Source organism: Streptomyces hygroscopicus, from assembly GCF_026168105.1.
GTDB classification, from domain to species: Bacteria; Actinomycetota; Actinomycetes; order Streptomycetales; family Streptomycetaceae; genus Streptomyces; species Streptomyces hygroscopicus_D.
The window spans coordinates 1-56,572 of the sequence record NZ_LBMW01000042.1; the positions used below are offsets into that span (position 1 = coordinate 1).

Here is a 56,572-nt window from a genome sequence, read left to right on the forward strand (position 1 = left end):
GGCCGGATTCTGTGGGTGGGCGGGATGAGGGGGCGGGGCCGGAGTCTGCGGTGGTGCGAGGGGAGGGGGTGACGTCGGAGCGTTCGGTTGCGGGCGGTGACGGGGTGGTGCTGGAGTCCGAGGGCGCAGTGACGGCGTCGGATCGTGAGGGTGCGCGGGACGAAGGGACGGCGTCGGGGTCTGCCGGTGTCCGGGGTGAGGGGGTGGCGCCGGATCAGCCAGGGGTCCGGCACGCGCGGCTCATTCACAGTGAGTCCACCACCGAGATCCCCGTCCATCTGCTGTTCCGGGACGACTCCGACCCGGTCGCCGTGCCGCTCACCCCGACCGTCGTGGCGCGACGGCTCGGCACGGACGAGCCGCCGAGGGCGTCCCGGCCCGCCCCGCAGGGGCGACGGGTGCCGGCCGTCGAACCCGAGTCGGCCGAGCGACCGGCCCGGGTGCTGCCCGGGGCGGCGGGCGTGCTGGCCGGCCTCGGCGGGACGGCCGCCTGCGCGGCCGTCTCGTGGTGGGCGGGGGGCCTGCCCCCGGACACGGTGAGCGCCCTGGGACTTCCGGCGTCCGCGGGCGCGGGCCTCGGGTTCGTGCAGTGGGCCGCGTACGCAGGGGCGGGCACGCTCGCCCTCTTCGGCTTCGGCGGGCTCGCACGGGGGCGCACCGGACGTGCCTGGGTGCTGGGCCGGTTCGGCCGCTATCGCGGGACGGTCCGACGCACCGGGCTGATGTGGGTGAACCCGCTGGTGGTGCGCCGCCGGGTCGACGTACGGCTGCGGCACTGGCGCAGCGAGCCGATCCCCGCGGTCGACGCCAACGGGGTCCCGCTGCGCGTGGTAGTGCTGGTGACCTGGCGGGTCAGGGACACCGCGCGGGCCGTGCTGGGTACGGAGGACCACGAGAGGTATCTGCGGGAGTGCGTCGAGTCGGCGCTCGCACGGGTGCTGCCCCAGGTGTCGGGCGATCTGCCTCCGGCGAAGGACGGGGTGACCCTGCGTCATGTCGAGGCGGTCGCCGACACGCTGACCCGCCTGGTGGCCCAGGAGGCCGCGCCGGTCGGTCTGGAGGTGTTCTCGATGCAGCCGACGCGGATCGAGTACGCCCCCGAGATCGCCGACTGGATCCAGCGCCGCCGGATCGCCGCGCTGGACGCCCGGCACCGCGACACGCTGCTCAGCTCCGTCGTCGACTCGGTGGAGGACACCGTCACCCGGCTGACCACCCGGGGCCTGGTCGAACTCGACGACTACGAGCGCAAGGCGCTGGTGAAGGACCTGACGGTGGCGTTCTGCACGAGGCGTTCGGCCGACGGGGTCTGAAAGCCCCGCCGATTGGTATGGACATGTTCAACTCGCGACAATAATCTGGAACTTGGTCTAGACCTGCACGGCTCACTGAACTTCCCCCACGTTCTCCAGGAGCGGCAGCATGCGCACAAGGACCAAGTTGTACGCCGCCGTGCTGGGCCTCGCGACCGCCGGAGCCTTCGTGCTCTCCACCGGCGGAGCCGACGCCCACGGCTACACCGACCAGCCCCTCAGCAGGCAGAAGATGTGCGCCGCGAACGGCGGCATCGTCCCCGGCTGCGGCGACATCCAGTGGGAGCCGCAGAGCGTCGAGGGCCCGAAGGGCTTCCCGGCGGCCGGACCGAACGACGGTCAGATCTGTTCGGCGAACCACACCAACTTCGGCGCCCTCGACCAGCCGAGGACGCCCTCGGGCGCGGCCTGGCCGACGACCCGGGTGACCGGCGGGCAGAGCTACACCTTCCGCTGGCAGTTCACCGCCTCGCACGCGACGACCGACTTCAAGTACTACGTCACCCGGCCGGGCTGGAACCAGAACCACGCCCTGACCCGCGCGGACCTGAACACCACCCCGTTCCTGACGGTCCCGTACAACGGGCAGCGCCCGCCGTCCACGCTCACCCACACCGGCACGCTGCCGACCGGGCTGAGCGGGCACCACATCATCCTCGGGGTGTGGACGATCGCGGACACGGGCAACGCGTTCTACTCCTGCGCGGACGTCAGGTTCTGAGCGGAGAACTCCACGCGCGCCGACATGGCCATGACGGCGCGCGTGGAGTCGTACGAGCCCGGGGCAACCATGGAAGCCGTGGGTCTCGTCATCTGACGTTACGTCAATTACCGTGCGATCCCATGGATTCCACGAGGTCCACCGTCGCGGAGCTGGTGTGGGAGCAGTGGGGTGACCACCGCCCGGGCCTGTGGTTCGAGGGGCGGATGCTCAGCCGGCACGAGATGGCCGCGGGGGCGGCGGCGCGTGCGGCGCTGCTCGCCGATCTGCTGCCGCCCGGCGCCGAGCCGCACCTCGGTGTGCTGCTGGACAACACCCCGGAGTATCCGCTGTGGCTGAGCGCGGCGGCCCTGGCGGGCGCGGCCGTCGCCGGGATCAACCCCACCCGGCGCGGCCCCGAGCTGGCCCGTGACATCCTGCACACAGAGTGCCGCGTCCTGGTCACCGAGCGCGCGCGTCTCCGGCTGCTCGACGGGCTCGACCTGCCGGACGTGCGTCTGCTGGTGACCGAAACGGAGCCGTACAGCGAGCTCGTCGCCGCGTACGAGGGCGCCGAGCCGGACGTCTCGAAGGCCACCCCCGCCGACCGCCTTCTGCTCTACTTCACCTCCGGCTCCACCGGAGCCCCCAAGGCCGCTATCTGCTCTCAGGGGCGGCTCGCGGCGGCGGGCCGGTCGCTGGTGGGCCACTTCGGGCTGAGTGCCGACGACGTCCACTACATCTGCATGCCGATGTTCCACGGCAACGCGGTGATCGCCGACTGGGCCCCCGCCCTGGTCTCGGGCGCCCCCGTCGCGCTCGGCCGGCGCTTCTCGGCCTCGCGGTTCCTGGCCGACGTACGGGCCTACGGGGTGACGTACTTCACCTATGTCGGGCGTGCCGTGCAGTACGTCCTGGCGACCGAGGAGCGGCCCGACGACCGGGACAACCCGCTGCGGCTCGGCTTCGGCACGGAGGCGGGCACGGCGGACGCGACGGCCTTCGAGCGGCGTTTCGGAGTACGGCTGGTGGAGGGGTACGGGTCGTCGGAGGGCGGCGCCGCCATCCAGCGCACGCCCGGCACCCCGCCCGGGGCGATCGGCAGCGCGGCGCCCGGCGACGACCTGGCCGTCGTCGACCCGGGAACCCGCAAGGAGTGCCCGCCCGCCGTCTTCGGCGGGGACGGCCGTCTGCTGAACGGGGACACGGCCATCGGGGAGCTGGTCAACCGCGGTACCAACCCCTTCGAGGGCTACTGGCGCAACCCGGCCGCGGACGCCGCCCGCATCCGCGACGGCTGGTACTGGACCGGCGACCTCTTCTACCGCGACCGCGACGGCTTCCTCTATTTCGCCGGCCGCACGGACGACCGGCTCCGTGTCGACAGCGAGAACCTGGCCGCCGCGGTGATCGAGAACATCCTCGCCCGGTACGAGGCCGCCGCCGCCGTGGCCGTGTACGCGGTGCCGGATCCGGTGGCGGGGGACCAGGTGATGGCGGCGCTGGCGCTCAAGGAGGAGCGGGTCTTCGACCCGGCGGCCTTCGCCGCCTTCCTTGCGGCCCAGCCGGACCTGGGGACGAAGATGGCGCCCCGGTTCGTGCGCGTCGTCCGTCGGATGCCCGTCACCGCCACCAACAAGATCCACCGGGTGGGCCTGCGGCGCGAGGGGTTCCGGTGCGCCGACCCGGTGTGGTGGCGCCCGCCGGGGGAGTCCGCGTACCGGAGCTTCACGGAACGTGATGTGGCAGAGCTCCTCACCGAGTACCGCGAGCAGGGGCGCGAGGAGCTGCTCGCACGGTAGGGCACCGGGAAACAGGGGGCGCCCGCGAAGGGGGGTGGTGGCGGACCCTCGCAACGCGCGGCGAAGCCGCGCAGAAACGACGGCGGCGAGCCCGTTCGCGCTTTCCGCGAACACGACTCGCCATCGCCATGGTGCGCCGCCAGGGACTCGAACCCCGGACCCGCTGATTAAGAGTCAGCTGCTCTAACCAACTGAGCTAGCGGCGCAGACTCCGTCGCTCGCTCGCTCTCGCGTCCGGCGACAAAAGAAATACTACCTGGTCCGCACTGGTGGTTCCGACCACCCTCAGATCGCCAGGGACAGCAGGACCGGAGCCGCCCCCCTGTTCAGCCGGTCCGCCGCCTGCCGCAGGCGGTGCGCGTGCTCCACCGGCAGGGAGAGTGCCAGGCAGCCCACCGAGGAGCCGGCGGTGATCGGGACGGCCGCGCACACCGTGCCCACCGCGTATTCCTGGAGGTCGAGGACCGGCACCGTCGGCGGATGGGCGGCGAGACGGGACAGCAGGACCTTCTCGCTGGTGATCGTCCGCGAGGTGAGCCGGGCCATCCTGTGCCGGGCGAGATGATCCCGGCGGCCGTTGAGGTCGAGCTGACCGAGCAGGCTCTTGCCGACCGCGCTGGCATGGGCAGAGGAGCGGAAGTCCACCCACTCGTGCACCGCGGGTGTCGCCGGGCCGTCGGCGCACTGGGTGACCTGCACCTCGCCGTCGATGTAGCGGCTCATGTAGATCGCGGCGCCCACCGAGTCGCGCAGCCTGTCGAGGGTGTGCTGGAGCGTCTCGCGCAGCGCCTGCTCGTGGCCATGGGCGGAGCCGAGCCGGCTGAGGGCGGCACCGGTGACGTACGCGCCGTCGGCGGTCTGCTCTACGTACCCCTCCCTGCGCAGCATCCGCAGGAGTGAGGACAGCCGGTGGGTGCCGAGTCCGGTCTGGCGGGCGAGCTCGGCGTCGGTGACACCGGCGGAGTGCCCGGCCACTGTCTCGAGGACGCGCAGGGCGTCCTGGGCCGAGTGGTACGGGGCGGTCGGCTCATGGGTCAGCGCCACGGTCTCCCCCTGCGCTTTTTGGGCCGTTCTCGGGACAGCTGGGCTGCACCCACGATAAGGCTCAAGCGCTCTCCGGGGAGCGGGTGTTGACGAACTTTGTGGTGCACTTGGCCCTCTCAGCAGGTACGCGCCACTCCGGCTTATGCCTGCGTCATAAGCCGGCCGCTTGTTCCCCGTCCCACCTCCGGCTTCACCTCCTGTAGTCAGAGCACTGCGCTGAGGAATTCCCGCGTGCGTGCCTGCTCGGGTTCGCTGAAGATCTTCTCCGGGGAGCCCGCCTCGATGACATGGCCGGAATCGAACATCAGGATCCGGTCGGAGATGTCCCGCGCGAAGTTCATCTCATGGGTCACACAGAGCATCGTGATGTCCGTGGTGCGGGCGATGTCACGGAGGACATCGAGAACTCCGGCGACCAGCTCCGGGTCGAGCGCCGACGTCACCTCGTCGAGCAGCAGCACCTGCGGGCGCATCGCCAGGGCCCGGGCGATCGCGACCCGCTGCTGCTGGCCGCCGGAGAGCTGGGTCGGGTACTTGTCGAGGTGATCGCTCAGCCCGACCAGGTCGAGCAGTTCGCGCGCCCGCTGCTCGGCCTCGTCCTTCGACAGGCCGAGGACGGTCACCGGCGCTTCCGTGATGTTCCGCAGCACCTTCATGTTCGGGAACAGATTGAACTGCTGGAAGACCATTCCGATGTTCTTGCGGATCTCCCGCACCTGCTTCTCCGGGGCCGGGTACAGCTGCTGCCCGGCAACCGTGATCGTGCCCTCGTCGGGCTTGGTCAGGGTCATCAGCATCCGCAGGATCGTGGTTTTCCCCGAACCGGACGGACCGATCAGCGTGACGTGCTTCCCGGCGTCGACCGAGAAGTCGAGCCGGTCGAGGACCGTGTGGTCGCCGAAGCGCTTGGTGACCTTCTCGAGGCGGATCAGCTCGCCCGTGGCTGCGGGCGGGTTGGCGTGGGCGTCGGGTTCCTTCATCAGAGGGGTGTCAGCGGACAAGGCGTCGCTCCAGGGCTCGCAGGAGGAGGGAGGCGGGGTAGGAGATGAGGACGAAGGCCACACCGATGACGGTGAGCGGCTCGGTGAACTGGAAGTGCTGCTGTGAGAAGAGCCGCGCCTCGCCGAGCATGTCGAGGACGGTGATCGCCATCAGCATCGGTGTGTCCTTGAGCATCGCGATCACGTAGTTGCCGAGTGCCGGCACGACCCGGCGGATGGCCTGCGGCAGGATCACCGCCGCCCAGGTGCGCCGCGCCGGCAGGCTCAGTGCGGTGGCGGCCTCCCACTGGCCGACGGGCACGGCGTCGATACCGGCGCGGTAGACCTGCATCGTGTACGTCGAGTAGTGCAGGCCGATCGCGACGACACCGGTGGTCAGCGCGGAGAAGGTGAGCCCCCACTCAGGCAGCACGTAGAAGAGGAAGAACAGCTGCACCAGCAGCGGGGTGTCACGGATGAACTCGGTGATGGTCCCCACCGGCCAGCGCACCCAGCGGCTCGGCGTGCGCATCAGCAGCGCCCAGACCAGGCCGACGGCGAACGAGATCAGCGAGCCGAGGGCCAGCGCCTGGAGGGTGACGAGCAGGCCGTCCCAGAAGTGCGGCATGAAGTCGCGGACGGCACTCCAGTCCCAGTTCACGAGACACCACCTCCGACGGGCTGCGGGACGGAGACCTTGGTCTCCGGCGCCTTTCCGGCCCCGGCCTTGAGCCGGTGCTCGAGTTTGCGCATCAGGCGGGTGAGCAGGAAGGCGATCACGAAGTAGATGAGCAGGACGTACGTGTAGATCTGCGCGCTCTCCTGCAGCGCGAGCCGCACCAGGTTGCCGCTGAACGCCAGGTCGCCCATGCCCATCACGGAGACCAGCGCGGTGCCCTTGAGCAGTTCGACCAGCAGATTGGAGAACGGCGGGATCATCTCCGGCACCGCCTGCGGCAGCAGGATCTTCCGCATCCGCTGCCAGGGTGTGAAGCTCAGCGCGATTCCGCCCTCGCGTTGCGCCGGGTCGACGGAGTTCAGGGCACCGCGCACGATCTCCGCCCCGTACGCCCCGTACGTCAGCCCGAGAGCGAGCGTGCCCGCCCACATCGGCACCAGCTGCCAGCCGAAGGCGAGCGGAAGGACGAAGAACACCCAGAAGATCATGATCAGGGCGGAGGTGCCGCGGAACACCTCGGTGTAGAAGCCGGCGAGGAAGCGGACGATCCAGAGCCGGTGGGTGCGTGCGATACCGACGGTGAAGGAGACGGCCGTCGCGAGCAGTGCGCTGAGCACGAGGAGCTGGACGGTGGTCCAGATGCCTTTGAGTACGAGTTCCCAGAGTCCCGAGGTCATCCGCGGCACAGCTCCTTCGCGGTCATGTCGGTCATCTCGGCCTTGGTGAAGCCGAACGGCCGCAGAATGCGGAAGAGTTCGCCGCTGGCCTTCATCTTCTTCAGCTCGGCGTTGAAGGCGTCCCGCAGGCTCGTCTCGGTGGACCGGAACGCGAAGGCGCCGCCGTCGACGTGGGGTCTCCCCTTGACCAGGGGCGCGAAGGGTTTCGTGGACTCCGCCTTGCTGGAGTTCTTGACGACTTCACGGGTGGTGAGGGCGGTCCCGGCGAACGCGTCGACACGTCCGGCCTCGACGGCGTTCAGTCCGGCGACCTGGTCGGGGACGATCAGGAGGTCGCTCTGCTTGTAGCCGGCCTCGACCGCGTACTGGATCTCGGCGTATCCGGTGCCGGTGGCGAGTTTCGCCTTCTTGTCGACGACGTCCTTGTAGCTGTGCAGGCCCTTGGGATTGCCCTTCCGCACGATGAAGGCGTCGAGCATCTGGTAGTCGGGGTCGGCGAAGATGACCTGTTGGCAGCGGTCCGGGTTGACGTACATCCCGGCCGAGACGACGTCGAACTGCTGGGAGTTCAGCCCGGGTATGAGCGAGCCGAACTCGGTCGGCACGGGCTGGACGCGGTCGACGCCGAGGCGTTTGAACACGGCCTTGGCCAGCTCGGGGGCCTCGCCGGTGAGGTTGCCGTTCTTGTCGATGTAGCCGAAGGGGATCTCTCCGGCGATGCCTAGGCGAACGACGCCCTGGGCCTTGAGCCGGCTCAGCAGATCACCGCCGTGCGTGGTCGAAGCCGTGGCCACGCGGCTGCAGCCGGCGGCGCCCAGCGCGCCCAAGGCGGCGGCGCCGGCGAGCAGTGACCGGCGGCTGGTTCCGCATTTCCCTGCGTCATTCGTCCGTGGTGGAGCCATGGGCGCGCGGCTACCCGAGACCATGCGATGTATGCAGGCCGATTTCGGTCCCGTTCTTTGCACGGGCGGTCCCGGCCCGGAGATTCCCAGGTCGGGCGGCGGATACGGCGAGCCCAGGGCCGCACCGGGATCCGGGCTGCCGGGGACGGGCATACGGTTGCCGGTCGCGTGTGCGGGGGGTGCGTGGTGCGTTCGGGCCGGGGTTCCGGACGGAATGCGACCCGTGGGGCGGGGGCGCGTTCCGGAGGGAAGCGGGTGCGCGTCTCGGGAGGCGCCCGCTCTCCGGCCGGGCTGCGGGGCCCCGCACCGGAGGCGACGTACGGGAGGCGGGCCGCGCTCCGGCGTGGGTGCCGTGGCCGGATCCGCGCGCGTCGCGCCACCGCCGACCGGGGCGGGTTCCGCCCTCCTCGCGCGCTCCCCGACCCGGTTCAGTGCCCGGGCACGTACCCGCGGCCCTTGTCGACCACGTTCAGCAGCGGTTTCCCCGCCTCCCAGCGGTCGTACAACTCGATGAACTGGGCTGCCAGTTCGTCGGTCCAGCCGACCGTGTCGCCGCTCATGTGCGGGGACACGAGCAGGCCCGGCACCTGCCACAACGGGCTGTCCGGGGTGAGCGGTTCCTGTTGGAAGACGTCCAGGGCCGCGCCCGCGATCCACCGCTTCCTCAGCGCGTCGGCGAGTGCCTCCTCCACCACGAGCTGCCCGCGCCCGACGTTGACGAAGCGGGCCGAGGGCTGCATGACGCCGAAGCGGCGGGTGTCGAACATGCCTTCCGTCTGCTCGGTCAGCGGCGCCGCCGCGATCACCCAGTCGGCGCGGGCCAGCAGCCGGTCCAGGTCGGCCGGGCCGTGGATCCCGGTGCGCGGAACACGGCCCACGACCGAGACCGTGACGTCGAGGGCCTTTAGCGTACGGGCGATCGTCCGCCCGATCGGCCCGGAGCCGACCACGCACGCGCGCGTGCCCGCCACCCGCAGTGTGTCGCGGTGCCGCCACTCCCGCTCCCGCTGCAGCTCCCACGTGCGCGGCAGATCCTTGGCCATGGCGAGGACGAGCGCGGTCACGTACTCGGCGACGGGCTGCTCGAAGATGCCGCGCGCGTTCGTCACCACCGTGTCGGACGCCGTCAGTTCGGGGCACATCAGATGGTCCACGCCCGCGCTCGCGGTGTGCACCCAGCGGGGCCGGGGACCCGCGCCGGGCCAGGCGTCGCGCACCGCGTGCGAGGTGAAGTCCCAGACGAGCAGGACGTCGGCGTACGGCAGCCGCTCGGCGAGCGTCGAGGCGTCCGCGTGCTCGATCCGCACCCGTCCGGTGAGCCGGCCGAGCCGGGGCGGCGGCTCCGCGTCCAGGACGAGCAGGGTGGGGCCGGGCGGGGGAGCGGTCATGCGGGAACCGGTTCTCCGTTCGGCGGCGGCCGGAGGGACCGGCCGGGCGTCTGATATGCGCGGATTGACCACGGTCGCACCCGAAACCGGCCTCGTCAACACGGTCGGGACGGCGCCGGACCGCCCCGACCGGGGGGTGTTCGCCCCGTCGTGACGGGTGCCGTCTCGGCCAAGCAGGTGATGAGGGCGACCGGCTTCGCCTCATCTGGGTACCCGAGCGGTGGGTCCTCGTCGGGCGCCGCCCGACGAGGCAGCACACCACGGACCCGTACCGCCAAAAGAACAGGAAGGTTGGGCATGACCGCACTCGGATTCCTCTACCCGGGCCACTTCGCCGAGGACGACTATCCACGCATCGAGCAGTTGCTGGCCAGCGACATCCGGGTCGACCTCGTCCACACCGCCGGCGGCGAGGACACGCACCGCGTCGATGCCCTCAGGGAGACGGGCTCACCGCGACGGCTGGCGGCGGGCGTCGAGGAGCTGCGCCTGGCCGGCGTGGAGGCCATCGTGTGGGCTTCCACCAGCGGCAGCTTCGTGCACGGCTGGGAGGGCGCCCACGAACAGGTGCGCGCCCTCGCGCGCACCGCCGGAATGCCGGCCTCCTCCACCTCCTTCGCCTTCGTGCACGCGGCGCGGGAGATCGGAGCGCGCAGGGTGGCGGTCGCGGCGACGTATCCGGACGACATCACGGAGCTGTTCGCCGGATTCCTGCGGGAGGCGGACACCAAGGTGATGTCGGTCCACTCCGCCGGAATCGTCACGGCGGCGGAGGTGGCCGGCTGGGGCGTGAAGGAAGTGCTGGAGCTGGCCCGGCAGGCCGACCACGCCGAAGCCGACGCGATCCTGCTCCCCGACGCCGCGCTCCACACCGTCGCGCATCTGCCGGCCCTCGAGCAGGAGCTCGCCAAGCCGGTCCTCACGGCGAACCAGGTAACGGTGTGGGAGGCCCTGCGTCTGGTCGACCGCCGGGTGAACGCACCGGAGCTCGGGACCCTGTTCACGAAGGAGCCGATCGTCCAGGTGTGACGCGTCACCGCGGCGGCGGGGCCGGGAATAACCGGGGACTGCCTCCTGTTGCCGACGGGCGGACGCGACGCGCACAGCAGGAGGCATCCCGGTGGACGAGATCCGAGGCATCACCCAGGGCACCGCCCCCGTCCCCCTGTCGGTACTGGACCTGGTCACGGTCGGCGCCGGACACACCGCCTCGGAAGCCCTCCGCACCAGTGTCGCGCTCTCCCGTCTCGCGGAGTCCCGGGGTTTCCACCGCTACTGGGTGGCCGAGCACCACTCCATGCCAGGCGTGGCCTCTTCCTCGCCCGCCGTGATCCTCGCCCACCTCGCCGCCCACACGGACCGCATCCGTCTCGGCTCGGGCGGCGTGATGCTCCCGAATCACGCGCCGCTCGCCATCGCTGAGCAGTTCGGCACACTGGAGGCCATGGCGCCGGGCCGTATCGACCTGGGTCTGGGCCGCGCCCCGGGCACCGACGGCGCCACGGCCGCCGCGCTGCGCCGCACCGAACGACTCAGCGAGGGCGCCGACGACTTCCCCGAGCAGCTCGCCGAGCTGACCCGTTTCCTCGACGACGACTTCCCCGACGGCCACCCCTACTCCCGGATCCACGCGATTCCCGGTCCGGTCCAGGGCAGCTCCCCGGGCGGCGTCCAGTCCCCGCACCGCCCGCCGATCTGGCTGCTCGGCTCGTCCGGCTTCAGCGCCCGCCTGTCCGGCATGCTCGGCCTGCCCTTCGCCTTCGCCCACCACTTCTCGGCGCACAACACCATCCCGGCGCTCGACCTGTACCGCGAGTCCTTCCGCCCGTCCGAGGTTCTCGACGCCCCGTACGCCCTGATCGGCGTGTCCGCGCTCGCCACCGACGACGAGAAGGAGGCCCGCCGCCAGGTCAGGGCCGCCGCACTGAACATGGTGCGGCTGCGCACCGGCCGTCCCGGCCTCTTCCCCACCCCCGAGGAGACCGAGGCGTACGCATTCGGGCCGCTGGAGGAGGAGTTCGTGCAGTCCTGGGCCGCCAACATCGTGCACGGCACGGCGGACGAGGTCCGGTCCGGCCTGGACGATCTCCAGAAGCGCACCGGCGCCGACGAGTTGATGCTCACGTCCCACGCCCACCGCGGCGAGCTGCGTCTGCGTTCGTACGAACTGATCGCGGACGCCTACGGGTTGCCCGCCGCGTGAGCTCGGGAGGGTGCCGTCGCACGGGGGACGGCACCCTCCCGGTCAGCTGCGGCGGCAGGCCTCCGCCTCCACCAGTTCGGAGATGCGGTCCGGCGGCACGGGCCGCGAGTACAGCCACCCCTGGCCGGTGTCGCAGCCGATCCTGCGCAGGCGGGATGCCTGCGCGGAGGTCTCCACGCACTCCGCGGTGACCGTCAGGCCCAGCCGGTGGGCGAGTTGGATCACGCCCTCCACGATGACCTCGTCCGCGGGGTTGGGATGGGGGTCCGTGCCCTCGTACTGGAAGCCACGGACGAACGAACCGTCCAGCTTCAGCACCGACACCGGCAGCCTGCTGAGGTAGGCGAGGTTCGAGTAGCCGGTGCCGAAGTCGTCGATGGCGATGCGCACCCCCATGTCGCTGAGCGCCTGGAGAGCCTGGAGGGGGCGGCCGGCCGAGCCCATGACCGCGGACTCGGTCAGCTCCAACTGCAGCAGATGCGGGGCGAGTCCCGTCTCCGCGAGGGTGTCCGCCACGTCCGCCACGAGGTCGGAGTCCCAGACCTGACGCACCGCCACGTTCACGCTGACGAAGATCGGCGGCTCCTCAGGGCGCTCCAGCTGCCAGCGGCGCGCCTGGCGGCAGGCGGTCCCCAGCGCCCAGCGCCCGAGCTGCACGATCGAGCCGTCCTCCTCCGCCAGTCCGATGAACCGATTCGGCGTCAAGGTGCCGAACTGCGGGTGATGCCAGCGCACCAGCGCCTCCACCCCGCGCACCCGCCCGTCCTCCATCCCCACCAACGGCTGGTACTCCAGGGCGAACTCACCCCGCTCGATGGCCGGGCGCAGACCGGAGGAGAGGGCCTGGCGGGTCATGCGGTGGGCGTTGCGCTCGGGGTCGAAGAGGGTCCAGCGGGACTTGCCGTCGGCCTTCGCCCAGTACAGCGTCGTATCGGCCGCCTGCATCAGACCGGTCGCCGTCGTCCCGGCCGCGTGCCGTTCCACGACCCCGATGGAGGCCGAGACCGACAGGCGCTGGCCGGACAGCTCGAACGGCGCCTGGAGCGCCTTCAGCACCGACTCGGCCAGTTCGGCGAGTTGTTCGGTGCCTGTCGAGTCCTCGACCAGCAGGGCGAACTCGTCGCCGCCCAGCCTGGCCACCAGGGGTGCGGCGGCCCGCGCGCGGCCCGCCTCGTCCGCGCAGCGCATCAAACGTTCGGCGACGGCCGCGAGCAGCCGGTCGCCGACGCGGTGCCCGAGCGTGTCGTTGACGGCCTTGAATCCGTCGAGGTCCAGATAGCACAGCCCGATCCGGCCGCTGCCGCTCTCCTCGTACGACTCCGCCTCCAGCGCGGCCGACAGGCGTTCGAAGAACAGCGTGCGGTTGGGCAGGCGGGTCGCCGGGTCGTGCATCTGCAAGTGTCGTAGCTGCGCCTGGAGTTCGCGGCGCGCACTGATGTCGGCGACCGAGACGAGGACGGCCTTCTCGGCCTCGGGCAGCGGGGTGACGGTCACCTGGACCCACAGCGAGTGCCCGTCGGGGTGTTTGAGGCGGCGGGTGCAGCGCAGCCTGGCCTGCCTGCCGCGCAGCACCTCGCGGTACGCATGCCAGGTGCGGGCGTCCGAGGACAGGTCCATCAGATCGGCGGCGGCCTTTCCGGCCAGGCCGTCCTTCCCGGTGCCGAGCAGCGATCCCATCGTCTCGTTGGCGATGAGGACCAGGCCCTCGCGGTCGACGACCGCCATGGCAAGGGGTGCGACGGCGAACGTGGCGGCGAAGGAGGTGGGTTGGAGTGCGGGGGAGAGCGGCGGTGGCGGTGCCGGCGGTGGCGCGTCGCCCGGTGGCGGGAGGGGGTGCGCCCCTGGCAGCGGCGGTGGCGCGGACGCGCCGGACGGCATGGTCTCGTGACGCTCTGTGACTGCCCGGCCGACGAGGTCTGCCGCGGGCGTCGGCCCTTCGGACGTTCCGCTCACCGCTCGCTCCCGCAGTGCACTCGTTCTTCGTACGGATCTCGTGGGTCTCGTCGGGGTCGACGGCCGCGTGGTGAGCGGCCGTACAAGCCGTGTTCGTGCAGGAAAGTGTGCCGATCATAGAGGCTGGCCCCAAGGCCTTCCAGCCGCTGTCCAGTGTCCCGGAACGAGCACATGTTCTGACAGATCGTTTCTGCCCGCACCTGACACCGGTCTATCAGGCAGCCCTCCGGTGTGACGTTCCGTGAGTATTCGGGGTGTCGGCCCATGTCGGCCGCCCCCTCGACGCTCGCGCGCCGTCCTGCGCTCCCACCCCGCACTGCCCCTCCCCCCGGCCGTCGCGGTTTCCCTCTGGCCTTTCCCCCGGCTGGTGGCGTCTCACCCTTCTGGGGCAGGCAAACAGGGCGTAGTACTACAAGTAGGACAAGGCTGGGTGCGGAGTTCGCAGATCCGCACCCGGAGGTCGACGTGCCGCGTCCGCTCCCCCGCAGGGGGCCCACCCGTGAGGCGCTTCAGGGCCTCGCCCGTGGCGCGGCGCCCGTCCTGCGCAGCACCGCTGCCGCGGCAACGTCCATGACGGCCCTCGTGGCGACCTCGCTCGTCACGGGTCCCGCGCTCGCCGAACCCCTGGCGGCGTCCTGCGAGCTCACGCGCGGCGAGGTGCACCACTCCGAGGGCGTCGACACCTGGAACTCCGCCTATATGCGCCCCGTGCGCCCGCTCGACGCGGTCATGGTCTTCCTGTCCTTCCCGGACTCGGCGCCGGTGACCACACCGGCCGAGATCACCGCGGACTACTTCCCGGCCACCAGCCGCTTCTTCGAGCGCGCCTCGTACGGCCGGTTCACGCTGCGTCCCCATCCTGTGGACCACTGGATCCGGATGCCGCACCCCGCATCCTTCTACGCCATACAGCGCGACTGGAGCCCCGAACGCCGGTCCGCGTATCTGCAGGACGCGGTCTCCGCCGCGGACAAGGACGTCGACTTCTCGCGGTACGACATCGTGTACTTCGTGGCGGATCCGGACGCGCCGGGCGTCGATTCGGACGCCACGAAGGTGGTCAACCTGGAGACCCCGCTGCGGGCCGACGGCAAGGACATCCGCCGGGTGGTGACGGTCTTCGAGAAACATCCGCCGGACCGGCTCGTGCTGGCTCATGAGACGGGCCATGTCTTCGACCTGCCCGACCTCTACCACCGCCCCGAGAGCGGCAAGGGCGACTGGGACACCTTCGTCGGCGACTGGGACCTCATGGGCAGCCAGTTCGGTCTGGCACCGGATCTGTTCGCCTGGCACAAGTGGAAGCTGGGGTGGCTGGACCCACGCCAGGTGGCGTGCGTACGGGGGGCCGGCAGCACGCGGCTGACGCTGGAGCCGCTGGGGACGGGGGAGGCCGGGGTGACGCAGGTGCCGGTGGACGCGGGCGCGGCGTGGGGGACCGGGGTGACGGGTGCGGCTGATGGTGCCGGGGCGCAGGCCGCCGGGCTGGGTGTGGAGGCGTTCGGCTCCGGGGGCGGTACCAAGCTTGCGATCGTGCGGACAGGGGCCGACAGCGTGCTCGCCATCGAGGCGCGCGGCGCGGTGGGGAACGACGGCGCGGTCTGCACCCAGGGTGTCCTCGTATACCGGGTGCGCAGCGAGACGGAGTCCGGCGGCGGCCCGATCGAGGTCCTGGACGCTCACCCCCATTCGTCGGCATGCCAGGACAAATCGGTCTACCCACCCCTCGCGGACGCTCCCGTGGCGGAGGGCGAGAGCTTCTCGGTGCCGGGAGAGAACGTGCGGGTGGAGGTGGAGGACCGGACGGCCACGGGGGCATGGACGGTGCGAATCACGCGGAAGTGAGGGATCGGGGGTGAGGGATCGGGGGTGTGGGGCGGCGAGGCCCCCGCAACGCGCGGCGAAGCCGCGCAAAAACAGCGATGGCGGGTCGTGTTCGCGCTTTCCGCGAACACGACCCGCCATCGCCATCGTGCGCCGCCAGGGACTCGAACCCCGGACCCGCTGATTAAGAGTCAGCTGCTCTAACCAACTGAGCTAGCGGCGCCTGCTGACGTCGTAGACCTTAGCATCCTGGTCGGCGGGAGGAAAAATCGATATCCGTACGGCGGCGGAGGCGGCGGCGCGGGCCGCTCGTACGGCCGCCCAGAGGACGACTTCCGGCCCGGGAAGCCAGGGGTGACGGGTGTCGGGCGCGACGAGCCACCGTGATCCGGGGCGGGCGCCGGCCGTGGCCGCGGGTGGGGTCGAGGGGTGGACGGCGGGCACGGTCACGGCGTCACCGGAACCGTGGCACAGCAGCGGCGGAATGCCGTGGGTGCGCCCGCCCCACTCCTCCCAGTCGAGCAGTACCGGCAGCCGGCGGGCCGTGCCGGGTGCGGCGAACAGCAGCATGCGGCCCCGATGCTCGGCGGCGGGCCCGGAGCCCGGCCCTTTGTCCCAGAGCCGGTCGAGCATGCGCCGCCCGAAGATCGCGGGCACGTTGACGACGTCGAACACGGTGCCGCAGGGCAGCAGCACGACCGGGGAGGCGGGACGCTCCGCCCAGTATGCGAGCGTGCTGCGCGGATACGTTCCTGCCGAGGCGAGCCAGGTGGCGCCTTCCGCGGTGACGCGGAAGGCTTCGGTGATCGGCGTTCGACTGCTCATACATCCAGATGTACCGGCTGTGATCAACCCGTCCTCGAGGGTTGCGGAAAATCGGGACAGGAGGGGGTGGGAGGGAGTACTGTGCCGCCCGGCATATGCCAAAAGATCATTCAGCGACCTCGGCCGGGGCTCAGCCCAGGTTCTCCGGCCCGCTCGACTCGGCGCCGCGCAGCAGGTCGCGGCCGAACTCCACCATCTTCTTCGCGTAGTCCTCGGTCCATTCCGCCTGCTCGGCGATCGCTGCCGGCGTCAGCCGGTCGAAGCGGCGTGGATCGGCGAGCTGGGCGGCGGCGACCGCCTGGTACTCCACCGCACGGTCGGCCGCCGCACGAAAGGCCTGGGTCAGTTCCGTCGCCCGCGCCAGCAGCGCCCGCGGGTCGTCGATCGACTCCAGGTCGAAGAAGTGCTCCGGGTCGGAGGCCGCCTCCGCGGGCTCGAAGAGCAGGGGCGCGGGGCGTAGCCGCGGCACGTTCCGACGCGGCGTGTGCTCCGCCATGTCTTCTCCTCCTCGTACGGTTCGAGTGGCGCCCCTTCCGGGTGGGCCACCGTCCATTGTCGCGCGGTGATGCAAGGGGGCAGGGACGAACGCTGCGCGCCCGGCCCGCGCCCCACGCGCCGCGGGGCTCCCGCACTCTCAAGGCCGCGGGGCCGCGTGATGTTCCCTGCCGGTCGGAGCCGCATCGCCTCCTGGTGGGGGCCGGGGATGCCCCTTGGTCCGGTGGGGGCTGTGGCGTCCCGGGACCCGGTGCTGGTCGGCGGTGCCTCGCGACCCGGTGGTGGTCGGGCCGTCCCGCCGCCCTGTGCCGCCAGGGCCGCTCTGACTTCCGGTGCCGGCCAGGGCCGCTCCGACATCCGGTGGTGGTCGGGGGCGCCCCGCGACCCGGTGCGGGTCCAGGAACGCCAGGCGACCCGGTGCGGGTCCAGGAACGCCAGGCGACCCGGTGCGGGTCCAGGAACGCGAGGCGACCCGGTGCGGGTCCAGGAACGCGAGGCGACCCGGTGCGGGTCCAGGAACGCCAGGCGACCCGGTGCGGGTCAGGGGTGCGACGTGACCTGGTGCTGGTCAGGGGTGCGACCTGTCCCGGTACGGGTCGGACGGCGACGCGATCCGGTACGGGTCAGAGGGCGACGCGATCTGGTACGGGTGTCAGAGGGCGACGCGATCTGGTACGGGTGTCAGAGGGCGACGCGATCCGGTACGGGTGTCAGAGGGCGACGTGTCCCGGTACGGGTCACAGGGCGACGCGACCCGGTGCGGGTCAGGGGTGCGACGTGACCTGGTGCTGGTCAGGGGTGCGACCTGTCCCGGTACGGGTCGGACGGCGACGCGATCCGGTACGGGTCAGAGGGCGACGCGATCTGGTACGGGTGTCAGAGGGCGACGTGTCCCGGTATGGGTCACAGGGCGACGTGATCCGGTACGGGTCAGAGGGCGACGCGATCCGGTGCTGGTCCGGAGCGCGACGTGATCCGGTACGGGGTCAGGGGCATCAGGTGACCCGGTGCGGGTCACGTCGCGCCCCTGGGCTCGTCAGGGGCACCAGGCGACCGGTCTGTCAGGGCCGCCAGGTGACCCGGTGTTCCGACAGATGTGCCAGCACCGCGTGATTCGCCTCCCACCCGTCCGGGAACTTCACCGTCACCCCCAGCTGCACCGGCTCCGTCGACGGATGGTCGTCCAGCAGTTCCGTCACCCCTGCCCGGCACACCACGATGCACGCGTGCCGATGGCGGGAGGCCAGCACGCACAGCCGCCCGGTCTCCAGATGGAACGCCGTGGCGTCCGGTCTTCCCGACAGTGGATGCAGCACCACCGTCACGTCGAACTCCCGGCCCTGGAGCCGGTTGGCCGTATCCACGGTCACGTCCGGCACCCCGAGGTCCGCAAGCGCGGAGCGCACCGCCGCCGCCTGGTCCCGGTGCGCCGTACCCACGGCGATCCGGTCCGCGGTGAGCGGCACCGGCTCCTCGGCCCGCTCCGAGACCGCCGCCCCGCCCCGGTCGAGCAGCCGTCGTACGACCCGGGCGACCGCCCGCACCGCCTCGGGATCCGTCCGCGGTGTGTGCCGCGCGGGCAGTTCCAGCAGGCCCCAGCCGGTCTCCGCCGCCTCGTCGATCACCCGGTCGGGCCCCGAGCCGTCCGACACCACCGCGAACGAGAGCCGCCGGTCCCCGTGCCCCGTGCCGCTGCGGAACGGCGTGTACGGATAGAACGCGTGGGACACCAGCGGGGCCGCCGACGCCGGCAGCCGCCAGGACACCGGCAGCCGGTGCTGCGGAAGCTCGGGGTTGTGGGCCAGAAGCGTGGTCACCGCGGACGCCGACGGGTCGTACGACAGGCCCGCCCACTGCTCCGCGCCCACGATCGCGAACGGGTCCAGCTGTCCCGGATCGCCCACGAACAGCGCGCGCTCGAACAGGCCCGCCACCGCGAGCAGCGCGTCCGAGCGCATCTGGTACGCCTCGTCGACGATCGCGTGCCGCCACGGCTCGACGTCCTTGACGTGCGCCCATTTCGCCGCCGTCGAGATGACGACGTCCAGGCTCGCCAGATCGCCCGCCTTCGTCGACTTGCGGACGTTCGGCAGGTCGTCGAGCGCCTTGTCGTACGGGTCCGGGTCGCTGCTGTGCAATCGGCCGACCGGAAGGTCGGGATCCTTCTCCGCCAGTCGCAGGACCAAGTCGTCCACCTGTGCGTTGGTCTGCGCGATCACCATCAACGGCCGCCCGGCGGAGGCGAGTTCGAGCGCAGCCCGGACGACGAGCGTCGACTTCCCGGCGCCCGGCGGCGAGTCGACGACGACGCCGCGGTGCGCGCCGTGCAGCGTGTCGCGCAGGATCGCCTCGGTGACCCGGGTGGCCGCCGTCCCGGGATCGACGGCCCTGCCCGGCTGGGCGAACACGGTCACAGCACGTCCTCCTCGGTCACCGGATCCGGCTGCGGTACGGCGTCGGACTCGCCCGGCGGCCCGCCGTGCGTCCAGGGTGTCTCTTCCGGGTCGGGCAGCTTCGCCCCGCCGCGCTGCTCGTGCTCGAAGAGCGTGAAGCAGATGCGGTCGCCCTTCTCGGGCACGGACCCGGCCTCCGGCTCCTTGCCGCGGCCCATCTTGTCGACGATGCGCAGGACCACGTAGCCGCACGGCGCGCGGTCCCCTTCGTCTCCTTCATCCCCGTCGTATGCCTCGTATCCGACGAACTCGGCCGACTGCGGCTTCCCTGTCAGCGACCGGTACACCTTCGTGCGCTCCGCGAGATGCGGCCGGTCCTCGGTCCGCACGGTCACCAGCGGGCGCGGGCTCGGCCGCTTTCCCTCGCTGTACGCCATCACGACCTCCGTGACCTCGCCCGCGAACGCCTCCCCGGCGAGCCGCCGCCCGGCCATGACGAGCGGGTCGTCGAGTGCCTCCTGGGCGTCCAGACGGGCCTGTTCGCGCTCGCGCGTGGCGAGCTTGCCCGCCGCCGTGACGGCGTCGTCGCGGCGCGGCTGCGGCGGCTCCCCGGCGGCCACGCGGTCCCGGTGGCCGGTGAACGACCAGCGGTCGCGGGTCCACCGGTCCGCGACATGCGCACCCTCCGGCAACGCCCGCAGCAGATCGAGCCCGTGCCACACGGCGTCCCAGGTCGGACGTGTGCGGCTAGCGACGAGGTCGCGGATCTCCCGTTCGGCGGCGGTGAGTTCACCGAACCGGGCGTCCGCCTCGACACCGTCCTCGGCGGCCGCGAGCCGGGTCCGCGCGCGGTCGTAGCGCTCGATGGCCGGGGCGAGCAGCTTGTTGTCGAAGGCCGGGTCGGTGGCCGGTCCGGCCGGCGGCCACAGCAACTGGCCGTCCCGGTCCCGCGCGAGCTCGGCCCGCAGTGCCGCGTCCGCGCCCGAGGCGCCGCCCGGCGGGTCGATCCAGGCGAGCAGCGCGCCCAGGTGCTGGTCCTCCAGGCCGGACTGTCCGGTCGCCCAGTGCCGCGCCAGCACCTCGGTGAGGGCGAGCAGCAGCGAGGAGCCCGGGACGCGGGCGCGCTCCCCGAAGTGGGTGAGCCAGCGGCCCAGCAGCGGCACCCGAGGGGGCGCCGGATGCGGGGTCTCCGGGTCCTGCTCGGCAGTGCGGCGGAACCGCATGGAGCGCCCCAGGAGCCGTACGAAGTCGATGCCGGCCCGGCTCGGCACGATCATCTGCGGGGCGTCCGCGCACAGCTCGACCTCGACCTTGACGCGCTTGCCGGTCTCCGGGTCGGTCTCGGTGCGTTCGGCGGGCTCGACCACGTCGGCGTACGTGTCGAGGTACGGCAGTACGACGTCGGCGAGTTCGGCGAGGAACGCGAACCGGAGGTCGCGGTCGCGCGGCTGGGGCACCACCAGCAGTCGGGGCGCGTCCCGGTCGGTGCCGACGAGCGCCCCGAGCGGAGCCCCGGCCTCGCCGGCGGTGGTGAGCGGCACGAAGACCAGGGGCCGCTCGGACAGGTGCCGGTGCCGGACGGTGACGACGGGCCGGGCGCGGCCGGACTGCACGGCCTCCAGCCGGGCGAGCGTGGCGATCAGCGACATACGGCGGCCTCCCGGCCGACGAGGGCCTCCGCCCGCAGCCGCGCGGCACGGCGCAGTGCCGCCACCGCGGGGTCGTCCGGGTCCCCCGCCGTACCGTGGGCGGCGGCCAGGACCTCGTCCACCGTCGTCAGGCCGCCCAGCTCGGCCCGCAGCGAGCGCCCGTACGACGTCACCGCACCCTGCGCGCGGGAGCGATCGCGGCAGTAGAAGGCCAGTTCACAGGTGGCGAGACAGTCGGGCGCGTACGTCGCCGGGACCGACTCGACGGCGGCCGTCAGCTCCTCCTGGGGAAGGTCCGGTGCGAAGCACGTGCCCTCGGGGAGGGCGTCGGCGATCTCCTCGATGCGGGTGAGACGGGCCAGCTGGCGACGGGTGACGGCGCGCTGCTTGCGGATGTCGACGGGGGAGGCGGTGGGCAGGTTGGAGAAGTCCTTCGGGCAGACCAGCAGGATCCGGTGGCGCACCACGGGTGCGGGGGCGCCGCCGTCCTGGGCGCCGTGCGTCCGGGGCTCCTGCGGGTCCGCGCCGAGGCGGGCGGCGACCTCCTCGAGCGCGAGCACGTACACCGCGGACTGGCGGGCGGCCGCTCCCACCTTCGCCGGGTCCGCGGAACCGTCCAGGACCGGGAAGGACTTGATCTCCACGACGGTCCAGCTGCCGTCCGGGTGCACCACCACAGCGTCCGGCTCCAGGAAGGCGGGCGAGCCCGCCACGTCCAGGGCGAGCATGGGGTGGTCGAGCAGGGCCCAGGCGCGCGCCTCGGTGGCCTCGCGCAGGGCCAGCGCCGTACGGGCCGCGCGGCCCTCCGGTCCGACGGCGGACAGGTCGGGAACGAGGGCCTGGTCCGGCGCAGCGGCGGCCGGGTCCAGCTTCTCGTGCACCAGCCGCAACAACTCGGCGCCGCCGTCCGCCTTGACCTTGGCCTCGAAGGCGTTGCCCCGCATGAAGGCGAACTGCGACTGGCCGAACGCCGAGGGCGCGCCCAGCGCGCCCGCCAGCACGGCCTTGTCCACGCCCGCGCCGTCCAGGAGCGCGCGTCGCCGGCACCCGGGGTTCGCGGCGAGCGCGGCGAGGGCGCGCGCGTCGAGCGCCTTGGGCGATGGGGGTCCCCCCGCGTGAGCGAAGCCGGGCGTGGGGGAGGCCGGGCCGCGCAGCTCAGCGAGCCGCTGCCGCAGCGCCGTCCCCCGCGTCCGCGGGGGAGGCACCCGGCTCGGCTCCCTGTCCGGGGCGGGAGGTGCGCTGTCGGGGAATTCGCTCACCCGTCGAAGTCTGGCACCCGTCACTGACAATTGGGGAACCAGCGGTGGGCGAGGACTCCGTGACGGGTGCGAACCGCGCCCGCAGCCAGGCCTTGACCGTGTCCGCAGCGCGCATCAGGGCCCGGGACAGCAGAAGGCCGACGCCCATGACGGCGACGCCCGCGACCGCGTCGAGGAAGTAGTGGTTCGCGGTGCCCATCACGACGACCGTGGTCAGCAGCGGGTAGGCGACGGCGGCCGCCTTGGCCCAGCGCGTGCGGCCGTGCCGCCACAGCATCACTCCGCACCACAGCGCCCAGCCGACGTGCAGGCTCGGCATTGCCGCGTACTGGTTGGTCAGGCCGCCGAGGCCTCGCGGTGCGCTCGCCTCGCCGCCCCACCAGCCGTACGAGCTGTACTGGGCCATCGTGTCCACGAAACCGTGGCCCGCGGAGAGCAGACGGGGCGGGCATGTGGGCAGCAGCGTGAAGCCGATCAGGCCGAAGAACGTGGACAGCAGCAGCCAGACACGGGCCGTGCGGTAGTGCGGCCGGTGGCGTTTGAAAAGCCACACCAGGATCGCCGGGGTCACCACGTAGTGCAGCGACGCGTACCAGAAGTCGGCCGGCACGCCGAGCCACGGCTCGCGGGTGAAGAGGCGGTTCAGCGGGTGCTCGGCGTTGATGTGCAGCAGCTTCTCGAGGCGCAGGATCGAAAGGCCGTGGTCGACGGCGTCGGATATGTCACCCCGCGCGACGAGCCGGCCGGCGGAGTACGAGACGTACACCACCAGGATCAAGGGCAGTTCGGTCCACCAGCGCAGCCGGGCCGGCGGGCTCACCTCGGTGCCTGGAGTCTCGGCCTGCGGCATCCGATCCGCCCTCCCCCTTCTGCTCTGTTGTCCGTCCCGTTGGTTCGGTCGTGCCACCTTACGTGTACGCGTTTGCCCCCGTGGGGCGCCCCCGGCCCTCAAAGACGCAGCGACCGCCCGCGGGGTTGCCCGGAGGCCGGGTGCGCGATGATGGTCAGACTTCCTTGTTGATTTCTCCTCGATTTCTCCCGGAAAGGTCTCCCATGGCACCGCGCATCCTGTTGGCCCGGCACGGACAGACGGAGTGGTCGCTGTCCGGCAAGCACACCGGCAGGACCGACGTACCCCTCCTGGAGGAGGGGCGCCGGGGCGCCAAGCTGCTCGGGGAGCGCCTGCACCGGCCGCCGTTCGACGGGCTGCCCGGACTCGAGGTACGCACGAGCCCGCTGGCACGCGCGCGTGAGACGTGTGAGCTCGCCGGGTTCGGTGAGCGGGCGAGCGCCTGGGACACGTTGACGGAGTGGGACTACGGGGCGTACGAGGGGATGACGCCGGCCGAGATCCAGGCGATCCGGCCGGGCTGGCTCATCTGGCGCGACGGCGTCCCCGAGGGGGAGAGCCTGACCGAGGTCTGCGCGCGGGCGGACGATGTCGTCGCCTGGGCCCGCGCCGCGGACCGCGACGTCCTCGTCTTCGCGCACGGCCACATCCTGCGTTCCATAGGCGCGCGCTGGCTGGGTCTGCCGCTGGACTTCGCCGCGCGGATCAGGCTCAACCCGACGTCCCTGTCGGTGCTGGGGTGGGCCTACGATGAGCCGGCGATCGAGTCCTGGAACGACTGCGGTCACCTCACGGAGTAGCCGACCGGACGGCAGATCTGCGCTTCAGGCCATGCGTGGCTGTGAGGCGTGGCGGTCCAGGAACACCGACACCCCCGGTGCCCGCCGGTGCGGCAGGAGGACCCTTGCCGTGCCCGCCAGCATCGTCTGGATCCTGGACGACTGGACCTGGTCCAGCAGGTCCAGAACGCGCTCGCCGGCCGCTGCCGCCTCGTCGGGGCGGCCGTCGCGGGCCAGGTCGTCCGCCAATTCGGCCGTGTAGAGGGCGATGTTCCGGGTGAAGTGCGGGTCCTGGAGCTGTGCGGCGCGCCGGGCGTGCCGGGCGGCGCGCAGCCAGTCGCCCAGCGTCGACCAGCACTGCGCCTCCAGGCCCTCGAGCTCGGCCTCTCCGTAGAAGGTCATCCACTCGGGGTCCGTGTCCGACGTCCCGCGCTCGAACAGGGCCTGCGCCCGCGCGAGCGCCTGTTCGCAGCCCGCGCGGTCCGCGAGCCCGGCCCAGCCGCCCGCCTCGCGCAGGGCGAGCAGCGACATCAACCGGTGCGAGCCGAGCGGGCGCGCGGCGCGCTGGGCCGCCTGTGCTGCCCGTACGGCCTCCCGCGGGCGGCCCGCGTCGCGCGCGAGGAACGCCGTGTTGCAGAACGCGTGCGCCTCCAGGGCCGGGTCCCCGGCCATCCGGGCCGTCGCCAGCGCCTCCGCGTAGTGCGAGCGGGCGTCGTCGAAGCGGCCGGAGTCGTGTGCCAACCACCCCACCGAGATGGCCAGTTCACCCGCGCCCGCGTACAGCCGGTCGGTGACCGCCTGCCGGGTCGTGCCCGCGTCGAGCAGCGCGTACGCGGTGCGCAGAGGGGCCGCGGCGCGTCGGTAGAGGCCGTCCGCGCCGTGCCGGTCGTCGAGCAGGCGGATCCGTCGGACGGCTTCCTCGAGCGCGCCCGCCTCGGACGAGCCCGCACGGTGGACAGGGCGTTCGGCGGCCGCTGCCGGGCCGCCGAAGGTGAGCCCGAAAGGGCCCAGGGAGGCGGCCGCCACCGTGACGGTGCCACCGGTCATGAATGCGCGACGCTGCACGTCGCTCTCCTCGTGGTTCTGTTCGTCGTACGAGTCGTACGCAGGCCTGCCGTACGGCTCGTACGACTCGTGCGTCTCGTAACTGTCTGGCGTTTCATACGTCTCGCACCCCTCGTGCGTCTCACTCGGGGCGTACGGACGGCTGTTGGTGTGCATGGGGGGTGCCTCGTCGGCGGAACGCGCCCCACGGCCACGTACTGCCGAGCGCGGCGCGAACCCCAGGTCCGCGAGCGTGCGACCGGGGAACATGTGCAGGAACACCCGTTCGTACGCGTAGTTGGGGCAGCGGATCTCGCCCGCCTCGACCCGCCCGATGTACCGAGCGTCACAGCTGACCCGCTCGCCGATCTCGCGTGCGGCGCGCCGCACCGCCGCGGCGAACTCGCCCGGCGAGCACGGGCCGCGCAGTAGCCGGAAGGCGAGGTTCGGCCGTGGTGGCCGGGGGGACTGGGACGAGGTCATGGCCGGGCCCTCTCGTGCGAACCGTCGAACCATGCCGGAATCAGGGTGACTTGTCCGCGTGGTGCCAGTTGGTTCCCTGCGTCCGGCGGGGCAAGAACGTACCTTCCCCGCGAGGCCCGTCATGCGAGGTTTGGCTACAAACCGGATATCTCATGCGCGATCCGCCATGAACTGCCATCCTTTGCGGCGGCTGCGTGCCGTTGCCGTTGACGCGCCGGTGCGTTGAACCCCCTGGAGCGGGAGCCCCCCGAACTCCCGACCAAACTCACCGTCGAGGAGGGGTTCCGTTTTGGAGGCCGGGATGCAGACCACGCAGAGCACCGAATTCCGCAGGCGACCGTCGACCGCGCGGCACATTCCCACCCCGGAGTGCCCCACCCCGGAGTGCGGCGCACCGCCGCAGGCCCCCGACCTCGTGACCGTGCCGGCCCGGCAGGGCCTCGAGGCGGTCGACATCCTCCGCCGTGGCGCGAGCGACTGCGTCGGGCCCGTCCTTCACGACGTCGGCTGTGACACCCTCGGCTTCCTGGTGCCGCCGGGTACGGCGGACGCATGGGACGTTCCGGGCAGCACCTGTACGCAGACGGACGGACGCGGTATGAGCCTCGCCGTCCCGCAGCCCCCGGTCGAGGGCACGGGCTGGCTGCTCCCGCCCGGCGACGCGGAACTGGCCACGGACCCGGCGGTCCTGCGCGAGGCGCTCGGGGAAGCGGCCCGTCTGATCCAGGCGGCGGACAACTGCCGGTGACCGGGTCGCGCCGGCAGGCGAGGGCCCGAGATCCGCGGACCTCCGGCGGTGCCCCGCCGACCTGCGCCGGAGCCCGGCGGGAACCGCCGATGGGACGGTCCCCGCTTTCCCCCTGATAATGGCGGGATGGGCAGGTCACGGAACGCGCGGCGGGGGCAGGCCGCCGAGGCCGTCGTCGAGGCGGTCGAGGGCGGCCTCGCCCAGCTGATACCCGACCGGGACCGGGCGCGCGCCTGGACCCTCCTCATCGACGGCGCCCCGCAGTCCCACGTCGACCTGGACGACCCGGCCCACCTGTCCTTCGAGTACCAGCGCCGCCTCGGCCACGTCATCGACCTGGCAGCCCCGTCCGGCCGTCCCCTGCACGCCGTGCACCTCGGCGGGGGCGCCTTCACCCTCGCCCGCTACATCGCGGCCACCCGCCCCCGCTCCACCCAGCAGGTCGTCGAGCGCGACGCCGCCCTCGTCCAACTCGTGCGGCGCGCCCTGCCGCTGGACCCGGGCGCCAGAATCCGGGTGCGCTCCACGGACGCCCGCGAGGGCCTCGCGAAGGTACCGGACGCCTGGGCGGACCTGGTCATCGCTGATGTGTTCAGTGGGGCACGCACCCCCGCGCACTTGACATCGGTCGAGTTCCTCACCGAAGTGCGCAGGGCGCTGAAGGAAGGCGGCCTGTACGCGGCCAACCTCGCCGACGGCCCGCCGCTCGCTCATCTGCGCGGCCAGATCTCGACCGCCGCGGCCGTCTTCCCCCAGCTCGCGCTGGTCGCCGACCCGGCCGTCCTGCGCGGCAAGCGCTTCGGGAACGCGGTCCTGGTTGCCTCCTTGCACCCGCTCCCCGTCTCCGAACTGACCCGCCGCGCCGCCTCCGACCCGCATCCCGCGCGCGTGGAGCACGGCCGCGCACTCACCGACTTCGCGGGCGGCGCGACGGCGGTCACGGACGCGGCGGCGGTGGCGTCACCGGCGCCGCCGCCGTCCGTCTTCCGCTGACCCGCAGCGGGCCTGGGCGGTGTCCGGCAATCCCTCCGCGCTAGTAGTTCCCGATCTCCACATGGGGCGGGCCGTCGTGCCATGTGCAGAACACCGAGACCCGCTGCGCTCCCGAGGTGAACTCCACGCGGATCCATGACTCGGTCTTCCACACCTGCATCGACCAGCCCGGCCCCGGTGTCGCGGACACCAGCGCGGCCGACGTCGCTCCGAGGTCGAAGGCCGCCCGCCCGCCGGCGGTGTCGTAACTCCTGACCTGGCCGGGTGAGGACGCGCCGGGCGAAGAGCCGGTGGCCGTGCTCGCGACGGCCGTCCTCGAGGGCGTTGGTGCCGGGCTCGGCGCGGTCTTCCTGCCCGGGCTCCTCGACGGCTCGGGACGTTCCGTCGACGACGTCACCGGTTTCGACCCCTGGGTGGTCGCGCCGCCCGCCGTGATCGGCAGGGCACGCGGCGGGTCGTAAGCCGTCCCCGCCATCACGGTGTGGACACCCCACCACGACAGCGTGACCGCAGCGCCCGTGGCGAGCGACCACGCCAGTACGTGTACGAGTCCTCTGAACATCTCGGCCATACTGCCTCACCCGCCCCACCGGTGTCTCACGGGTCGCACACAGTTCCGTTTCTCCCTTTGCCGCCCCGGCAGTTGCGGGGAGTTGTCCACAGGGCCCGAACTGCCTGGTCCACATGGCGTACGGTGCCGCCCATGGCAAGTGTGCTCGTGGTCGAGGACGACCAGTTCGTGCGATCGGCGCTCATCAGGCATCTGACCGAGGCCGGGCACATCGTGCGCAGCGTCGGCACTGCGCTGGAGGCGCTGCGCGAAGTCGCCCACCACGCGTTCGACGTGGTGATCCTCGACCTCGGACTGCCCGACCTGGACGGATCGGAGGCGTTGAAGATGCTGCGCGGTATCACGGACGTCCCGGTGATCATCGCCACCGCCCGCGACGACGAGACGGAGACCGTCCGCCTGCTGAACGCGGGCGCGGACGACTATCTGACCAAGCCGTTCTCGGTCGAGCACCTGTCGGCACGGATTGCGGCGGTGCTGCGCCGCTCCCGCGCGGCCGCCGCCGACGCCGCGCCCTCGTCGGTCATACAAGTCGGCGGCCTGGCCATCGACCCCCTGCGCCGCCACGCCGAACTGGACGGCGTGCGACTGGATCTGACCCGCCGTGAATTCGACCTCCTCGCCTTCCTCGCCGGCCGCCCGGGCGTCGTCGTGCCGCGCAGGGAGCTGCTCGCCGAGGTGTGGCAGCAGTCGTACGGAGACGACCAGACCATAGACGTTCATCTCTCCTGGCTCAGGCGGAAGCTGGGCGAGACGGCGGCGAAGCCGCGCTACCTGCACACACTGCGGGGCGTCGGAGTCAAGCTGGAACCCCCGAGGACGGAGCCAGGGCCATGAGGTGGGCGCTGGTCAAGGTGTGCGTGGCGGTGACCACGATGGTCGTGGTGGCCTTCGCGGTCCCGCTCGGACTCGTCATCAAGGAGATGGCGCGCGACCGGGCCTTCTCCAACGCGGAGCGGCAGGCCGCCGCGATCGCGCCCGCGCTGTCCATCACCACCGACCGGGACCAGCTGGAGCGTGTGGTCGCCTCGGCGGGTTCCGGCGACGGGATCGCGGTGCACATACCGGCCGGTGAGGGCACGAAAGCGGTCGACATCGGCCGGCAGCGTGCCTCCGCCAAGGACATCGCGATGACGCGGGGACTGGGCCGGGCCTCCACCACCGAGGTCCCGGGCGGCTCGACGCTGCTCCAGCCCACCGCCCTCAGCTCGGGGGCGATCGCCGTGGTCGAGGTGTATGTGCCCGAGGCCGAGGTGACGAACGGCGTCGGCACCGCCTGGGCGGTGCTCGCCGGAGTGGGCGCCGCGCTGATCGTCGGCTCGGTGGCGGTCGCCGACCGGCTCGGCGTACGGATGGTGCAGCCCGCGCAGCGCCTGGCGGAGGGCGCGCACGACCTGGGGGAGGGGAAGCTCGGGGCGCGCGTCCCTGAGGAGGGGCCGGCCGAATTGCGCCTGGCGGCGGTCGCGTTCAACTCGATGGCCGACCAGGTCGTCCAGCTGCTCGCGAACGAAAGGGAGTTGGCGGCAGATCTGTCCCACCGTCTGCGCACCCCCCTGACCGTCCTCCGGCTGAACACGGCCTCGCTCGGCGACGGTGCGGCCGCCGAGCAGACCCGGACCGCGGTGGCCCAGCTGGAGCGCGAGGTCGACACGATCATCCGTACGGCACGGGAGGCGAAGCCGCAGACCGCCGCGCCGGGGCCGGGAGCCGGGTGCGACGCGGCCGAAGTGGTGCGTGAGCGCATGGAGTTCTGGTCGGCGCTCGCCGAGGACGAGAGCCGCAAGTGGCGGGTGGCCGGGGTCGAACGGCCGGTGCGCATACCCGTGGCCCGCGCCGATCTCGCGGCCGCGCTCGACGCGCTGCTCGGCAACGTCTTCCGGCACACCGCCGAGGGCACGGCGTTCGCCGTCGACGTGCACAACGGTGAGGACGCGGTGATCGTGCTGGTGTCCGACGCCGGGCCCGGCATATCCGACCCGGAGACGGCGATGGCCCGGGGGCGCGGTTCGGGCAGCGACGGCTCGACGGGCCTCGGCCTGGACATCGTGCGCCGGCTCGCGGAGTCGACCGGAGGCGACGTACGCATCGGCTCCTCGGTGCTGGGCGGCACGGAGGTGCGCATCTGGTTCCAGCTGGACGGGCGGGCTCCGGTGCGGCGGGGACACCGGGTACGCCGACGCCGGACCGGAACATTGGTCTCTACCTTTAACCGTCCCCGATCCCTTCCTTAAGCGCACCCTAAGATCCTCAACGCCCGCCCGGATAAGGCGGATTGCCCGATTCCGGCTCGCTAGCGTGCTGCCGCATCCCACCCCAGTGAGCAGCGAAGGCAGGCACGCGATGAGCAGTACGCACCGGCGCAAGGTGACCAGTCGGAACAAGGCGATCGGCGGCATCGTCGCCGCGGCCGTGGTCGGCGGCGGCGCGATGGTGCTCACCGGCACCGCCCACGCCGCCGGAGTGGGCGCCGTGTACACCAAGACCAGCACCTGGTCGACGGGGTACACAGCGCAGTACGTCGTCACGAACGACAGCGGCCAGGCGAAGGGCGACTGGACGCTGCAGTTCGACCTGCCTTCCGGTGCGAAGCTCAGCTCGCTGTGGAACGGCACGTCGACGGTGAGCGGGCAGCACGTGACCGTGAAGCCGCCGTCCTGGGACAAGGACGGGCTGGCGAAGGGCGAATCGGTCACCGTCGGTTTCGTCGTCAACGGCTCCGGCGACCCGACCGGCTGTCTCATCGACGGCGCCAAGTGTTCGGCGGACGACGGCGCCACCCCTGAGCCCAGCGGCCGACCCACGCAGTCGGCAACCCCGACGCAGAACCCGACCCGGACGGCGACCCCCACCCCGACCGCCACGGCGCCCTCCACTCCGCCCGCCACCCCGTCGCCCACCGCCACCCAGACCACGGGCAGCGGCACGACCACCGGCGCCGGCTTCGCCCCGTACGTCGACACGTCCCTCTTCCCGGCCTTCGACCTGGTCGGCTCCGCCGACGCGACGGGCGTGAAGGACTACAACCTCGCCTTCGTCACCGACGGCGGCGGCTGCACCCCCAAGTGGGGCGGGGTCACGGACCTCGGCAGCGACGCGGTGGCCGCGCAGATCGGCGCTCTGCGCGCCAAGGGCGGCGACGTCCGCGTCTCCTTCGGCGGCGCCTCCGGCTCGGAGCTGGCCACCACCTGCTCCTCGGCGGACGCACTGGCCGCGGCGTACGGGAAGGCCGTGGACGCCTACAAGCTCACCAAGGTCGACTTCGACGTGGAGGGCGCCGCGCTGCCCAACACGGCCGCGAACACCCGCCGCGCCCAGGCCATCGCCAAGCTCCAGCAGCAACACCCCGGCCTGGACGTCTCGTTCACGCTGCCGGTCCTGCCGCAGGGCCTGACCCAGGACGGTGTGAACCTCGTCTCCGACGCCAAGTCCAACGGCGTGAAGATCTCCGCCGTCAACATCATGGCGATGGACTACGGACCCTCCTTCAACGGCGACATGGGCACCCTCGCCGAGCAGGCCGCCACCGCCACCCAGGCCCAGATCAAGAGCGTGCTCGGCCTGTCCGACAGCGAGGCCTGGAAGACGGTCGCCGTCACACCGATGATCGGCGTCAACGACGTGAGCAGCGAGGTCTTCAAGGTCGACGACGCCACCCAGCTGGTGGACTTCGCCAAGTCCAAGGGCCTGGGCTGGCTGTCCATGTGGTCGGCCGCGCGCGACAAGCAGTGTGCCGGGGGTGCCAAGCCGAGCGCGGACGCGACGTGCAGCTCGGTCGTCCAGGACGCGTTCGCCTTCTCGAAGGCTTTCGCCGCCTTCAAGTGAGCGACGCCGTGGAGGCCCTTGGGCGGCGGTCCGCGTCACCGCCACCACTCCACCGGTGAGGAGCTCCGCCGGGGCGCGGCACTTCCCCTCTCGTGCCGCGCCCCGCGCGGTCAGCCCTCCATCGGCGGCAGTTGGCCCGTCCGCGCCGCCCGCCCGTACCAGTGCGCGCTCGACTTCGGCGTGCGGGCCAGCGTCGGGTAGTCCACGTACACCGCCCCGAACCGCTTCCCGTAGCCGTACGCCCACTCGAAGTTGTCCATCAGGGACCACAGGTAGTAGCCGCGCACATCCGCGCCGTCCCTGAGAGCGCGATGCACCGCCGACAGATGTCCGTGCAGGTAGGCGATCCGCTCCGGGTCGTGGACCTGGCCGTCCGGGGCCGGCTTGTCGTCGTACGCGGCGCCGTTCTCCGTCACGTACAGCGGCAGGCCCGGCGCCTGCCGGGTGTAGCGCATGATCAGCTCGTGCAGTCCGCTCGGATCGATCGTCCAGCCCATCTCCGTCCGGTCGCCGGGGGTTTGCCGGAACATCACATCCTCCGCGCCCGGCCAGGGCGAGTGCGTGCTCGCCCCGTGCCCGTCCGCCCGCGGGCCGCTCGCGTCCGCCGCGGCGGCCGCCGAGACCAGCGTCGGCGTGTAGTAGTTGAGACCCAGCGCGTCCAGCGGCTGGTTGATCGTCTCCAGGTCCCCGTCCCGCACGTACGACCAGTCCGTGATCGACGAGGTGGCTTCGAGCAGGGTCTGCGGGTACGCCCCGTGCAGCATGGGGCCGTGGAAGACGCCGTTCGCCAGATCGTCGATCTTCCGGGCCGCCGCCAGGTCCGCCGGGTCCTGCGACACCGGCCGCACCACGGACGAGTTGAGGCTCGCCGCCACCGTGTTGCGGGTCGGCATCACGGACCTGAGGGCGAGGGCGCCCAGGCCGTGGGCCAGGTTCAGATGGTGGGCCGCACGCAGCGACGCCGCCGGATCCGTACGGCCCGGGGCGTGCACGCCGGAACCGTAGCCCAGGAACGCGCTGCACCACGGCTCGTTCAGGGTGATCCACTGCTCCACGCGGTCACCCAGCGCCTCGCCCACCATCCGCGCGTACTCGGCGTACCGGTGCGCCACATCCCGCTCCGGCCAGCCGCCCGCGTCCTCAAGCTCCTGCGGCAGGTCCCAGTGGTAGAGGGTGATCGCCGGTTTGATGCCGTGCGCGAGGAGTTCGTCCACCAGGCGCCGGTAGAAGTCCAGGCCCCGCTGGACCGCCGGCCCCCGGCCGGTCGGCTGCACGCGTGACCACGAGATCGAGAAGCGGTATGCCGTCAGGCCCAGCTCCGCCATCAGCGAGACGTCCTCGCGGTAGCGGTGGTAGTGGTCGACGGCGATGTCACCGGTCTCGCCTCCGGCCGTCTTTCCCGGCGTATGGCTGAAGGTGTCCCAGATCGAGGGGGTACGGCCGTCCTCCCGCACCGCCCCCTCGATCTGGTACGCGGAGGTCGCCGCGCCCCAGAGGAAGGCGGGAGGAAAGGTCAGGGGCGTCACGGACGCGACAGACTCAGGCATGGAAGCGCTCCCATTGAATGGCCGTGGAGACCGGGTCGGTAGGGGCAGGACAACTGCGGGAGGGGGAGGGGAAGAGGGGCCGGAACGGCGGTGACCCGGCCCCTTGATCGGAGTCCCGTGCGAGCGTCGGCGGATCGAGGTCCCGCGCGGGCGTCAGCCCTTGACGGCACCCTGCATGATGCCGCCCACGATCTGCTTGCCGAAGACCGCGAAGACCAGCAGCAGCGGCAGCGTGCCCAGCAGCGCGCCCGCCATGATCAGGGACTGGTCCGGGGTGTAGCCGCGGCCCAGGCCCGCCACCGCGACCTGGACGGTCGGGTTGCCGTTCTGGGTCAGGACCAGGAACGGCCACAGGAAGTCGTTCCACGTCTGGACGAACATCAGCATGCCGAGGACCGCCATCGCGGGCCGCGCGGCCGGGAAGACCACGTTCCACACCACGCGCCAGCTGCTCGCGCCGTCCACGCGGGCCGCCTCGATCAATTCGTCGGGCAGCGCCTGGATCAGGTACTGCCGCATGAAGAACACCCCGAACGCGCTCACGATCGACGGCAGGATCACCGCCTGGAGCTGGTCGGTCCAGTCGAGCTTTGCGACCATCATGTACAGCGGGATCACACTCAGCTGCGGCGGCACCATCATCGTGCCGATGACGATCAGCATCAGGGCGTTACGGCCCTTGAAGCGCAGCTTGGCGAAGGCGAACCCGGCGATCGTCGACAGGAAGACGACGGAGGCCGCCGAAATCCCCGCCACGAGTGTCGTGTTGAAGAACGCCTTGCCGAGATCGGCGTCCGTCCAGGCGATCTTGAGATGGTCGAGGAGGTTCGAGCCGAACCAGAACGGCGGCGGCGTCTGCGCCAGCCGGTTGTTGTCCCGCGAGGCGGCGATCGCCGTCCACACCAGCGGGAAGAGCGAGCCGATCGAGAACAGGACAAGCACGGCGTACGCGAACGGGCCCGCGTACGCCTGCCCGCCCGCCCGGGCCGCCTTGGGCCCCCGCGGGAGCCGCGGCTCCTTCGCCCCCGCGCCGGAGGGCCTCATCAAGGTCGTCGTCACGGCCGGGTCTCCTTAACTACTGGCGCGCAGCCGGCGCGAGATGACGTAGTTGACGATCCCGATCACGATGAGGATCAGGAACATCGTCCAGGCGATCGCCGAGGCGCGGCCCAGATGCTGGTTCACCCAGCCCTGCTCGTACAGATAGAGACCGAGCGTCTGGAACTGGTGCTCCGCGCCGCCCGACGCGCCCTTGTTCGCGTCGAACAGAAGCGGCTCGCCGAAGACCTGGCTTGCGCCGATCGTCGACACGACACAGGTGAACAGGATCGTCGGCCGCAGCTGAGGCAGCGTCACATGGAAGAACTGCTGTCGGCGCGAGGCACCGTCCAGCGCCGCCGACTCGTACAGGTCCTGCGGGATCGCCTGCATCGCGGCGAGATAGATCAGTGCGTTGTAGCCCGTCCAGCGCCACACGATGATCGCCGACACCGCGATCTGCGAGGGCCACTTGTCGTTCTGCCAGTCGATCCTGCCGATGCCGGCGAAATGCAGTGCCCAGTTGACCATGCCGTAGTCACGGCCGAACAGCAGGACGAAGACCAGCGAGGCCGCGGCGATCGACGTGGCGTACGGCGCCAGCATCACGACCCGGTAGAAGATCGAGGCCCGGAGCCTGTAGTTGAGGATGTGCGCGAGGCCCAGCGCCATCATCAGCTGGGGGACCGTGGAGATGATCCCGATGGTCAGGGTGTTCCTCGCCGCGTTCCAGAAGAAGTCGTCGTCGAAGATCCGGGTGTAGTTGCGCAGCCCCGCCCACTGCATGTCGGTGGGCGCGGTCAGCTCGACCGTGTGCAGCGAGGCCCACCCGGTGTAGATCAGCGGGAACAGGCCGAAGGCGATGAACAGCAGGAAGAACGGCGAGACGAACGCGTACGGGCTCCAGCGCATGTCCCGCCGCCAGCGGCGGGAGAGCCGGGTGCGGCGCCGTTGCTCTGCCTCCGTGACCACGGCGGGCGGGCGGACCGGGGCCGCGCCCCCCTCCTTCGCGGGGGGCGCGGCGGTGTCGTGCCGGGTGGCCATGCCGGTCACTTCTCCAGGTTGTTGTCGATGGTCTTGGTGGCCGTCGTCCAGGCCTCGGCGGGCGACTTGCCCTTCGTCACGAGGATGACGCCGTTGTCCGTCAGGCCCTGCTGGATGATCTGGTCCTTCGGGCCGATGATCTGCACCGGGCTCCCCTTGGCGGCCGTCGCGAAGATCGTGCCGATCGGGGTGTCACCGGTCATCTCGTTTCTGGCGCCGGTCACCGCGGACATCGTGTACGCGGCCGGCGAGCTCGGGAAGCTGCCCTGCACGCTGAACAGCTTGGCCTGCTGCGCGGGCGCGGTCAGCCAGGCGGCCAGCTTCTCGGCCTCCGTGACGTTCTTGCCGCTCTTGGGCACGGTCAGGAAGGAACCGCCCCAGTTGCCGGCCTGCGGCGCCGCGGCCACGTCCCACTTGCCCGCCGCGTCCGGCTTCGACTTGCCCTTGATGTAGCCGAGCATCCACGGCGGGCAGGAGACCGCGGCGAACTTGCTGTTGGAGATGGTCTGGTCCCAGGCGGGCTGGAACTGTGTCTGGCTGCCGACCAGACCCTCCTGTGCGGCCTTCGCGGTCAGGTCGAAGGCGGCCTTCACGGCCGGGTTCGTCTTGTAGACGACCTTGCCGGAGGAGTCGTAGAAGCGCGTGCTCAGACTGCCGAGCATGGCATTGAGCAGGCCACCGGGGGAGTCCATGAAGGTGCTGCCGGAGGGGGCCTTCTTCTGGTACTGCTCGCCGGCCTTGACGAACTTGTCCCAGCTGCCCGCCCACAGTCTGCCCACCGCCTCGCGGTCTGTGGGCAGACCGGCCTGCTGGAACATGTCCTTGCGGTAGCAGATCGCCATCGGGCCGATGTCGGTGCCGAGGCCTATGGTCTGGCCGTCCTTGGTGGTGGCCTGCTGCCACTTCCAGTCCAGCCAGCCCGACTTCTGCACGCCGGACACCTTGGAGAGGTCCACCAGCTTGTTCGCGAAGGTACTGGTGACCTCGGCGATGTTGCTGACCTCGACGGCCTGGATGTCCTGCAGGCCGCTGTTGGTGGTGAGGTGGTTGACGAGAGCGGGGTAGTAGTTCTCGTTCCTTTCGATCGTGTTTTCCTGGATGTCGATGTTCGGGTGGAGCTTCTCGTACTCCGTGTAGAGTCCGGCCTCCTTGTAGCCGAACGCGCCGAACAGGCCGAGCGTGATGGTCGTCTTGCCCTTGCCGCCGCCCGTGTCGCTGCTGCCGCTGCTCCCGCCGCTGTCGTTGGCACAGCCGGCCAGCAGCCCGGCGCCCAGCGCGGCGACGGCCGCGAAGGCCACCGTCCGGTGGGCAGATCGGGTACGTGCTCGCATGTCGTCCTCCTGTTGCCCTGACGTGCCGACCCCCCGGCCAACTTCTTTGCTGGGCCCGTGTGTTCTCGCTGCGGCTCGGGCGGGGAACGTGCGGGATGTGTATGTGTCACGTAGTGTGGGAGCGCTCCCACAAGTGATGTGTTGAAGGGTCGTGGGTCCGGGCGGGGGTGTCAAGGGAGCGGACGGAGAGAGCTGCCCTCAGTTATCGGGACGTCAGCCAAGGGGCGGGGACGGGTCGGGGATGTCGGACAGTGGTGAGGTGGCTCGTGTCAGCGGGAAACACCCACTTGTCCGGCGATCGAGGCCGCGGCGGTGTTCCTCGATGCGGCTGTTAGATTCCAGGCCGGCGCGGAGCGCGCGGTGTGACGGGAGGCGGAGCCCATGGCAGGCCACGGAACGCGGGGCCGGAGCGGCCGACGGCCGACTCTGGAGGAGGTCGCCGCGCGCGCCGGGGTGGGCCGCGGCACGGTCTCACGGGTGATCAACGGCTCGCCCCGGGTCAGCGACGCGACGCGCGCGGCCGTCGAGGCGGCGGTCGCGGAACTCGGCTATGTGCCGAACACGGCGGCCCGGGCCCTGGCTGCCAACCGTACGGACTCGATCGCCCTCGTCGTCCCCGAACCGGAGACCCGATTCTTCGCGGAGCCGTACTTCTCGGAAATGTTGCGCGGCGTCGGGGCCCAGCTGTCGGACACGGAGATGCAGCTGCTGCTGATCTTCGCGGGCAGCGACCGCGAGCGCCGCAGGCTGGCCCAGTACCTGGCTGCGCACCGGGTGGACGGCGTCCTGCTGGTCTCCGTGCACGCGGACGATCCATTGCCCGACCTCCTCGCCCAGCTTGAGATCCCGGCGGTGATCAGCGGTCCGCGGTCGGAGCGCGAGACGCTGCCCTCGGTGGACTCGGACAACTACGGCGGCGGCCGCTCGGCGGTCGAGCACCTGATCGCCCGGGGGCGGACGCGGATCGCCACGATCACGGGCCGCCTCGATGTCTACGGCGCCCAGCGGCGTATCGACGGCTACCGGGACGCGCTGCGGGATGCCGGCCGGGAGGTGGACGAGGCACTGATCGTTCCCGGTGGCTTCACGGAGGACGGCGGCCGCCGGGCCATGACGGAACTCCTGGGCCGCCGGCCGGACCTTGACGCGGTGTTCGCGGAGTCGGACGTGATGGCGGCGGGGGCCCGCAAGGTGCTGCGCGAGGCGGGCCGCCGCATACCCGACGACGTGGCGCTGGTCGGCTACGACGACTCGGCGATCGCCCGCCATATGGACCCGCCGCTGACGAGCGTGCGCCAGCCCATCGAGGAGATGGGCCGGGCGATGATCGACCTGCTGCTGGACGAGATAGCGGACCGTCGCCCCCAGGTCTCACGTTCTCCGGGGCGCCGTCAGGTGGTCCTGCCGACGGAGCTGGTGGAACGGGACTCCTCCTGAGCGGGAGGACGGGCCCCTTCGCCCCGAGGCAGCCGGGGTGGGGCTACGTCGGATGAACGGCGCGGCGGCGTACGGGACTTACCGGACCCGTGGCGGGCCGTGGCCGGGGTGGCGACCATAGGGGCATGCTGAGTATCGGGTCCGTGGTGCTGGGTGTGTCCGATGTGCGGCGGGCCGCCGCGTTCTGGATGCGGGCGCTGGGCTATGTGCCGAGGGACGGGATCGAGGACGACTGGGTCGTGCTGGTGCCGCAGGGCGCAGCCGCCGGGCCGCGGCTGTCGCTGGGGCTGAGCGAGACGCCCGTACAGGAGCGTCCGCGCGTGCACCTCGATCTGTACGCCGGTGACGCCGTCGACCAGGCGGCGGAGGTGGAGCGGCTGGTCGGGCTCGGTGCGCGGCGCGTGGACTGGGACCGGTATCCCGATGACGCCGACTTCGTCGTACTCGCCGACCCGGAGGGCAACCGGTTCTGCGTCATCGACACAGGCGGCGGGCGTACCCCCTGAGACGCGAACCGGCCGGTGACCCGTTTCTCACGGGTCACCGGCCGACTACTCAGGGTGAGTGATGGGACTCGAACCTGTTTCGTATCGCTATCGTGACCTGCGTCTTTGCTGTGCAGGTGGGCAAATCCGGGCATACAGGTGACGGGTGATGACGCTGGATGACGCTGTGCGGCATCCGGTTTGGCCATGGCCAAACGCTCCCATCGAGGACGATGGGTACGCGTGAAGCGTGGGGTTCGTGCCCATGCGCGCCGCGTGCCGAATGGGGATCCGGATTTACTGAGGCTGTCAGCTTCCGAAGTCGGCTGCACGGATGACCGGAGTCGCCTTCGCTCGCTGATGTGAATACGACGGGGCGGCACGAGTCTTGCGATGCGCCGATCAGCGCTGCGATGTTCCAGTCGGCCGCCGGGTTGTCGCGCGGCCCCTAGAGCTCCGCCTCGTCGTAGCCCTTCTGCACGTCCACCACCAGCGCCGCGTTCCTTGTGATCTCCATGCCCTCGATCCTGCCGTCTTGGCCGGCCCGCTCCCAGCGTGCGGAAAGAACATGATCGATGGACTTACTGGACTCGACCGACCCAGGAACGGCGTACCGCGCTGCTCGCCTTCCCCGGCATCCGGGCCTTCGACGTCACCGTGATCAGCGAGGTGTGGGGCGTGGACCGCCCCGACAGGGGATGCCGGACTTCGAACTGCGTTGGGTGGCCGCCAGCCCCGGGCCAGTGCCGATGCGCGGCGGGCTCGCGCACGTCCCGGACCTTACCCCCGCCTGGCTGCCCAGGGCCGGACTGATCCTGATCTGGGCCTGGACGACCTAACTCCGGCGCCAGAGCCGATGCTCACGGTCTTGCGCCGCGCCCACGCCCGGGGTGCCCCATCGCCGCGCTGTGCGGTGGCGCGTTCACCCTCGCGCAGGCGGGGCTGCTCGACGGCCGCCGGTCCCTGACCCACTGGGCGCTGACCGATGTGCTGCGGGTCCGCCACCCGGGGGTACGGGTTGAGGCGGACGCACTGTTCGTCGAGGACTGCAATCAGGTCGAAGCCGACTCCCATGCTCCCCGGCCGCCCGGCCGAACCTTGCGCGATCTCTGCCGTCCGGCTGACGTCAGGGTCAGCCGTCAGCCAGTCGAAAAGCTATTCTCCGGCGCTGGGCTCCACCGTCAACTCCCTTCCCACACTGTGCCATGGCGGATCCGACGGAAGCCGGTCTTCCGGAATCTGCGGATGCCAGCCGCCGCTGTTCGGGTGAGACTTCCAGGATCGGGCCGCGCGCCGCCGGACGCACCACCATGGGGCTGCGCTCATGCGCTGCTGGTAGTCGGCCGTGTGCCGGGAAGAGATCTGGTGCCGGTCAGGCACGGCATCGGCGACCTCATCGCTGACGCCTACCGGATCACCAGAGCCGCCAGGCGCCCACTCAAGTGGGTTCAGCACCGCCCTTACCTCGTTGACGGCTACCTCGGCCGCGACCGGTCCGACTACGAGCGGCTGCCCGGCATCACCCGGTCGAGCGCAGCAGTCGCTTACACGCTGCGACAGCAGGACGAAAGACGCCGCGGCTAGCTTCTTGCCTTGCCGGCCGCAGATGTGAAGGTGCGCGACGCGTCACGACGAGACAGCGAGAGAGGCGTGGGGGCCACTGGTCTCTCACGGGAAGGGGTGCCCGCGATGACGGTGATGACACACGGCTGTGCTCAGCGTCCAGAAGCACCCGCTCTTCCGGTCGACCGACCCCAGCCCGCTCCACCGCTGTGCCTGCCCAGAGGTGTTCCTCACGGATACCTCGGTGCGATCGATTCGAACGGAGCAAGTCGATGACCCAGGTGAATACGTCTTTGACCGCGGCCTCCGGCGCGGTCGTCGCTGAGCACCGGCTCCGCTTCGACGGGTCGGTGGAACGGTCGCTCGTCCACCGTCATGCGGCCAGTGAGGTCTTCCTCACCGATGACGTCGCGCTGGGTGGCGACTGTTTCGCAGTCGCGGCGCGACTGCCGTCTGCCCACCGGTACTTCAATGACGACCCGCTGTCCCCGGCGCCCATCGACCCGATGCTGCTGCTGGAGTGCTCCCGGCAGGCGGGAACCCTGGTGGCGCACTGTCACCTCGGTGTCCCGATGGATACGGCGTTCCTCATCACGGAGTGGGCCATCGAGCTCGACGACGAGTCGCTCCTGGTGCCGTGTGACCCCGGCGAGCTGACGATGGTGATCGAGGCGCGGGATCTGAAGCAGCGCGGCGCGCGCCTGCTGGGGGCGACCCTGGTGAGCGAGCTGTACCTCGCCGGGCGCCGTGTGGGTACCAGCACAGTGATCACCGGATATCCGACCCGCTCCGGCTACGAGAGCTTCCGGACCCTGCGTCGCAGCTCGCCGGCGCCGCTCTCCGACGGCATGCCGCGCCGCCGGCTCGGCACGCCGCCGGAAAGCTGCACGGTGGGGCGCACGCTTGAGGAGAATGTCACCATATCCGCGGTGCGCCGCGCCGACGGGCAGATCATCGCGGACCTCGATGTCCCGGTGGGGCATCCGGTGTTCTACGACCACCCGCTCGACCATGTTCCAGCGACGGCTCTGTTGGAAGCCGCCCGCCAGGCTGCCCTCCTGGCGCTGACCTCCAAGCCAGGGGCAGCAGGTGAGGAGGCTGGCCCGCGGCGGGTGAAAGTGCTGCGCGCCCGTTTCCAGCGCTTCGTCGAACTGGACAGTCCCACGGAGGTGTCCGCGCGCCTGGAACAGGCCGGGAACTGCCGCTCGGTGGCGGTGTCCTTCGAGCAGAGCGGTGCGACCGCGTGCACCTGCGAGGTCATCGTCTCCACGCCGTCAGCCTCTCCCGTCCCGCCTGCCGTTGCCCTCGGAGGCCGCTGATGCGGCTGAGCAGGACATACGGTCTCGTCTGCGCGGCCTGGTATCCGCCGGACCGGCAAACCGTCGAGGAGGCGCTGGCCGCTGGGGAGGTGGACAGGCGCAGTGCCGCCGATCTCGGTTACACGGCCTTGCCGGTCAGCGAGGACATCGCCCCTCCGGACATGGCCGTGGCTGCGGGACGCCAGGTGCTGAAGCGAGGCCACTGCCCGGCGGAGACACTGTCGATGGTGCTGCACGCAAGTGTGCATCATCAAGGACATGATGCCTGGTCGGCACCGCACTACATCGCTGACCGGCTCGAGGCGCGTGATGCGGTGCCGATCGGGCTGCTGCAGCAGTGCAACGGTGGAGCCATCGGGATCGAGCTGGCTATCTCCCGGCTACAGGGAGACCCGCAGGCCGGGCCGGCATTGGTGACCACCGGCGACCGATTCCTGATGCCGAGCTGGCACCGCTGGCGCACCGACTACGGCATGGCCGCGGGGGACGCGGGGACCGCGGTCCTGGTGCACCGGGATGAGGGGCGCCACTCAGATCTCATTCTCCACTCCATAGCCACCACCGTGGCGGCCGAATTGGAGGTCATGCACCGTGGAGAGGACGAGCTGAACGCGGAGCCGCTGGGCCACAGCCCGATGATCGACGTGCGGCGCACCAAGCGCCACTTCGTGCGGACCTTCGGTATCGAGCACTTCACCAAGCTTGCCCATGACCGGATCCGGAGTGCGGTCGGCGAGGCGATCGAATCATGCGGCCTGGCTCCGGACGACCCGCGGCTGCGCCACGCGGTGCTGCCCAGGCTGGGCACGAAGGCGATGGCGGAGGCGTACGTGCCGCCGCTGACGGAGTGCGTCTCGGCATCGCTGTTGGATCTCGGGCGTGCCACCGGCCACCTGGGAGCCGGTGATCTGAACGCCTCACTGGCCGACCTGGCGAGCGGCAACTGGCTGGAACCAGGGCAATACGCCGTCGTGTTGAACGGCGGCGGTGGCTTCACCTTCACCGCTGTCGTGGTCAGCCGTCCGGACACCCATCACTGAACCAGCCGGAAAACCGATCCGGCCGAGTCGAAGCCGCCTTGGCGGCGAACTGCCCAGGCAACCTATTCACAGGAGAAACGATATGAGCAACACCCAGGAGCGCTTCTACTCCCTGCTGAGCGCGAAGCTCGGTGTGGAGACCGAATCGCTCACCGAAGACACCACTCTCGAATCCCTCGACCTCGATTCGCTCCTCATCGTCGAACTGAGCGTGGCGGTGGAGAAGGAGTTCGGTGTGGTGCTCGATGAGACCCAGCTCGCCCCCGAGCGCACCATCGGCGACGTTCTCGGCTCTCTTGACCACGAGCTCAAGGCGGCTTCGTGACCGACGTGCGCAGCCGAAGGTTCGACGTGGCCGTTACCGGTCTGGGCCTTGTCACTCCAGCTGGAATCGGGGTCGAGGCCAATGTGGACCGGATCTGGGATGGCCGGTCCACGGCGAGCAGGAGCCCTGAACTGGCGGGACTGGCCGTCGACTTCTCCTGTCGCGTCGACGACTTCGACGCGGCTGCCGAACTCGGTCGGCGCACGATGCTGCGGATGGACCGGGTCAGCCAGCTCGGCGTGACCGCAGCACGGCAGGCTGTGGCGGACGCCGGTCTCGATCCGCAGTCGTGGGAGGGCGCCCGGGTCGCGGTGGTGATCGGCACCTCGTTCGGCGGCTCCGCGAGCTTCGAACGCGAGCATGAGACGTACCTGCAGAGTGGGCCCACAGTGGTCTCCCCGCAGCTCATGGTGACGGCGCCGGTCAACATGACGGCCGGTCACATCGCCATGGACTGCCAGGCGCTGGGCCCGAACCAGGTGGTCTCAACCGCCTGCGCCTCCGGTACCACCGCCATCGGTCTCGGCCGGATGCTGCTGGAGAGTGGGGTCTGTGACGTCGTGCTGGCCGGCGGCGCCGAGGCGGCGCTCACTCGCACCGGCATGGCCAGCCTGCACAAGATGGGCGCGCTTTCCCGGCGTACCGAGGACCCGGCAGCCGCTTCCCGCCCCTTCGACGCGGCTCGGGACGGCTTCGTCGCCGGTGAGGGCGCCGGTGTCCTGGTACTCGAGCGAGTGGCCGACGCACGCGCCAGGGGGGCCAGGATCCGCGCCAGGATCAGCGGCTTCGGAGCTTCGGCCGACGGTTTCCACGCCTCTGCCCCCCACCCGACGGGGGACGGTGCGGAGCGGGCGATGCGGGCAGCGCTGGCCGACGCCTGCCTCGACCCGGCAGATGTGGCTCACGTCAACGCGCACGGTACTTCCACCCCGAAGAACGACATCACTGAGGCGGCCGTCATCCGCAGGGTCATCGGCGATCACCCCCTGGTGACCTCCACCAAGGGAGTGGTCGGCCACCTGATCGGCGCGGCTGGAGCGGTCGAGGCCGCGTACACGGTGCTGGCGGTGGAGCAGGGGTCGGTACCGCCCACCGCGAACCTGGAGTGTGTCGAGCCCCAGGTGGAGGTGGACGTCGTCGCGGGCCGGCCCCGCACGGCGACCATCGGCGCGGCGATGTCGAACTCCTTCGGCTTCGGAGGACAGAACGCCGTCGTGGTGGTGACGGCGGCATGACGCGCACCGGCCGTTCCGTCCTGGTGACCGGGGGCAACCGCGGTATCGGCCTTGCCATCGCCCAGGACCTGGCTGCCCAGGGCGACCGCGTGGCGGTCACGTACCGCACCGCCGCGCCACCACCCGGTCTGTACGGGGTGGCCTGCGACATCACCGAGCCCGATGCGGTGGCGCGGCTGTTCGAGAAGGTGACCGTCGAGCAGGGCCCGGTAGAGGTGCTGGTGGCCAACGCGGGCATCGTCCGGGACGCGCTCCTGCTGTCCATGACCGATCAGGACGTGGACGAGGTGCTGGACACCAACCTCCGCGCGGTGATCCGTGTCGTCAAGCACGCGTCCCGGCAGATGCTCGCCGAGCGTTGGGGGCGTCTGATCCTGGTCTCCTCCTCCGCGGCGTTCACCGGCTCTCCGGGACAGACCAACTACGCGGCAGCCAAAGCCGGCCTGGTCGGTCTGGCCCGTTCGCTGGCCTGGGAACTGGGTCCGCGTGGCATCACCGTCAACGTGGTGTCCCCGGGCCTGATCGACACCGACATGACGCGCGACCTGAGTAAGGCCCGGCGCGAGCAGTTCCTCAGCCGGACGCCACTGGGAAGGCCCGGCAGGGCGGAGGAAGTGGCCGCCGCCGTCCGGTTCCTGGCGAGTGCTGAGGCCGGTTACCTGACCGGCGCGGTGTTGCCGGTCAGCGGCGGGCTCGGCATGGGCATATGACTACCTTTCGGCTACAAGGGACAAGAGGCTGATACATGGCAATCGGCGTGATATCCATCGGCGCTCACCTTCCCGAACGTGTGGTGTCCAACCGCGAGATCGCTGCCTGGGCGAACACCACGGAGCAGTGGGTCGCCGAACGGACAGGCATTCTGGAGCGCCGTTACGCGGCGGATGACGAGGCGACGTCCGACCTGGCTCTCCCCGCCGCGCGCGCGGCGCTCCAGGCGGCTGGCCCGGAGGTCAGGGACAGGCTCGCCGCCCTGATCGTGGCCACCTGCACCCCCGACCACCCGCAGCCTTCGACGGCGGCAGTCGTCCAGGCCGGACTCGGCCTTCCGGCCCTGCCCGCCTTTGATGTCAACGCGGTGTGCAGCGGTTTCCTCTACGCGCTCACCATCGCCAAGGCCCTGCTCGACGGTCAGCCCGGCCAGAACGCACTGGTGGTCGGCGCGGACGTCTTCTCACGGATCATGGACCGGGGCGACCGCAAGACGGTCAGTCTCTTCGGCGACGGGGCGGGCGCGGTCGTGCTCGGCCCCGTGCCGGAGGGCTACGGAATCCACGGCAGCACCCTGCTGGCCAACGGCGAGCTGCACGACTACGTGAAGGTCGCGGCCGGCGGCAGTCGTACCCCATTGGACGAGCGGGTCCGCAGGGCGGGCGAGCATCTCTTCCGGATGGACGGCAGGGCTGTGCGGGACTACGCGATGACCACCCTGCACAAGGTGGTCGGCCAGACCCTCGCGGAATGCGGCGCGCAGCTGGAAGACGTGGACCGGTTCGTCTTCCACCAGGCCAACACCCGGCTGCTGGAGTCCTTCGCGGTAGAGGCCGGGATCGACCGGGACAAGGTCGCCCTCACCGCTCCCAGCCTGGGCAACACGGCGGGCGCCTCCGTACCGCTGACGCTGCACCACACCAACCGCACCCGCCCCCTGGAACGCGGAGAGCGTGTCCTGCTGGCCTCCATCGGCGGTGGGATGACGGCCGGGGCGACCCTCCTGACCTGGTACTGAGGAAGGAATACTGCACATGAGGCTTGACGGAATGTCCGCCATCATCACGGGTGGCACGCGGGGCCTCGGCCGCACCATCGCGGCGAGCTTCCTCGCCGAGGGCGCGAACGTCGTCTGCGCCGCCCGCAACGAGTACGACGTGAAAGAACTCATCGACCGATATCCGGGGAGAGCTCGCTACCAGTACGCCGATGTCACCGACGAGGGGTCGGTGGCGGAGCTGATGGAGTCGGGGCTGACCGCCTTCGGCCGGATCGACGTGCTGGTCAACAACGCCGGGGTCAGTCGCGACGGCAGCATCAGCAGGCTCTCGGTGGCGGACTGGAACGCCACCGTCGCCACCAACCTCAACGGCGTCTTCCTGTGCACCCGCGCGGCGATCCGCCCGATGCAGGAGCAGGGCGGCGGCCGGATCATCAACCTCTCGTCCTGCGTGGCCAGCCGGGCCGTGGTCGGCGCGGCCGCCTACAGTGCCAGCAAGGCCGCCGTGGAGATGTTCACCCGGGCCTCGGCCCTTGAACTCGCTCCCAAGGGCATCACTGTCAACTGCCTGTCGCCCGGCTACATCGATGAGGGCATGGGCAGGAAGGTTGCAGCCGACGACCGGATCTGGGAGAGCTACCGCAAGCGTCTTCTCTCCGGGCGCCTGGGACGGCCGGAGGAGGTGGGAGCGGCCGCGGTCTTCCTCGCCGCCTCGGACAGCTCCTACGTGAACGGACATGTGCTGGAGGTCAACGGCGGCCTGATGTGGGCGGCCTGATGCCCTCTCCCGCTCCCGTGGTGGCCTTCTTCGACGTCGACGAGACACTGGTCGCGATGAAGAGCCCCTTCGCACTGCTGCGCCACCGGCTGCGCGAGCAGGGCGACCTGGACGGCTCGGCGTACCGCGCGAAGGTCGAGCCGATCCTCGGGTTCGCCGCTCAGGGCGGCGAACCCGCGGAGGTGAGTGCGATGTTCTACCGCGCCCTCGCCGGCGTCGCGTGGAGCGAGCTGCTGAGCCAGGGGCGTGCCTGGTACGCGGAGCTGCGTGGCCAGGGGGTACCGTTCATCGAGGCCACGCTGCGGCAGCTGCGGCACCACCAGCGTCAGGGGCATTTCACCGTGGCGGTCTCCGGTGCCTGGCCCGCGAGCTTGTCGCCGATGGCCGAGGACCTGGGTGTCGACCAGGTGCTGTGCACCGAGCCCGAGGTGGACGAGGCCGGGCTGCTGACCGGACGGATCGCGCGAGCGATGTTCGGCCCGGCCAAGGGAGCCGCGGTGCGCACCGTCCTTGCGGCTCAAGGCGCTGTGGCAGGGCAGTGCTTCGCGTATGCCGACGACCCGAGTGATCTCGACATGCTCCGTCTGGTGGGCCGGCCCACCATCGTCGGGAACCACCCCGTGCTGGCTGCAGTGGCGGCGGAGCACGGGTGGCGGGTGCTGCCCAACGCGCTCGTACCCGGCACCGAGCGGATTCCCGTCTGACCGCCACGTCCGGTCGCCGAATTCAACCAACCTCCTTCCTTGAAGTAGTACTCGCACTAATGTCAGGGTACTGATATAGAGTTGTATCCTGCGTCAACGGATCCGCCGTCTGTCATACATGGAGGGATTGCAGCTCACATGAGCACAGCGACCTCGGGCCCCACCACGAAACGGCCCACGATCATCCTCGCCGCGGTGTGCGTGGCCGTCCTGATCCTCCCCGCATCGCTCACCGGCAGCTCGGTGGCTTTGCCTGACATCGCCTCCGGCCTGCACGCCGGCCTCGTTCCGCTGCAGTGGGTGGTGAACGCCTACAACCTCGCCTTCGCCTCCTTCATGCTGGCCTGCGGCTCACTGGCCGACATCGTCGGCCGCCGCCGGATGTTCACCGTCGGAACGGCCGTGTTCGCCCTCGCCTCGCTGGCCAGCGGCCTGTCGGGCAACGTGCTGTTGCTCGACGTGCTGCGCGGCGTGGCTGGTTTCGGCGCCGCCGCGGTGATGACCAGCGGCTGCGCGATCCTGGCCACCACCTTCCAGGGGGCCGCCCTCGGCCGGGCCTTCGCGATTCTCGGCTCTTCGGCGGGCGCGGGCCTGGCCCTCGGCCCCTCTGTGTCCGGTCTCCTGGTCGGTACGCTGGGTTGGCGGTGGGTGTTCTTCGCGCACGCCGTCGTCACGGCCGTGGTTCTGCTGGCTCTGCCCGCGATCCCCGAGTCCCGCAGCAGCGAGGGCGCCAGGGTCGACTGGTGGGGCACCATCACCTTCACCGCCAGCCTCTTCCTGCTGATGCTGGGCGTGGTCCAGGGGCCGCAGATCGGCTGGGCCAGCGCCGAAGTGATCGCGATGTTCGCGGGCGCGGTACTGCTGATCGCTCTGTTCGTCGTCGCCGAGAGCCGCCAGGCGCATCCCATGTTCGACTTGGCACTCTTCCGGCAGTCCCGTTTCCTGGCCGTCTGCCTGCTCCCCGTGGCCATCGCCTTCGGCTTCGTCTGCCTGCTGGTGCTGCTGCCCTCGTGGTTCAGCGGGGCCAACGGGGACTCGGCGGACGCCGCCGGGGCGACCATGATGCTGCTCACCCTGCCGGTGCTGGTGGTGCCGCTCGGCGTCAACGTGCTGGTGAAGCGAGGCATGTCGACCCGCGCCGTGCTCAGCCTCAGCCTGCTCCTGGTTGCGCTCGGCGGCGCATGGCTCACCGTGCTGCACCCGGGCATCTCCACCTGGCAGTTGGCCGGCCCGCTGCTGCTGATCGGCATCGGAATGGGCTTCTCCGCGGGCATGATCGACGGCGTCGCGGTCACCTCGGTCGCTCCCGAACGCGCCGGTATGGCCGCGGGCATGTTCAACACCATGCGGCTCGCCGGTGAGGCGGTCGCCATCACGGTGATGAGCACCGTGATGGTCTCACTCCTCCAGAGCCGGGTGGCCCAGGGCCTGCACGGCTACGGACGTCCTTCGTCCGACGCGGCCGGCCTGGCCAACCGGGTCGCCAGCGGCGACCTGGCGGGTGCCGCCCACAGCACCACTCCCGAACTGCGCGACCGCTTCAGTGGCTTCCTCGCCGACAGCTACACCGGGGCCATGCACTCCGTTCTGTGGCTGCTGGCCGCGATCTGCGCCGTCGCAACGGTCGTCGTGTACCTGATGTTGCGGGAGCCTCAGGACGCGACCACCGACTCGCCGACCGTCGAGGACTCCGCAACCCAGGAGACAACTGTCGTATGACAACTCATGACCAGCGTCCCGTCCTGGTGGTCGGTGCGGGGCCATCCGGCCTCACCGCCGCTGTCGAACTGACCCGCCGCGGCGTGCCGGTCCACTGTGTGGACCGCGCCGAAGGCCCGAGCATGTCGACGAAGGCACTCGGAGTCTGGCCCCGCACCCTGGAACTGCTGGGCAGGATGGGAGCCGACGAGCAGATACGGCGGCGGATCCTGCCGCAACGGGCCATGCGGTACTACTCCGACGGCCGGGTGATCGCCGACCTGCGCTTCCGGGACCCGAGTGTGCAACCGGTCTGCCTGCCGCAGCCAGATGTGGAGGCCATGCTGCGTGACGCCCTGGCCGCCGCCGGCGGAGAGGTGATGTGGGGCACCGAACTGGTCGGGTTCCAGCAGGACGGGCCGGCGGTCAAGGCGCTGCTGCGCGGCCCTGACGGGGTCGAGCGGACCGAGGAGTTCTCCTGGGTGGTGGGCGCCGACGGCGCGCGTAGCAGGGTCCGAGGGCAGTTGGACATCGGCTTTGAGGGCGCCACCCACGAACTGTCGTTCGTGGTGGCCGACATCGAGCTCGACGGCCCGCTGGAGCCGGACGTCACCCACTACTTCTGTTCGCCGCGCGGCATTCTGGTCACGTGCGGGCTGCCCTCTGGACGGTTCAGGGTCTTCACCTCGGCGCCGCCCGGACTCCGGCGCGACGAGGTGGACCTGGCAGCAGTCCAGCGGCTGGTCGACGAGCGAGGTCCTGGTGGCCTCCGGCTCCGCGACCCGGACTGGACCAGTGTGTTCTCGGTGCACTCCCGGCATGCGGAGCGCACCCGCGAGGGGCGGGCCTTCCTCCTGGGCGACGCCGCGCACATCCACAGTCCGGCAGGCGGTCAGGGGCTGAACACCGGCGTGGCCGACGCGCACAACCTGGCTTGGAAGCTCGCCCTGTGCTGGCACGGTCACTGCGATGCGACACTGCTGGACAGCTTCGAGAGCGAGCGCGGGCAGGTAGCCCGGACCGCCATCAAGCAGGCAGAGGTACAGACCCGGATCTGGCTGCTGAACAAGCCTCATCAGGTCGCTGTGCGGGACAACGCGCTACGGGTCGCCTCCGCGCTACGCCTCTTTCACCTCGACTACCTGCCCTGGCTGGCCGGGCAGCGGACGGTGTACACGCAGCCGGGTCCCCGGCGCCGGCGGCTCTCCCTCCCAGCGGGGCGTCCGTGGCCCGGCTCCGGGGGGTTCGTCGAGGGTGGCCTCGTCCCCCGGAGGCAGATCTGGGACACGACCCGCTCCCGGCGGATGCCCCTGCGCGCAGCCCTCTCGGACCTCCGGCACACGCTCCTGCTCTACGGGAACGGGACATTCGGCGCGGAGGCCGCCCGGCTGGCGGCCTGGGTCGGCGACCACTGTGCCGAGGTGGTCGAGGTCCAGATACTGGAGACGCGTGCCGAGAGGCTGCGGCGGTGGGCCCCCGAACAGCACGGAGCGACCCGGGGCCCGGACACCACCCGGATCGCCCTGGTCCGACCGGACGGAATCGCGGACGTGGTGTGTTCCGCGCGCGAGTCGTGGCGCGTACGGCGGCGGTTGGAGGGGCTTTTCGCCCCGCTGCTCACGTCCGCCAGGACTCCGGCGCCCGCGTCGAAGCACCCTGACTCCTTGTCCGAAGTCCACTGAGATCCACCGGAGAACACGATGTCGATCATTCCCGAAAGCCACCGCGACCTGCTGGAGCGCCCCCTTTTCGCGCACCTGGCCACCATCAGGCCGGACAACACGCCGCAGGTGAACCCCATGTGGTTCAGCTGGGACGGCGAGTACCTGTACTTCACCAACACCACGACCCGGTACAAGTACCGCAACGTCACCCACCATCCGGTTGTCTCCGTGTCCATCAACGACCCCGCGCAGCCGTATCGCTATCTGGAGATCCGCGGCGCCGTCGAACGCATCGACCCGGACCCCGAGGGCGCCTTTTTCCTGCAGCTCGCCGACCGGTACAAGCTCGCGTTCGACGGGCCGCCTGCCGACGCGGAGCACCGGGTGGTGTACGTGATCCGCCCCACCGGGACGAGCAAGCAGTGAGGAGGAGCCCCGGCCGCCGGCCGGCACCGCCCACCGCGGACGCGCGTCAGGTGTCTTCGACGGTGGTGAGGTCGATGCCGTTCTTCCCCCGGTAACGGAGGAAGAAGACGGTGCTGATCACACAGAGTCCCGAGATGTACCACGGAAACCAGGCGGCGTGGCCGTGCGTGGCGAGGTACTCGCTCAGGTAGGGCGCCGTACCGCCGCACAGCGCCACTGCCAGCGCGTACGGCAGCCCCACGCCGCTGGACCGGAGCGATGTCGGAAACATCTGCAGTGTCGCCGACGGAGCGGCTGTCGCGTAGCACCCGAACAGCAGCAGAGCCGCTGTCATCACCGCGAACAGCCGCAGGGCTGATCCGGACACGGTCCCGAACAGTAGCGGGGTCAGGCAGGCGAACCCGCCGCCGAACGCCACCAGCAGAGGCCGCTGGCCGAATCGGTCGGCGGCCATCCCGATCAGCGGCAGTGCGGCGATGAAGAGCACCTGCGCGGCGACGGCGGCCCACAGCGCGGCGTTCGCCGTCACGCCGTAGTGGGCCTGGGCGTACAGCGGCATGTAGGAGGCGAAGGTGTAGTAGACGACGGTCGCCCCCAGCGAAAAGCCGGCCACTCGGAGGACCTGGCGGGGGTGCGAGCGCAGCACCTGCCACGCCGGATTGCGCCGGCGTTCGCGCGCCGCGTCGAAGACGGGCGTCTCGGGCATGGCGCGGCGCATCCGCCAGCCGTACAAGGCGAACAGCGCGCCGAGGGCGAAGGGGACGCGCCATCCCCAGTCACCCAACTGGCCCGCCGTGAGGGTGTTGTGCAGCAACAGCGCGAGGAGCGTGGCCGCGAGCGTGCCGAGCGTGGTGCTGATGTAGATGGCACTGGAATACAACCCGCGTCGCCGGTTCGGCGCGATCTCGTTCACGTACGTGCTCATCGCTGTGCCCTCGCCACCCGCGGACAGTCCCTGCAGCGCCCTGGCCACCACCAGCAGCGTCGGGGACAGCACGCCGGCCGTCCGGTGGGGCGGGGTGAGCGCGATCAGGAGGCTGCCTCCCGCCATCATCAGCAGCGACAGCCGCAACGCCGAGCTGCGACCGCGACGGTCACAGTAGGCACCGATCAGCAGCCCGCCGATCGGCCGGAACAGGAAACCGACGGCGAACACCGACAAGGTCTGCAGGACGTTCGTGGTCGCGTTGCCCGAGGGGAAGAGCTGCGGGCCGAGTACCGCGGCGAACGTCACATAAGCGGTCCAGTCGAACCACTCCATGGCGTTGCCGATGGAAGCGATCAGCGTCTGGCGCAGGCCGCCGCCCCACGTCGCGGTGCGCACTCCGGTTGCCGGATCAGCGGTGGTCACGATGCCGTCCTCTCCTGGTCTGATGGCGTGCCCAGTCGTGACCGCAGACCGTCGTCCACGGCGACGCCGATGTCGGTGAAGGTCGCCAGCGCCCTGGTCCAGTGCACGCGCGCCCGCGCCTGGTCGCCGTCGAGGGCGGCGACCGTGCCGAGGACCTCCTCTGCTTTGGCGACGTTCAGGCGTTGCGCGCTCGGCTGCGACAGGCCCAGCGCCTGCTGGGCGCATTCCTCGGCCCGTCCCGGGTCGCTCAGGCTCAAGTAGAGCTGAGCCAGCTCCAGAAGGATCTTGCTGCGGGCCATCCTGTTCGCGCTGGAGTCGGCCAGCGAGCGCGCCGCCTCCGCCTTCCCAGTGGTGTCGTGGCGGCCCAGGAGTCCGTCGGCGACGGCGAGGCGCGCCAGGGCGTAAGCCTCGCCGTCGACGTAACCGATCTGCCGGGCCCCTTCGAGCGCCGTGGCCGCGTACTGAGCTGATTGCTGCGGTGAGCCCAGGCTCCCGCTGATGGCCGACAGCAGACACAGCGTCTCGACCTCGTAGGTGCGGTCACCGCATTCCTGGAAGGAACTCAGTGCCCGCTGTGCCGCGTCGTACGCGTTCTCGTACCGGCCGACGTCCAGGTCGATCAGGGCGAGCCCGTACAGCGAGATGCTCCGGTCATAGGAGGAGTCGATGGATTCGGACACCTCGAGCGCCTGCCTGAAATAGGACCGCGCCCGGGTCAGCTCCCCGGTGGCCTGATGCACCAGGCCCAGGTTTCGCAGGCTGTACGAGCTGATGTGGTGCAGGCCGAGTCCGCCGGCGGTGGCCAGCGAAGCCGTGAGGAACTCGGTCGCGCCGTCCATGTCACCCCGTGTCCAGTGGATGAAGCCCAGCACACCCTGGGCGGTGGCCTCCAGCCGTGGTGAAAGGATGGCGTGTGCGATGTCGAGTGCCTGCTGTGCGGCCTTGTGTGCCCGGCCTCCCCGGCCCAGGCTGAGGTGGGCGAGGCTCATGTTGTTGAGCGTGGCCGCGACCTCCTCGGCCATGCCCAGCCGGTTGTGCAGCGCGAGGCTCTTCTCCTGATGCGCGATGGCCCACTCGTAGTCGCCCAGCGTGTTGTAGAGGTTGGCGAGGCTTCGGTGCATCGCTGCGATGCCGCGCTCGTCGGCGAGGGACTCGGCGGCGGCCAGGGCGGTGCGAGTCGTCTCGCGCCACTCTGTCCGGTACTTGCCCGTCCAGAAGAAACCCCGCAGTGCGTCGGCCAGGTGCCAGGAGAGGTAGTGCGGTCCGTGCGTACCGAAGTAGCGTACGCAGGCCATCAGATTGCGCCGCTCGGCCAGCAGCCATGCCATCGAGTGGCTCTCGTCATAGTGTTGAGGCGCATCGAACGCCGGCTTGGGCGCCGCCGGTTCCGTGAGTCGCACGAACTCCGAGTAGAGAACGTCGGCTGCGGCACAGGCGCCCGCGAGGTACCACCGGCCGAGCCGCTCCAGGGCCTCGGCCCGTTCCGGCTCGGGGTGCTCTTCGACGGCGCGGTCCTGGGCGTACTCGCGCAGCAGGTCATGGAACTGGTATCGGCCGGGGGCGGGTTGTTGCAGGAGACTCGCCATCTCCAGACGGCTCAGAGCGGCCCGTGCCTGCGCCTCGCTGATGTCGGCGAGGACCGCGACGGCGGCGGAGGTGAAGTCAGAGCCGGGGAAGAGTGCCGCGAGCCGGAAGATCACCCGGTCGTCCGGTGTCAGGGCGTAGTAGGACAGGGCGATGGCGGTCGAGACGGCAGAGGCCGTGTCGCCGTCGACGGACAGGGCGGCGAGGCGGTTGCCGCGCCGCAGACTATCGAGATAGGTCTCGACCTGCCCGCCTGGAGCACCGATGAGGTTGGCCGCGGCGATCCGTAGCGCCAGCGGCAGGCAGGAGCACAGTGCCGTCACTTCCCGTACGACGTCCGGATCAATCGTCACCGCGGCCTGCCGCATCATTCCGGCGACCAGGTCGATGGACTCGCGCTGGCTGAGCGTGTCGACCTTGATCAGTTGGGCTCCGTGCGTGACCACGAGGGAGCGCAACTGCCGTCTGCTGGTGATCAGTACGGAACAGCCCCCGTCACCTGGAATGAGCGGGACCACCTGTTCGACGCTGGAGGCGTTGTCCAGCACCACCAGGACCTTCTTCCCGGTCAGCTTCGACCGGTAGAGGTTGGCCTGTTCCACGGGGTCGACCGGTATGCGCTCCGCGGGCACCCCGAGTGCGCGGAGGAACTGCGAGAGCACCTGCTCGGTCGGCAGCGGCACACGCGCTCCGCCCCGCTCGTAGCCGCTCAGGTTCACATACAACTGCCCGTCCGAGAACGCTGGCCGTACTCGCCTGCCGATGCACACGGCGAGAGCTGTCTTCCCCACCCCGGGCGGTCCCGACAGGACGACGACGGGGACGCCGGTGCGCCCGGACACCGGCGGAAGTACGGTCGTGATGCGGTCGATGATGTCCTCGCGGCCCACGAAACCCATGGCCAGCGGAGGCAGTTGGGCGGGGACCGGGACTGCCTCACTCCCGGCGGCGCCCGGACCGTCCGGAGCCGTCAGCGCCGGATCCGATTCGAGGATGCCGGTGTGCACGGCACGCAGCCTCTCGCCCGGCTCGATACCGAGCTGCTCGACCAGTTGCCGGCGCGCTTGCTGGTAGACGTCCAGAGCCTCCGCCTGCCGCCCCGAGCGGTAGAGGGCGAGCATCAGCATGCTCCAGAAGTTCTCCCGCAGCGGGTTGTCGATCGCCGCCGCGCGTAGCTCCCGCACCAGTTGCGCATGCCTGCCGAGCTGGAGATCGGTCTCGAAGTACGCCTCCAGCGCGGCCAGTCGCTCGTCCTCCAGAAAACGGCATTCGTCCTGGTGCAGGGAGCTTGACGGGATGTCCTCGAGTGCGTTGCCCCGCCAGGTGGCGAGCGCGTCGTTCAGCAGGCGGGCCCGTTCCTCCAGCCCCTCGGACTGTTGAGCCATCCGGACCAGGCCGCGGAAGCGCTGTAAGTCCAGCTCGCCTTCAGGGACATCGACCCGGTAGCCACCGGCTGCCGTCTCCAGTGCGAGGGCGTCGCCGAGCAGCAGCCGCAGGCGGCGTACGTATGTGTGCAACGTTCCGCGGGGATTGGACGGCTTTCGCTCGTCCCAGAGCCATTCCGCGAGGCGGTCGCTGCTAACGACCGTTCCGCTCCGTAGAAGCAGCGCGGCCAGTAGGAGCCGGAGCTTGCCGGACTCTAATGCCAGTTCTTTACCTGAAATTGATATCGAGAGCGGTCCCAGAATCCCGTAGTTGTTCTCAGAAACCGATGCCGTGGTGCCATGCGACGAGACCGTTTTCGTTTCTGCCACGCAGCCTGCCTTCCCCCGTTGACCTGCTTGCGCACGACTTCGGCACGCATTCGGCACCATTGCCGGAAATGCGTGCTATAAAATGCCCAAAGTTGTGTGCATGCCATGGTAGTGGATGCCATCTTCCGCCCACAGATCGCTTTGGCGGGTACCCAGGTGATGTTTCTCACCGTCTCCGAATTCGTGGGTGTTTGCGGAGCCCTTCGTCGACACGTGGCCGAGACGGCCGTGGGGGGGCCGCGGTGCCGCGAGGAAACGGCTCTCCGCGGCTGTCCGGTCGCCGGTGGCCGGGCGTCAAGCCCGCCGCAGGTGGTCGACGATAAGCTCGCCGATCATCGAAGACCAGTGCGGCGGGAAGATGTGTCCCATGCCGGCGATCCGCCGAAGCCGTGCGCGCGGAATCGCCCGGTGCAGTGCCTCGCCGTGTTCCAAGGGGAAGACCGGGTCCTGCTCGCCGTGCACGACCAGCGTCGGCACATCGAGTGCGCTGATGCGGCTGGTGAATGGGGGCGTGCGATCCATCGCCGTCATGTGACGCCCGGAGGTGTCGGGCTCACAGCTGCGTGCCGCCACGCGCTCGACCAGGTCCTCCCAGTAGACCCGGTCGAACAGTGCGGCCGACCCGACCAGCGTCCGCCAGCCTTCGACCGCCATGGACCGGCGCTCGTTGGGCGTGGTCAGGGGTGATGACCCGTGTCGCGCGGTCTGCTCGAGTACCGGCTCGCGCGGGCCCGGCCGTCTGGTGCGCGGAGGCGTTCGTGTGTCGGCGTTCGTGTGGGGAGAACTGGACAGCAGCACCAGGGAACGGACGAGTTCGGGCCGGCCGAGGGCGAGCAGCAGGGAGACCATTCCTCCCGCAGACTGGCCCACCACGTGGGCCGAGCCCGTGCGGAGCCCGGCGATCACCGCCGCGGCGTCCGCGGCCATCGTCGTCAGGTCGTACTCGCTGTCGGACTTGCCGGATCTCCCGGTGTCGCGGTGGTCGTAGCGCACGACGTAGTACCCGGCCGCCGCGAGCAGTCGGCACAGTTCGTCCGGCCACACGATGCCCGGCGCGGTGGCGCCCATCACCAGCAACACCGCGGGATCACAGCGGTTGCCGAACGTCTCCGCCCACAGGATCAGACCGTCCTGCGTTGGGATTGACCTCTCCACTGACCCG

48 protein-coding genes, 2 tRNA genes and 2 pseudogenes are annotated in these 56,572 nt (G+C 70.7%); 27 read left to right on the plus strand and 25 right to left on the minus strand.

From position 1 onward, the window contains the following. Positions 1-203 precede the first annotated feature (203 nt). The 3 genes from AAW14_RS30285 (at position 204) to AAW14_RS30295 (ending at position 3,815) form a co-directional block, all read left to right on the plus strand. The gene (locus AAW14_RS30285) at positions 204-1,313 is read left to right on the plus strand and encodes an SPFH domain-containing protein (RefSeq protein WP_265567585.1); all 1,110 of its coding nucleotides are present in this window, start codon (positions 204-206) and stop codon (positions 1,311-1,313) included. A 109-nt stretch (positions 1,314-1,422) separates the two neighbouring features. After that, entirely contained in the window at positions 1,423-2,034 is a 612-nt protein-coding gene (locus AAW14_RS30290; protein WP_265567486.1) for a lytic polysaccharide monooxygenase auxiliary activity family 9 protein, read from the plus strand. A 122-nt stretch (positions 2,035-2,156) separates the two neighbouring features. Further along, the gene (locus tag AAW14_RS30295; protein ID WP_265567488.1) at positions 2,157-3,815 is read left to right on the plus strand and encodes an AMP-binding protein; all 1,659 of its coding nucleotides are present in this window, start codon (positions 2,157-2,159) and stop codon (positions 3,813-3,815) included. A 129-nt stretch (positions 3,816-3,944) separates the two neighbouring features. Here AAW14_RS30295 and AAW14_RS30300 read toward each other — a convergent pair. The 7 genes from AAW14_RS30300 to AAW14_RS30330 all read right to left on the minus strand — a co-directional run bounded on the left by AAW14_RS30300 (position 3,945) and on the right by AAW14_RS30330 (position 9,485). Continuing rightward, positions 3,945-4,021 (minus strand) — tRNA-Lys (locus AAW14_RS30300). A 79-nt stretch (positions 4,022-4,100) separates the two neighbouring features. Then, complete coding sequence (locus tag AAW14_RS30305; RefSeq protein WP_265567490.1) at positions 4,101-4,859, minus strand: IclR family transcriptional regulator; 759 nt, start codon at positions 4,857-4,859, stop codon at positions 4,101-4,103. Positions 4,860-5,062: 203 nt separating this feature from the next. Then, entirely contained in the window at positions 5,063-5,839 is a 777-nt protein-coding gene (gene ehuA / locus AAW14_RS30310; RefSeq protein ID WP_265567492.1) for an ectoine/hydroxyectoine ABC transporter ATP-binding protein EhuA, read from the minus strand. Between the two features lie 10 nt (positions 5,840-5,849). Next, positions 5,850-6,500 carry an ectoine/hydroxyectoine ABC transporter permease subunit EhuD gene (gene ehuD, locus AAW14_RS30315; protein ID WP_265567494.1) on the minus strand — a complete coding sequence of 217 codons (651 nt, stop codon included), beginning with the start codon at positions 6,498-6,500 and terminating at the stop codon, positions 5,850-5,852. Then, the gene (gene ehuC, locus AAW14_RS30320) at positions 6,497-7,195 is read right to left on the minus strand and encodes an ectoine/hydroxyectoine ABC transporter permease subunit EhuC (RefSeq protein WP_265567496.1); all 699 of its coding nucleotides are present in this window, start codon (positions 7,193-7,195) and stop codon (positions 6,497-6,499) included. The genes ehuD and ehuC overlap by 4 nt, the downstream gene beginning before the upstream one ends. After that, positions 7,192-8,121: an ectoine/hydroxyectoine ABC transporter substrate-binding protein EhuB gene (gene ehuB / locus AAW14_RS30325; RefSeq protein ID WP_416223399.1), complete on the minus strand. Its 930-nt coding sequence runs from the start codon at positions 8,119-8,121 to the stop codon at positions 7,192-7,194. The genes ehuC and ehuB overlap by 4 nt, the downstream gene beginning before the upstream one ends. Before the next feature lie 404 nt (positions 8,122-8,525). Beyond that, positions 8,526-9,485 (minus strand): D-2-hydroxyacid dehydrogenase, encoded by a 960-nt coding sequence (locus tag AAW14_RS30330; protein ID WP_265567499.1) that lies wholly within the window; start codon positions 9,483-9,485, stop codon positions 8,526-8,528. 297 nt (positions 9,486-9,782) lie between these two features. Between AAW14_RS30330 and AAW14_RS30335 the strand changes: the two genes are divergently transcribed. Together AAW14_RS30335 and AAW14_RS30340 are read left to right on the plus strand one after the other, a co-directional pair. After that, entirely contained in the window at positions 9,783-10,514 is a 732-nt protein-coding gene (locus tag AAW14_RS30335; protein WP_265567501.1) for a decarboxylase, read from the plus strand. Positions 10,515-10,599: 85 nt separating this feature from the next. Further along, positions 10,600-11,688 carry an LLM class flavin-dependent oxidoreductase gene (locus AAW14_RS30340; protein ID WP_265567587.1) on the plus strand — a complete coding sequence of 363 codons (1,089 nt, stop codon included), beginning with the start codon at positions 10,600-10,602 and terminating at the stop codon, positions 11,686-11,688. Between the two features lie 42 nt (positions 11,689-11,730). On the opposite strand, the gene AAW14_RS30345 is transcribed toward AAW14_RS30340, so the two are convergent. Next, the gene (locus AAW14_RS30345) at positions 11,731-13,641 is read right to left on the minus strand and encodes a putative bifunctional diguanylate cyclase/phosphodiesterase (RefSeq protein WP_265567503.1); all 1,911 of its coding nucleotides are present in this window, start codon (positions 13,639-13,641) and stop codon (positions 11,731-11,733) included. A 465-nt stretch (positions 13,642-14,106) separates the two neighbouring features. On the opposite strand from AAW14_RS30345, the gene AAW14_RS30350 reads away from it, so the two are divergent. Further along, complete coding sequence (locus AAW14_RS30350; RefSeq protein ID WP_265567505.1) at positions 14,107-15,486, plus strand: M6 family metalloprotease domain-containing protein; 1,380 nt, start codon at positions 14,107-14,109, stop codon at positions 15,484-15,486. A 128-nt stretch (positions 15,487-15,614) separates the two neighbouring features. Here AAW14_RS30350 and AAW14_RS30355 read toward each other — a convergent pair. The 7 genes from AAW14_RS30355 to AAW14_RS30385 all read right to left on the minus strand — a co-directional run bounded on the left by AAW14_RS30355 (position 15,615) and on the right by AAW14_RS30385 (position 22,936). After that, positions 15,615-15,688 (minus strand) — tRNA-Lys (locus AAW14_RS30355). After that, on the minus strand, positions 15,679-16,290 hold the full coding sequence (locus AAW14_RS30360; protein ID WP_265567506.1) for a hypothetical protein: 612 nt from the start codon (positions 16,288-16,290) through the stop codon (positions 15,679-15,681). Before AAW14_RS30360 ends, AAW14_RS30355 begins: the two co-directional genes overlap by 10 nt. 130 nt (positions 16,291-16,420) lie before the next feature. Continuing rightward, positions 16,421-16,786 carry a hypothetical protein gene (locus AAW14_RS30365; RefSeq protein WP_265567508.1) on the minus strand — a complete coding sequence of 122 codons (366 nt, stop codon included), beginning with the start codon at positions 16,784-16,786 and terminating at the stop codon, positions 16,421-16,423. Between the two features lie 1,060 nt (positions 16,787-17,846). Further along, positions 17,847-19,199, minus strand: coding sequence for an AAA domain-containing protein (locus AAW14_RS30370; RefSeq protein WP_265567509.1), 1,353 nt, complete (start codon positions 19,197-19,199; stop codon positions 17,847-17,849). Further along, positions 19,196-20,827: a hypothetical protein gene (locus AAW14_RS30375; RefSeq protein ID WP_265567510.1), complete on the minus strand. Its 1,632-nt coding sequence runs from the start codon at positions 20,825-20,827 to the stop codon at positions 19,196-19,198. The genes AAW14_RS30370 and AAW14_RS30375 overlap by 4 nt, the downstream gene beginning before the upstream one ends. After that, positions 20,818-22,032: a hypothetical protein gene (locus tag AAW14_RS30380; RefSeq protein ID WP_265567511.1), complete on the minus strand. Its 1,215-nt coding sequence runs from the start codon at positions 22,030-22,032 to the stop codon at positions 20,818-20,820. The genes AAW14_RS30375 and AAW14_RS30380 overlap by 10 nt, the downstream gene beginning before the upstream one ends. Next, positions 21,983-22,936 (minus strand): phosphatase PAP2 family protein, encoded by a 954-nt coding sequence (locus AAW14_RS30385; protein WP_265567513.1) that lies wholly within the window; start codon positions 22,934-22,936, stop codon positions 21,983-21,985. Before AAW14_RS30385 ends, AAW14_RS30380 begins: the two co-directional genes overlap by 50 nt. A 203-nt stretch (positions 22,937-23,139) precedes the next feature. Here AAW14_RS30385 and AAW14_RS30390 point away from each other — a divergent pair, with 203 nt between their 5' ends. Further along, the gene (locus AAW14_RS30390; RefSeq protein WP_265567515.1) at positions 23,140-23,736 is read left to right on the plus strand and encodes a histidine phosphatase family protein; all 597 of its coding nucleotides are present in this window, start codon (positions 23,140-23,142) and stop codon (positions 23,734-23,736) included. 24 nt (positions 23,737-23,760) lie between these two features. Here AAW14_RS30390 and AAW14_RS30395 read toward each other — a convergent pair whose 3' ends face one another. Further along, positions 23,761-25,242 carry a hypothetical protein gene (locus AAW14_RS30395; RefSeq protein ID WP_265567517.1) on the minus strand — a complete coding sequence of 494 codons (1,482 nt, stop codon included), beginning with the start codon at positions 25,240-25,242 and terminating at the stop codon, positions 23,761-23,763. 301 nt (positions 25,243-25,543) lie between these two features. Between AAW14_RS30395 and AAW14_RS30400 the strand changes: the two genes are divergently transcribed. Further along, positions 25,544-25,990: a hypothetical protein gene (locus tag AAW14_RS30400; protein ID WP_265567519.1), complete on the plus strand. Its 447-nt coding sequence runs from the start codon at positions 25,544-25,546 to the stop codon at positions 25,988-25,990. 126 nt (positions 25,991-26,116) lie between these two features. After that, positions 26,117-26,983, plus strand: a complete 867-nt coding sequence (locus AAW14_RS30405) for a spermidine synthase (protein ID WP_265567520.1) — start codon at positions 26,117-26,119, stop codon at positions 26,981-26,983. 40 nt (positions 26,984-27,023) lie between these two features. On the opposite strand, the gene AAW14_RS30410 is transcribed toward AAW14_RS30405, so the two are convergent. Continuing rightward, positions 27,024-27,545: a hypothetical protein gene (locus AAW14_RS30410; protein WP_265567523.1), complete on the minus strand. Its 522-nt coding sequence runs from the start codon at positions 27,543-27,545 to the stop codon at positions 27,024-27,026. Positions 27,546-27,686: 141 nt separating this feature from the next. On the opposite strand from AAW14_RS30410, the gene AAW14_RS30415 reads away from it, so the two are divergent. The 3 genes from AAW14_RS30415 (at position 27,687) to AAW14_RS30425 (ending at position 31,376) form a co-directional block, all read left to right on the plus strand. Next, positions 27,687-28,391 carry a response regulator transcription factor gene (locus tag AAW14_RS30415; RefSeq protein WP_265567525.1) on the plus strand — a complete coding sequence of 235 codons (705 nt, stop codon included), beginning with the start codon at positions 27,687-27,689 and terminating at the stop codon, positions 28,389-28,391. Then, the gene (locus AAW14_RS30420; protein WP_265567527.1) at positions 28,388-29,785 is read left to right on the plus strand and encodes a sensor histidine kinase; all 1,398 of its coding nucleotides are present in this window, start codon (positions 28,388-28,390) and stop codon (positions 29,783-29,785) included. The genes AAW14_RS30415 and AAW14_RS30420 overlap by 4 nt, the downstream gene beginning before the upstream one ends. 109 nt (positions 29,786-29,894) lie before the next feature. Continuing rightward, positions 29,895-31,376 carry a cellulose binding domain-containing protein gene (locus AAW14_RS30425; RefSeq protein ID WP_265567529.1) on the plus strand — a complete coding sequence of 494 codons (1,482 nt, stop codon included), beginning with the start codon at positions 29,895-29,897 and terminating at the stop codon, positions 31,374-31,376. Positions 31,377-31,486: 110 nt separating this feature from the next. Here the strand turns inward: AAW14_RS30425 and AAW14_RS30430 are convergent, their stop codons facing one another. The 4 genes from AAW14_RS30430 to AAW14_RS30445 all read right to left on the minus strand — a co-directional run bounded on the left by AAW14_RS30430 (position 31,487) and on the right by AAW14_RS30445 (position 36,336). Next, positions 31,487-32,923, minus strand: a complete 1,437-nt coding sequence (locus tag AAW14_RS30430) for a GH1 family beta-glucosidase (RefSeq protein ID WP_265567531.1) — start codon at positions 32,921-32,923, stop codon at positions 31,487-31,489. A 153-nt stretch (positions 32,924-33,076) separates the two neighbouring features. Beyond that, positions 33,077-33,967, minus strand: coding sequence for a carbohydrate ABC transporter permease (locus AAW14_RS30435; protein WP_265567589.1), 891 nt, complete (start codon positions 33,965-33,967; stop codon positions 33,077-33,079). Positions 33,968-33,994: 27 nt separating this feature from the next. Continuing rightward, positions 33,995-35,005 carry a carbohydrate ABC transporter permease gene (locus tag AAW14_RS30440; RefSeq protein ID WP_265567533.1) on the minus strand — a complete coding sequence of 337 codons (1,011 nt, stop codon included), beginning with the start codon at positions 35,003-35,005 and terminating at the stop codon, positions 33,995-33,997. A gap of 5 nt (positions 35,006-35,010) precedes the next feature. Next, a complete protein-coding gene (locus AAW14_RS30445) occupies positions 35,011-36,336 on the minus strand; it encodes an ABC transporter substrate-binding protein (protein WP_265567536.1) in 1,326 nt (441 codons plus the stop codon). A 381-nt stretch (positions 36,337-36,717) separates the two neighbouring features. On the opposite strand from AAW14_RS30445, the gene AAW14_RS30450 reads away from it, so the two are divergent. From AAW14_RS30450 to AAW14_RS30460, 3 genes and pseudogenes are all read left to right on the plus strand, one after another. Further along, the gene (locus AAW14_RS30450; protein ID WP_265567537.1) at positions 36,718-37,773 is read left to right on the plus strand and encodes a LacI family DNA-binding transcriptional regulator; all 1,056 of its coding nucleotides are present in this window, start codon (positions 36,718-36,720) and stop codon (positions 37,771-37,773) included. 125 nt (positions 37,774-37,898) lie between these two features. Then, positions 37,899-38,279 carry a VOC family protein gene (locus AAW14_RS30455; protein WP_265567539.1) on the plus strand — a complete coding sequence of 127 codons (381 nt, stop codon included), beginning with the start codon at positions 37,899-37,901 and terminating at the stop codon, positions 38,277-38,279. Positions 38,280-38,813: 534 nt separating this feature from the next. Beyond that, a pseudogene (locus AAW14_RS30460) lies at positions 38,814-39,311 on the plus strand (DJ-1/PfpI family protein); the annotation flags it as partial. A gap of 42 nt (positions 39,312-39,353) precedes the next feature. On the opposite strand, the pseudogene AAW14_RS39885 reads toward AAW14_RS30460, so the two are convergent. Beyond that, a pseudogene (locus tag AAW14_RS39885) lies at positions 39,354-39,401 on the minus strand (hypothetical protein); the annotation flags it as partial. 222 nt (positions 39,402-39,623) lie between these two features. On the opposite strand from AAW14_RS39885, the gene AAW14_RS30465 reads away from it, so the two are divergent. From AAW14_RS30465 to AAW14_RS30520, 12 genes are all read left to right on the plus strand, one after another. Beyond that, the gene (locus AAW14_RS30465; RefSeq protein WP_265567591.1) at positions 39,624-39,842 is read left to right on the plus strand and encodes a hypothetical protein; all 219 of its coding nucleotides are present in this window, start codon (positions 39,624-39,626) and stop codon (positions 39,840-39,842) included. Positions 39,843-40,093: 251 nt separating this feature from the next. After that, entirely contained in the window at positions 40,094-41,140 is a 1,047-nt protein-coding gene (locus AAW14_RS30470; protein ID WP_265567540.1) for a ScbA/BarX family gamma-butyrolactone biosynthesis protein, read from the plus strand. Next, on the plus strand, positions 41,140-42,180 hold the full coding sequence (locus AAW14_RS30475) for a 3-oxoacyl-ACP synthase (RefSeq protein ID WP_265567542.1): 1,041 nt from the start codon (positions 41,140-41,142) through the stop codon (positions 42,178-42,180). The genes AAW14_RS30470 and AAW14_RS30475 overlap by 1 nt, the downstream gene beginning before the upstream one ends. A gap of 82 nt (positions 42,181-42,262) precedes the next feature. Then, the gene (locus tag AAW14_RS30480) at positions 42,263-42,505 is read left to right on the plus strand and encodes an acyl carrier protein (protein WP_265567544.1); all 243 of its coding nucleotides are present in this window, start codon (positions 42,263-42,265) and stop codon (positions 42,503-42,505) included. Continuing rightward, complete coding sequence (locus AAW14_RS30485; RefSeq protein WP_265567545.1) at positions 42,502-43,740, plus strand: beta-ketoacyl-[acyl-carrier-protein] synthase family protein; 1,239 nt, start codon at positions 42,502-42,504, stop codon at positions 43,738-43,740. The genes AAW14_RS30480 and AAW14_RS30485 overlap by 4 nt, the downstream gene beginning before the upstream one ends. Further along, entirely contained in the window at positions 43,737-44,450 is a 714-nt protein-coding gene (gene fabG / locus AAW14_RS30490) for a 3-oxoacyl-ACP reductase FabG (RefSeq protein ID WP_265567547.1), read from the plus strand. The genes AAW14_RS30485 and fabG overlap by 4 nt, the downstream gene beginning before the upstream one ends. A gap of 35 nt (positions 44,451-44,485) precedes the next feature. Next, the gene (locus AAW14_RS30495; RefSeq protein WP_265567549.1) at positions 44,486-45,469 is read left to right on the plus strand and encodes a 3-oxoacyl-ACP synthase III family protein; all 984 of its coding nucleotides are present in this window, start codon (positions 44,486-44,488) and stop codon (positions 45,467-45,469) included. Positions 45,470-45,485: 16 nt separating this feature from the next. Next, positions 45,486-46,229 carry an SDR family NAD(P)-dependent oxidoreductase gene (locus AAW14_RS30500; protein ID WP_265567551.1) on the plus strand — a complete coding sequence of 248 codons (744 nt, stop codon included), beginning with the start codon at positions 45,486-45,488 and terminating at the stop codon, positions 46,227-46,229. Continuing rightward, complete coding sequence (locus AAW14_RS30505; protein WP_265567553.1) at positions 46,229-46,933, plus strand: HAD family hydrolase; 705 nt, start codon at positions 46,229-46,231, stop codon at positions 46,931-46,933. Before AAW14_RS30500 ends, AAW14_RS30505 begins: the two co-directional genes overlap by 1 nt. Positions 46,934-47,071: 138 nt before the next feature. Beyond that, on the plus strand, positions 47,072-48,652 hold the full coding sequence (locus AAW14_RS30510; RefSeq protein WP_265567555.1) for an MFS transporter: 1,581 nt from the start codon (positions 47,072-47,074) through the stop codon (positions 48,650-48,652). Further along, a complete protein-coding gene (locus AAW14_RS30515) occupies positions 48,649-50,313 on the plus strand; it encodes an FAD-dependent monooxygenase (protein WP_265567557.1) in 1,665 nt (554 codons plus the stop codon). Before AAW14_RS30510 ends, AAW14_RS30515 begins: the two co-directional genes overlap by 4 nt. An 18-nt stretch (positions 50,314-50,331) precedes the next feature. Then, positions 50,332-50,721 (plus strand): PPOX class F420-dependent oxidoreductase, encoded by a 390-nt coding sequence (locus tag AAW14_RS30520; protein WP_265567560.1) that lies wholly within the window; start codon positions 50,332-50,334, stop codon positions 50,719-50,721. Between the two features lie 46 nt (positions 50,722-50,767). Here the strand turns inward: AAW14_RS30520 and AAW14_RS30525 are convergent, their stop codons facing one another. From AAW14_RS30525 to AAW14_RS30535, 3 genes are all read right to left on the minus strand, one after another. Further along, the gene (locus tag AAW14_RS30525; protein ID WP_265567562.1) at positions 50,768-52,072 is read right to left on the minus strand and encodes an MFS transporter; all 1,305 of its coding nucleotides are present in this window, start codon (positions 52,070-52,072) and stop codon (positions 50,768-50,770) included. Further along, entirely contained in the window at positions 52,069-55,470 is a 3,402-nt protein-coding gene (locus AAW14_RS30530; protein WP_265567564.1) for an AfsR/SARP family transcriptional regulator, read from the minus strand. The genes AAW14_RS30525 and AAW14_RS30530 overlap by 4 nt, the downstream gene beginning before the upstream one ends. Before the next feature lie 234 nt (positions 55,471-55,704). Next, the gene (locus tag AAW14_RS30535) at positions 55,705-56,565 is read right to left on the minus strand and encodes an alpha/beta fold hydrolase (RefSeq protein WP_265567566.1); all 861 of its coding nucleotides are present in this window, start codon (positions 56,563-56,565) and stop codon (positions 55,705-55,707) included. Positions 56,566-56,572: the final 7 nt, after the last annotated feature.

Bases quoted from the DNA above. Each gene is read 5' to 3' on its own strand.
- AAW14_RS30290 (WP_265567486.1), top strand. From the start codon at position 1,423: ATGCGCACAAGGACCAAGTTGTACGCCGCCGTGCTGGGCCTCGCGACC.
- AAW14_RS30295 (WP_265567488.1), top strand. From the start codon at position 2,157: ATGGATTCCACGAGGTCCACCGTCGCGGAGCTGGTGTGGGAGCAGTGG.
- ehuA (WP_265567492.1), bottom strand. From the start codon at position 5,839: ATGAAGGAACCCGACGCCCACGCCAACCCGCCCGCAGCCACGGGCGAG.
- ehuC (WP_265567496.1), bottom strand. From the start codon at position 7,195: ATGACCTCGGGACTCTGGGAACTCGTACTCAAAGGCATCTGGACCACC.
- ehuB (WP_416223399.1), bottom strand. From the start codon at position 8,121: ATGGTCTCGGGTAGCCGCGCGCCCATGGCTCCACCACGGACGAATGAC.
- AAW14_RS30330 (WP_265567499.1), bottom strand. From the start codon at position 9,485: ATGACCGCTCCCCCGCCCGGCCCCACCCTGCTCGTCCTGGACGCGGAG.
- AAW14_RS30335 (WP_265567501.1), top strand. From the start codon at position 9,783: ATGACCGCACTCGGATTCCTCTACCCGGGCCACTTCGCCGAGGACGAC.
- AAW14_RS30360 (WP_265567506.1), bottom strand. From the start codon at position 16,290: ATGAGCAGTCGAACGCCGATCACCGAAGCCTTCCGCGTCACCGCGGAA.
- AAW14_RS30365 (WP_265567508.1), bottom strand. From the start codon at position 16,786: ATGGCGGAGCACACGCCGCGTCGGAACGTGCCGCGGCTACGCCCCGCG.
- AAW14_RS30375 (WP_265567510.1), bottom strand. From the start codon at position 20,827: ATGTCGCTGATCGCCACGCTCGCCCGGCTGGAGGCCGTGCAGTCCGGC.
- AAW14_RS30385 (WP_265567513.1), bottom strand. From the start codon at position 22,936: ATGCCGCAGGCCGAGACTCCAGGCACCGAGGTGAGCCCGCCGGCCCGG.
- AAW14_RS30390 (WP_265567515.1), top strand. From the start codon at position 23,140: ATGGCACCGCGCATCCTGTTGGCCCGGCACGGACAGACGGAGTGGTCG.
- AAW14_RS30395 (WP_265567517.1), bottom strand. From the start codon at position 25,242: ATGACCTCGTCCCAGTCCCCCCGGCCACCACGGCCGAACCTCGCCTTC.
- AAW14_RS30400 (WP_265567519.1), top strand. From the start codon at position 25,544: ATGCAGACCACGCAGAGCACCGAATTCCGCAGGCGACCGTCGACCGCG.
- AAW14_RS30405 (WP_265567520.1), top strand. From the start codon at position 26,117: ATGGGCAGGTCACGGAACGCGCGGCGGGGGCAGGCCGCCGAGGCCGTC.
- AAW14_RS30410 (WP_265567523.1), bottom strand. From the start codon at position 27,545: ATGTTCAGAGGACTCGTACACGTACTGGCGTGGTCGCTCGCCACGGGC.
- AAW14_RS30415 (WP_265567525.1), top strand. From the start codon at position 27,687: ATGGCAAGTGTGCTCGTGGTCGAGGACGACCAGTTCGTGCGATCGGCG.
- AAW14_RS30420 (WP_265567527.1), top strand. From the start codon at position 28,388: ATGAGGTGGGCGCTGGTCAAGGTGTGCGTGGCGGTGACCACGATGGTC.
- AAW14_RS30425 (WP_265567529.1), top strand. From the start codon at position 29,895: ATGAGCAGTACGCACCGGCGCAAGGTGACCAGTCGGAACAAGGCGATC.
- AAW14_RS30430 (WP_265567531.1), bottom strand. From the start codon at position 32,923: ATGCCTGAGTCTGTCGCGTCCGTGACGCCCCTGACCTTTCCTCCCGCC.
- AAW14_RS30435 (WP_265567589.1), bottom strand. From the start codon at position 33,967: ATGAGGCCCTCCGGCGCGGGGGCGAAGGAGCCGCGGCTCCCGCGGGGG.
- AAW14_RS30440 (WP_265567533.1), bottom strand. From the start codon at position 35,005: ATGGCCACCCGGCACGACACCGCCGCGCCCCCCGCGAAGGAGGGGGGC.
- AAW14_RS30445 (WP_265567536.1), bottom strand. From the start codon at position 36,336: ATGCGAGCACGTACCCGATCTGCCCACCGGACGGTGGCCTTCGCGGCC.
- AAW14_RS30450 (WP_265567537.1), top strand. From the start codon at position 36,718: ATGGCAGGCCACGGAACGCGGGGCCGGAGCGGCCGACGGCCGACTCTG.
- AAW14_RS30455 (WP_265567539.1), top strand. From the start codon at position 37,899: ATGCTGAGTATCGGGTCCGTGGTGCTGGGTGTGTCCGATGTGCGGCGG.
- AAW14_RS30470 (WP_265567540.1), top strand. From the start codon at position 40,094: ATGACCCAGGTGAATACGTCTTTGACCGCGGCCTCCGGCGCGGTCGTC.
- AAW14_RS30475 (WP_265567542.1), top strand. From the start codon at position 41,140: ATGCGGCTGAGCAGGACATACGGTCTCGTCTGCGCGGCCTGGTATCCG.
- AAW14_RS30480 (WP_265567544.1), top strand. From the start codon at position 42,263: ATGAGCAACACCCAGGAGCGCTTCTACTCCCTGCTGAGCGCGAAGCTC.
- fabG (WP_265567547.1), top strand. From the start codon at position 43,737: ATGACGCGCACCGGCCGTTCCGTCCTGGTGACCGGGGGCAACCGCGGT.
- AAW14_RS30495 (WP_265567549.1), top strand. From the start codon at position 44,486: ATGGCAATCGGCGTGATATCCATCGGCGCTCACCTTCCCGAACGTGTG.
- AAW14_RS30500 (WP_265567551.1), top strand. From the start codon at position 45,486: ATGAGGCTTGACGGAATGTCCGCCATCATCACGGGTGGCACGCGGGGC.
- AAW14_RS30505 (WP_265567553.1), top strand. From the start codon at position 46,229: ATGCCCTCTCCCGCTCCCGTGGTGGCCTTCTTCGACGTCGACGAGACA.
- AAW14_RS30510 (WP_265567555.1), top strand. From the start codon at position 47,072: ATGAGCACAGCGACCTCGGGCCCCACCACGAAACGGCCCACGATCATC.
- AAW14_RS30515 (WP_265567557.1), top strand. From the start codon at position 48,649: ATGACAACTCATGACCAGCGTCCCGTCCTGGTGGTCGGTGCGGGGCCA.
- AAW14_RS30520 (WP_265567560.1), top strand. From the start codon at position 50,332: ATGTCGATCATTCCCGAAAGCCACCGCGACCTGCTGGAGCGCCCCCTT.
- AAW14_RS30530 (WP_265567564.1), bottom strand. From the start codon at position 55,470: ATGGTGCCGAATGCGTGCCGAAGTCGTGCGCAAGCAGGTCAACGGGGG.